The following is a 57671-nucleotide window of genomic DNA, read 5'->3' on the forward strand; positions in this document are numbered from 1 at the left end:
CGCCCACCCTGGCCCCACCGCGGCCCGCCGCCCCGCGATCTTCCCCACCGAGGCCGCCCCACGTGAGCCGCCACTCTCACGAATCGCCACCCCTCATCCCACCGCGGCCCGCCATCCCGCGATCTTCCTCACCGCGACCCACCCACGCGAGCCACCCCCCTCACGAACCGCCCACCCCGACCCCACCGTCCACCGCGATCCACCATCCCTTGATCTGCTCTTTTCGAGCAATCACCACGTTCACGACTTGCGACCGTCGGCGCTGTCACTGGTGGCCACGCACGCCGACGCACGCCGTGTTCGGGAAGCCCTTGCGGCCTGGTGGCGACCTGGCCTGTGAACAACCAGCCACATGAGGGAATCAACGGTTCACCACGCACATGCAGGGTGACTCGGTCGCCTCTGAACGCTAGGGCGGTGATCGATCAGTTCGGGTGGCCTCTTCGGAGGCGCCAGCCCTTGGGGACGCGTTCGATGTAGCCTGCGGCGGCGAGTCCGCCCAAGCAGCTCAAGGCGGTCTTCAGGTCCACCCCTGCCGCCACCGCGATCGAGGCGGGTCCTGCGCCACCGCGGCTCGGAACGGCGTCCAGCACGCTCCGGGTCTCGTCGTTCAGGGTGTCGCGGGGTACCACTGGGCCCCTTGGCGTGGGAGCCAGGTCGTCGCCGATCATCCCGACGAGTTCGATCATCTCCGCAGGGGACGTCACGCAGACCGCGTTCCTCTCACGCAGCAGTTTGTGGCAGCCGAGGGACATCTCCGAGGTGATCGGGCCAGGCACCGCAGCGAGGTGGCGTCCGAGGTTGGCGGCGTGGGTCGCGGTGTTGAGGGCGCCGCTGCGAACCGCCGCCTCCACCACGAGGGTGCCCCTGGACAGCGCCGCGATGAGCCGGTTCCTGATGAGGAAACGCGCGCGCGTCGGGTGAACGCCCGGCGGGCACTCGCTGACCACAGCGCCCTGACGCCTGATCGCGGCGAAGAGGTCGTGGTGGGCGCTCGGATAGCAGACATCGGTACCGCATGCGAGTACGGCGATGGTCGGGGCAGGGCCGGCGAGAGCCCCCCGGTGGGCGGCTCCGTCGATGCCGTACGCGCCTCCCGAGACGATGGTCCAATTGGCTTCGCTGAGTCCGATGCCGAACTCGGCCGCGACGTGCACGCCGTACGCGGTGGCCGAGCGGGCGCCCACCATAGCCACCGAGCGCAGACAGGAGTAGCGGAGGTCGGCGCTGCCGTGCACCCACAGCCCGAGTGGACGGCTGTGGCCGAGCGCGTCCAGCTGGGTGGGCCACTCGGCGGTTCCCGGGATGACCAGCCTGGCTCCGGCCTGGTGACCGGCCTCGAGGTCGGCGGCGGGGGCTGCGGCCTGGAGTCGTGCCTGCCAGGCACGCAACCGGCGGTCCAGTGCGGCGGCGTGCTCCGGGTCGCCCCTGCGTGCGGTCTCCTTTTCGACGAAGTCCTCGGGGAGGATGCCACGGAAGATCATCTCGACGGTCGCCGCGGAGCCGTACAGCCGGACGAGACGTCCCATGATGACGTCACCGACGTCGGCGGCTCGCATGAGGGCAGCGCGCGCCAGGAGCTCCCGATCGTCGCCGAGCGAAGGTGGATGCATGCCAGGGTCCTGGGGGGTGCGGGCGGAAGTGTCCCTGAGGTCGGGCGCCTGGCTCGGCGATCCGACCGACGGCTCGAGAGCTCGACCTGGAGACTGGGCCACCGGGTCGAGGACCTGACTCACCAACCTGGTCAGCAGCTCGGGCGCCTCGTCAGGTGACGGGTACAGCGGATCGACCGCTTGGCTTGATGAGTGGGTTGGCGGATCGATCACTCGCCTCAGTGACTGCCCCAGCGGATCGACCACTCGGCTAGGTGACTGGCCAGTCGGGTCGGGGGCGTGCCTCGGTGACTGGCACGTCGGGTCGGGGGCGCGGCTCGGTGACTGGTCCTGCCGGTTGGGAGCTCGGCTCGGTGGCTTCGCCAGAGGCTCGGGTGTGGCGGGGGTAGTCGGCTCTTGGCTGGCGGCACCGATGCCAAGGGCAGCCCCCAGAGGTGATGTGGGGCCATCCGTTCCTTCGGCCACCGGTTGGCGCGAGCCAGACGTGGGCTGATCTTCCACGCGGGGTGAACAGCTCGGCGAGGGCGTGAGTCGCTCTGATGGGGTCAGCTCCACTGCAGGCGGTTCTGGTGCTCGTGGCTTCGGGGTTCGCGGTCCTGGCACGCGCGCCTCAGGTTCGAGCGACTCAGATGCAAGTGACCCAGGTGTGAGCCGCTCAGGCCCGAACGACCCAGGTGCGAGCCGCTCAGGCCCAGGCCCCGCCGCTCGGAGCCGCTCGAGTTCGAGCGGCGCAGGTCCGAACACGTCCCCTCGGAGCCGCCTAAGTTCGAGCGGCGCAGGTCCGAGCACCGCCGCTCGGAGCCGTTCAGGTTCGAGTGGTGCGGGTCGGAGGCCTCCCGGTCGGAGCTCCTCCCATCGGAGCCGTTCAGGTCCGAGCGGGTCAGGTCCGAGCGGAACCCGTCCGAGTGCAACCGGTCCGAGTGGCGCAGGTGCGGCCGGCTCTGCTGCCGGTGGTTGTGGTGAGGGGTGTTCTGGGATGACGGTGTCCCGTGCCGAGTGGTTTGGATGGTGATGTTGCAGGGCTGGTTCCTGGGTGTCGTCGGGGGTCGGACCAGGACAGGCGGTCATGTCTTCACGCTCCCGTCGTTCTCGCGAGGACGTCCGATTGATGTCCTCTCCTTTTCAGTGGGGACTGGCTGTGTCCTCGCCGAAGTCCGGCCAGGCCCTCCGGATTTCGTCCCGCGTGCCGTACGGCTGGGGTGGTCCAGGGCGGCCAGTACGACGGCTCCTGGCATCGGCGAGCCGGGCGCCGGCATCTCGGGTGGCATCCGGAGGCTTACGAGGTCACGCGGCTGTGGGCTGTTGGGTGGTTGCCGTCGGGATGGAGGGAGTGCCTGCGGGATTCAGGGTGATGGGAGCGAGGTGGCGGCCGGGTTGACTCCCATTCAGAGGGCTGGGGCGATCGGGCGACACGCTGTCAGAGAGCTGAGGTACTGGACGAAACCGAGTGGGGATTCGGGGATCAGACTCAGCCTTCCGTGGGGCTGAGGTCAGACGACGCCCTGCTCAAGTCTGGGGTTGGAGCGACGCCCTGAACGGCGGGGGTTGGGCAGCACTGCTGAACGCCGGGGTTGGGCGGCACCCTGCTGAAGGGCCGAGGTTGGGCGGCACCCTGCTGTAGGGCGAAATGGGCGGTGCCTTGCTGTAGGGCGAGGCTGGCGACGCCTTGCGAGGGCCGCAGGTTGGGCGGTGCCTTGCTGTGGGGCGCGGGCTCAGGCGACGCCTAGCCAAAGGGCCAGGGCGGTGGAGGTTTCTGAGACGTCGGGGCGGTCTTTGCCTTCAAGGTCGGCGATGGTCCAGGCGAGGCGTACCACGCGGTCGAGGCCGCGGGCGCTGAGGCTGCCGGCGTCGAGGCAGGCGGTCATCGGTTTCATCGCCGCCTCCAATGGGCGATAGTCAGCGTGCAGGACTGCGGCGGGGATTTCGGCGTTCGTCCTCCACGGCGTCCCGGCCAGCCGTTTGGCCGAACGCTCGCGGGCCATCTGCACGCGTTCGGCCACCACCTTGCTGGTTTCGACGAACTGGCGGTCGGCCATGAGTTCGCGCCTGCTCGACCGGGCGATGGTCACCTTCATGTCGATGCGGTCGAGCAGAGGACCCGAGAGCCTGCCCAGGTAGCGGCGCCTGGCGGCGGGTGAGCACTGGCAGCGCTCGCCCGCGCCCGCGGGCTGGGCACAGGGACAGGGGTTCGCGGCGAGGACGAGCATGAACTTCGCGGGGAAGGTGATCGTGCCGACCGCGCGCGACACGGTCACCCTGCCTGCCTCCAGCGGCTGGCGGAGCGAATCGAGCACGTGCCGGGGGAACTCGGGGGCCTCGTCCAGGAACAGCGCGCCGTGATGGGCCAGGGACACTGCACCGGGGCGCACGACGTTGCTACCGCCGCCGACGATCGAGGCGACGCTCGCCGTGTGGTGCGGGCTCACGAACGGCGGCCGGCTCATCATCGGGCTGTTGGACGGCAGGACCCCTGCGATGGAGTGGATCGCCGTCACCTCGAGCGCCTGGTCGACGTCGAGGTCGGGGAGAAGGGTCGGCAGGCGCTCGGCCAGGAGCGTCTTGCCGGTGCCTGGCGGCCCGAGCATCCAGAGGTTGTGGCCACCCGCCGCGGAGACCTCGAGCGCGCGCCGTCCGAGCGGCTGGCCGACCACGTCGGACAGGTCGACGGGCGGACGATCCGTCTCGAAGGTGAGCCCGGGAGCCGTCTGGGCCCCGGAGCCGACCACGGTGAGCCTCCGGCCCGGCGGGGCGTCCTGGGACGCACGTCCGGGATCTTGAGGAGGGCCTTCGCCGTCTGGGTGCGATTCGTTGCCGGGGAGTTCGTCAGGCACGAGTCGCAGGCGAGGGGGCGCGTCGCCTCTGCGCAGCCATTCCACGAGCTGGCGCAGGTCGTCGATGGGCACCACGGTGACGTCCGGCACCAGCGCGGCCTCGGCGGCGTTGGCGGCGGGGACGACCACCGTCGAGCCTCCGCTCTCCACCGCGCCGAGCACCGAGGGCAGCACCCCTCGTACGGCTCTGAGCCGCCCGTCGAGCCCGAGCTCGCCCAGGAAGAACGGCTCGGCGATCCGGTCGGCGGGTACGGCCCCGGCCGCACCCATGATCGCGATGGCGATGGCGAGATCGAACTGGCTGCCGCGTTTGGGCAGGCTGGCGGGGAAGAGGCTCACGGTGATGCGGGCATCTGGCCACGGGTAGTGGCTGTTGACCATCGCGGAGCGCACCCTGTCGCGCGCCTCGCTCAGCGCGGTGTCAGGCAGGCCGATCAGGTGGATGCCCGCCAGGCCGCTGCCGACGTCGGCCTCGACCTCGACGCTGCGTCCTGTGACGCCGATGAGGGTGACGCTGCGGGTGCGAGCCACCGCCATCTAGATCGCCCCCCTGACGTGGCGCAGGGCGAAGTCGCCGCCGATCTGTTCGAGGGCGATCACGTCGACGCGGACGGAGTCGAAGCTCCGGGGCTGCGCGGCGAGCCATTTGGCGGCGAGCATGCGCAGGCGGGCCAGCTTGGCGGGGCGGACGGCCTCCAGGGCGGTGCCGTGGGTGCGGCCTGATCGGGTCTTGACCTCGACGACGATCAGCTTCTGGTCGTGCTCGGCGACCACGTCGATCTCGCCTTGGCGGCAGCGCCAGTTCCTGTCGAGGATCTGCATGCCTTCGGCACGCAGGTAGTCGACGGCGAGTTGCTCGCCCTGTTTGCCCAGCTCGTCTTTCGATGCCATGGGACCACCTCCGGGGCGCGAGTTTTCCGGAGAGCGCGGTGGGGGGATGGGGTCGAGCGGGGTTCTGTGGATAGAGGGCAGTGGAGGTCAAGGAGCTGTGGATAACCGACGCCCGTGACGGGGTCAACCGGCAGGGCTGGCCGGGAGGGCTGGACCGGCAGCGCAAGACCCGCAGGGCAAGACGGGGAGGGCAAGACGGGGAGGGCAAACCCGGCAGGGCAGGACGGGAGGAGGACAGACCCTAGAGGCGCAGGGGCTGAGCCCCCAGGGTTGAGACCACACGCGGAAAGTCGCCCACGGAACAGGCTGAAGGGAGGGGTGAGCCACCGCGCTTGTAGAACTGCAGATCAGGTGGAGCCGCAGAGCGTGCACTGCAAGAGGAGTAGACCAACAGCGGGGGTGAGCCGTGCAGGGTGAGTCGGAGCCGCAGCACGCGTGAGCCCCGCGGAGCCGCAACACGACGAACCTGTACAGCACGACAGGCCACACCGCGAGTGGACCCACATCCAGGACGGCCGCGCACGACAAGGAACCGCAGGGCGCAGAGGCGTCGCCGGGTGGTGGGTGGGAGCCGCCAGAGGGCGCACCTCTAGAGCGCGGTGGAGCCACCAGCACACGCGGAACCGCAGCTGAGGCAGATCGTGCGGGACACAAGGAGCCGCAAGCACGAGAGCGCACCATGTGGGGTGAGTGAGTGCCACAGGGCACATGGAGCCGCAGTCACGAGAGCGCGCCATGCAGACCGGATGGGAGCCGCAGGGCGAGGGGAGCCGCAAGGGCGAGAGTGCAAACCCCAACGGGGGCCGCGAGGCGAGTAGGGTCGCGGGGCGGTGGGCCCCGCGGCGCGAAAAGGCGGGTCTCCGTGTGGATGGTGGATGCCTGGGACGCGACAGGACCGCTCCCTCGCAAGAGCGGCCTGCCGAGACGTCACATGGCGAAGAGCCGCAGCCCCGAAGCCGCCGAACCCAGGACGCCCCAGGTCACACCCCGGGCAGAGACCCGACGCTCACCCGGAGAACCCCTCCTTGGGCATCTCCAGGTCAGGCTTGGCCAGTTCCTCCACGTTCACATCCTTGAACGTCACCACCCGCACGTTCTTCACAAACCGTGCCGGCCTGTACATGTCCCACACCCACGCATCCTGCATCTTCACGTCGAAGAACACGTCCCCGTTCTCCGCCGTCCGCACGTCGAGATCCACCGAGTTCGTCAGGTAGAACCGTCGTTCCGTCTCGACGACGTACGTGAACAGCCCGACCACGTCACGGTATTCGCGGTATAGCTGCAGCTCCATCTCGGTTTCGTACTTCTCGAGATCCTCTGCGCTCATCCCGGTCCTCCAGCCTGATCAGGCAACTCCTGCCCCCACTCCATTCTCCCCCACGAAGGTCCGTGACACCGTCACGAAGGAGAAGCGGTGGTGCGGGCACGGCCCGTGCGCGCGCAACGCGCGCCGGTGGGCCGGAGTCACATACCCCTTGTGCTCGTCGAAGCCGTACTCGGGAAAGACCGAGGACAGCTCCGTCATCATCCTGTCCCGCGTCACCTTCGCCACGATGGACGCCGCGGCGACGCAGGCGGCGATCTGGTCTCCCTTCCACACGGCCAGCGACGGCGCCGGCAGTCCAGGCACCGGGAAGCCGTCGGTGAGGATGTACTCGGGAACGAACGACAACCGCGCCACGGCCCGCCGCATTCCCGCGATGTTGCACTTGTGCAGCCCTCGGGCGTCGATCTCGGTGGGCGGGATGACGACGACGCCGACCTCCGCCGACGCCATGATCTGCTCGTGGAGCTCGGACCTGACGGCGGCCGTCAGCAGCTTGGAGTCGGCCAGCCCCTGGATCTCGCGCCTCAGCACGACCGCCGCGACCACGAGGGGTCCGGCGCAGGCGCCCCTGCCCGCCTCGTCGACTCCGGCGATCGGGGTGAGCCCCCTGCGCGCCAGCGCCCGCTCGTAGGCGTAGAGCCCGGAATCGCGCCGGACAACGCTAGGACGTGGTCGAAACATGACACAGGCAGCGTACGCCTCATCCGCGACTCACCGCACCTTGTCGAAGATCTCCGGCCTGGACAGGATCGTGGCGTGGGAGAACGGCCAGTAGATGGCCCACGCCCTGCCGATCACCTGCTCCTCGGAGATCCACTCGCCGGCCTCGCGCACGTGGCTCCTGGAGTCGACCGAGGCCGAACGATGGTCGCCCATCAACCAGAGCTTCCCGTCGGGCACGGTGTAGGAGAACTTCTCCCCCGAGGGGTAGTCGTCGGGGAACAGGTAGTTCTCGTCCAGCGCGATCCCGTTGACCGTGATGCGCTTCTTGGCGTCGCAACAGACGATCTTGTCGCCGCCGATCGCGATGACCCGTTTGATGGTGTCCTCGTTGTTCCAGCCCTTGAACACCACGATGTCGCCGCGCTCGCTGGCGCCGTGCAGCTTGTTGACGCTCACCCTGTCGCCGATGCGGAGCGTGTTCTCCATCGACTCCGAGGGGATGGAGAAGGACCTGACGACGAAGGCCTGCAGCAGCAGCGCCACACCCACGCCCAGCGCGATCAGGAAGAACGTCTCCTTGAGCCCGCCTTTGCGCTTCTTGCTCTCTTCAACTGCCATGGGGGTACGGCTACCGCCTCGCAAGCCAGCGTCGACGCAGCCACACCAGCGGCAGGGCACCGGCGAACCCGGCCATGGCCGGAGCCGCCCCTGCCAGAGCGGCGGCGGGCTGCGCGAACGTCTCGGGGATGGACAGGGTCGTGGCCCGGGAGAAGGGCCAGACGATCAGGAAGGCGCGGCCGATGACCTGGTCGACAGGGATCGTGCCGCCTCCGGGGTCGGAGGTGTGCTCGCGGGAGTCGAGCGACACCTGCCGGTGGTCGCCCATGACCCAGAGCCGTCCCTGCGGCACCTTGGCCGCGAAGTAGGTCTGGGAGGGCACGTTGCCAGGATAGAGGTAAGACGATTCGTCCAGTGCTGTCCCGTTGACCGTCACGCGTCCCTTGGCGTCGCAGCACTTGACGGTGTCGCCGCCGACTCCGATGACGCGCTTGATGTAGTCCTTCTCGCCGGGCACGACGCCGAAGGCGGTGCCCACCCAGCGGAAGAAGGCGGCGATGGGGTTGGCGGACTCCTCGGAGGGGACGCTCTCGTCCCACGAGTCGGTGCCCGAGAAGACGACGACGTCGCCGCGCTCGACATCACGCGTGTGATAGACGAGCTTGTTGACCAGCACCCTGTCGTTGGTCAGCAGGGTGTTCTCCATGGATTCGGACGGGATGTAGAACGCCTGGAGCACGAAGGTCTTCACGACCAGGGCCAGCAGCAGGGCCAGGACCACGAGCACGGGCAGTTCTTTCCAGAACGACCCTTTCCTCCTGGCAGCCGCCACGTCCACCTTGTCCTGGCTCTCGCTTTTCATCGCTGACGAGCCTAGATGAAGGCCCTGCTCGAGGGAGGGTACACGTGTCCCAGCGGCGCTCCACATAAAGGAAATGTCCCCGCAAAGCCAAAAGACCCCGTGACCTGCGGGTCACGGGGTCGTTCGGTGGAAGCCTTACTTGCCGGCGGGCAGCGCCTCGCGCTTCTCGCGGATGCGGGCGGCCTTGCCGCGCAGGTCACGCATGTAGTAGAGCTTGGCGCGACGGACGTCGCCGCGGGTCAGCAGCGCGATCTTCTCGATGACCGGGCTGTGGACGGGGAAGGTGCGCTCGACGCCGACACCGTAGCTGACCTTGCGGACCGTGAAGGTCTCGCGGGCGCCACTGCCCTGGCGGCGGAGCACGAAGCCCTTGAAGACCTGGACGCGGGAGCGGCTGCCTTCGACGACTCGGACGTGCACCTCGAGCGTGTCACCGGGACGGAAGCCCGGGACGTCGCTGCGAAGGGTGGCCTTCTCGAGCTCCTGGATCTTCGTGTGCATGAGAGCGTATCCTCAACGTTTAGCGAGCATGCGGAGGTCCACCCGGCAGCGCCTTGACGCCGCGACGAGGGGGACACGCCTGCTGGTTTGGATGAATCAGGTGGCCTACGACGGGCACACCAGCGATTCAGTCTGCCATATCTTCCGGCTCAGCGCGAAACGAGAGCAGCAGCTCCCTGTCACGCTTGTCAAGAGCCGAGGCGTCGAGCGCCTCGACCAGATCGGGCCGGTTCTTCATGGTACGGCGCAGCGCCTCGTCCCTGCGCCACCTCGCCACCTTGCCGTGGTGTCCCGACAGCAACACCTCGGGCACCTCGCGCCCTCTCCATACCGGCGGCTTGGTGTAGACGGGCCCTTCGAGCAGGTTCTGCATCGCTCCTGGCGCGAAGGAGTCGTCGACGGCCGAGTGGGCGTTGCCGAGCACGCCGGGCAGCAGGCGGCCGATCGCCTCGACCATCACCAGGACCGCCACCTCGCCGCCGGCCAGGACGTAGTCGCCGATGCTGACCTCGTCGACGCGCATGCGCGTGCCGTACTCGTCCATGACGCGGGAGTCGATGCCCTCGTAGCGGCCGCAGCAGAACAGCAGCCACGGCTCCTGGGCCAGCTCCTGGGCCAGTCCCTGGGCGAAGGGGCGGCCGCTGGGGGTCGGGACGATCATGCGGGGCGTGCCGCCCTCGGTGACCTCGTCGATGGCCGCGCCCCAGATCTCGGGCTTCATGACCATGCCGGGGCCGCCGCCGTACGGGGTGTCGTCGACGGTCTTGTGCACGTCGCGCGCCCAGTCGCGCAGCTGGTGGAGCCGCACGTCGAGGGTGCCGCGCTCGCGCGCCTTGCCGATCAGCGACACGTCGAGCGGCGAGAAGTACTCGGGGAAGATCGAGATGATGTCGAGCCTCATGACAGCAGGCCCTCGGGGGGATCGACCACCAGCTTGCCGCCTGCCACGTCGACCTCGGGCACCAGCGCCTTGACGAACGGGATGAGCGCGTCGTCCTCGCCGGCGCGTCCGACCACCAGAAGGTCCTGGCCGTGGTGGAGCACGTCGGTGACCTCGCCCACCGGCTCCCCCTGGACGGTGACGACGGCCAGCCCGATCAGCTGGTGGTCGTGGAACTCGTCGGGGTCGTCGGAGGGGGGCAGGTCCTCGGAGTCGATGACCAGCAGCGTGTCGCGCAGCTCCTCGGCCGCCTCCCTGGACAGCACGCCCTCGAAGCGCACCAGCAGCACGCCCTTGTTCCAGCGGTGGCCCTCGACCGTCAACGGGCCGCGTGCGCTGTCGAGCGTCGCGCCCGCGGCGAAGCGCAGGCTCGGCTCGTCGGTGCGGACCTCGACGGTCACCTCGCCGCGCACTCCATGCGGACGGCCGATCCTGCCGACGACTAGCTGCACCTGATCCTCCACGGATACGAAAAGCAGCCCCCACCGGACCGAGCCGATGGGGGCGCCCAAAACTGCCTTCTAGCGGACGGCCTCGTCCAGGTCGAGCAGGTCGACCCGTACGTACTTGCCGTCGGACAGGGCGTTGATCACTGTGCGCAACGCCTTGGCCGTGCGACCGCCGCGACCGATGACCTTGCCGAGGTCCTCGGGGTGGACCCGGACCTCGAGGACGCGCCCGCTGCGAATGCGGCGAGCGCGGACCCGGACATCGTCGGGATTCTCGACGATGCCCTTGACGAGGTGCTCAAGGGCCTCCTCGAGCATGTCAGGCCTCGGCCGGAGTCTCAGCGGGGGCCTCAGCGGGGGCCTCAGCGGCGGGCTCCGCGGCCTCTTCCTTCTTCTTGGCCTTCTTCGGCGTGGTGGCGGTCGTGCCGGTGTCGCCACCGGACAGCGACTCCTTGGCCGCGGCCTCGTAGATGGCGTGACGGTCGGGCTTGGGCTCGGCGACCTTCAGCGGCTCAGGGGCGGCCTCGCCCTTGAACTTCTGCCAGTCGCCGGTGAGCTTGAGCAGCTTGAGGACCGGCTCGGTCGGCTGCGCGCCGACACCCAGCCAGTAAGCGGCGCGCTCAGCGTCGATCTTGATGAAGGAGGGGTTCTCCTTCGGGTGGTACAGACCGATCTCCTCGATCGCCCTGCCGTCACGCTTGGTGCGGCTGTCGGCGACGACGATGCGGTACTGCGGGTTGCGGATCATGCCGAGCCGCTTGAGCTTGATCTTGACTGCCACTGGTGTGGTCTCTCCTGCATTAGAGCGTGGGTGAACCTCGCCTCGCCGAGTGGGGCACGACAAGGCACCGGTTCGAGGGACAGGCGTGGCCGGCGGGAGGTGAGAGGGCACCCACCTGGTCACGGTGTTCCAACATGTCATTGTGCCAGACCATTGGTACTGCCTTCGACCGGCTACGGCAGGTCACCGCAAAGTCTCGGCCATCCCGGCGTTCTCGCCTGACCGGACCACCCAGGACGACTCGGCCCTCGCGCCCCGGGAGAAGCCCACCGTCAGGAGGCCGCCCCCTGACGCGTCACCTGCCGCCCCGCCGTACAGGACGGCGGAGAAACGGCCGTACAGAACGGCAGGGCTGACGGCTCCACAAGACCGTGGAGAGACGACCGCACGTGGCGGCGGACAGACGGCCGCGCAGGACGGTGGGGAAACAGCCGTGCGACGGCGCGGACAGACGGCCGTGGACGAGGGTGGGGGAAGACGGACGGCCGTGCGGCGGGGCAGCCCGCCGCACGCCCGTCTCAGGTCCGCGGTCCGACGCCGAGCGCCTGCAGCGCCGTGAGGACGGCGATCGCGAGCACGAGAACCGCGATGATCAGGCGCGTGCGCTTGCCGGACATCACTGCTGGCCGGGAAGCTTCAGCTTCGAGGGGTCGAAGCCGGGCGGCAGCTCCATCCCCTTGGGCAGCTTGCCGCCGAGCCCGCCCAGGTTGCCCAGCGCGCCGCCCTTGGCGGGGGCCGCCTCCTCAGGAGTGGCGGGGCCCTTGCCCAGCGCGGCCTTGCGCGGGTCGCCGCTCACGCGACGCCCCTTCTTGGTCTTCTTCTGCGCGGCCTTGGCGGCCTTCCTGCCGCCAGGCATCCCGGGGATGCCCATGCCGCCCGCCATCCGCTTCATCATCTTCTGCGCCTCGAAGAAGCGGGTGACCAGGTTGTTGACGGCGGTGACCGACACGCCGGCGCCGTTGGCGATGCGCGAGCGCCGCGACCCGTTGATGATCTTCGGGTCCTGCCGCTCGCCCGGCGTCATCGAGCGGATGATCGCCGCGATGCGGTCGAGGTCGCGGTCGTCGATGGAGTTGATCTGGTCGCGCATCTGCCCCATGCCGGGCATCATGCCGAGCAGGTTCTTGATGGGCCCCATCTTCTGGACCATCTGCATCTGCTCGAGGAAGTCCTCGAGCGTGAAGTTCTCGCCCGAGGTCAGCTTGCCCGCCATCTTGGCGGCCTGGTCCTCGTCGAAGGTCTTCTGCGCCTGCTCGATCAGGGTGAGGATGTCACCCATGTCGAGGATGCGGGAGGCCATCCGGTCGGGGTGGAAGGCGTCGAAGTCCTCGAGCTTCTCACCGGTCGAGGCGAACATGATCGGCCTGCCGGTGATGTGCCGCACCGACAGCGCGGCGCCGCCCCTGGCGTCGCCGTCGAGCTTGGTGAGCACGACGCCGTCGAAGCCGACGCCCTCCATGAAGGCCTGCGCGGTGGTGACCGCGTCCTGACCGATCATGGCGTCGACGACGAACAGGACCTCGTCGGGCGAGACCGCGTCGCGGATGTCGGCGGCCTGCTTCATCAGCTCCTGGTCGATGCCCAGGCGGCCGGCGGTGTCGATGATGACGATGTCGTGCTGCTGGCGCCTGGCCTGCTCGATGGACTCGCGCGCGACCTCCACGGGGTCGCCGACGCCGTTGCCGGGCGAGGGCGCGAACACCGCGACCTGGGCGCGCTCGCCCACGACCTGCAGCTGCGTCACCGCGTTGGGGCGCTGCAGGTCGGCGGCGACCAGCATGGGCGCGTGGCCCTGGTCGCGCAGCCACTTGGCCAGCTTGCCCGCCAGAGTTGTCTTACCCGCGCCCTGCAGACCGGCCAGCATGATGACCGTGGGCGGCGTCTTGGCGTAGCGGAGCCTGCGGGTCTCCCCACCCAGGATGCCGATCAGCTCGTCGTTGACGATCTTGACGACCTGCTGGGCGGGGTTGAGCGCCTGAGAGACCTCGACGCCGCGCGCCCGCTCCTTGACCTGGGCGACGAACGCCTTGACCACAGGCAGCGCGACGTCGGCCTCGAGCAGCGCGATGCGGATCTCGCGGCACGTGGCGTCGATGTCGGCGTCGGACAGCCGACCCTTGGATCGGAGGGAGGAGAAGACCGATGTCAGCCGGTCGGAAAGCGTCTCGAACACGTGGTTGGCCAGTCCTCGAAGCGAATATGCGTGGTCTTGCGACTCAGCCTAACCGCTACTGGAGACCGGGTACGGCCATGCGGACGGTCAACGCGTGCTCCACCAGGGTGATCAGCGCGCTTTTCACCGAATCGCGTGAGCGCGCGTCCAGCCTGACGATCGGGACGTGCGCCGACAGCGTGAGCGCGTCGCGCACCTCCTCCTCGGTGTGGAGCTGGTGACCGTCCCAGCCGTTCAGGCCGACCACGAAGGGAAGCTTCGCCTCCTCGAAGTAGTCGACGGCGGGGAAGCTGTCGGCCAGGCGCCTGGTGTCGACCAGCACGACGGCGCCGATGGCGCCGCGCACCAGGTCGTCCCACATGAACCAGAACCGGTGCTGGCCAGGCGTGCCGAACAGGTACAGGATCAGGTCCTGGTCCAGCGACACCCTGCCGAAGTCCATCGCCACGGTCGTGGTCGTCTTGTTCGGGGTGAGCGACAGGTCGTCCACCGCCGCCGAGGCGTTCGTCATGACCGCCTCGGTGGTGAGCGGCAGGATCTCCGACACCGCACCCACGAACGTCGTCTTGCCCACGCCGAAGCCGCCGGCCACGACGATCTTCGTCGAGGTCAGTCCGCGGCTAGAGCCTGCGAAGTCCACTGAGCACCCTTTCGAGCAAGTTGATGTCGGGCTTGCCGGCGTCGAGCTGCGGCTGGTGCACCCGTACCAGTCCCTCCGTCGCCATGTCCGAGATCAGCACCCTGACCACGCCGAGGGGGATCCGCAGGAGGGCCGAGATCTCCGCCACCGACCTGACGCTGCGGCACAGCTGGCTGATCGCCGCGTACTCCGGCATGTGCGAGAGGTCGCGCGGTTCGACCGTGGCGGAGGAGACCAGGGCCTCCATCGCGAACTTCACCCGCGGCGCCGTACGCCCGCCCGTCACCGCGTATGGACGGACCGGCGAGGCGGGCTCCGAATGAGGCTGCGGCTGCCAGTCGCCGCCGGTGTTCCATCTGGGGTCCGACACCTGCATCACCTGGTCTGGGTCGCGCGGAGCTCGGCGCGTACGGCAGGAGTGAGAACCTGCCCCGCCCGCTCCACCATCAGTGTCATCTGATACGCCACCAGCCCCATATCGCAATCGGGCGCTGCCAGCACTGCCAAGCACGAGCCGTCGCTGATCGACATGATCAGCATCAGGCCGCGCTGCATCTCCACGATCGTCTGGGTGACGGGGCCACCCTCGAAGACCCGCGCCGCCCCCTGCGTGAGGCTGATCAGGCCCGAGGCTATGGCCGCCAGCTGGTCGGCCCGATCGGCGGGGAAGCCTGCGGAGGCGGCCAGCGGTAATCCGTCCGAGGAGACCACTACCGCGTGAGCGACGCCGGGGACATTGCTCACGAAGTCGGTGATCAACCAGTCGACCCCGCGCGCCGCGTGGCTCAGGTCGTTCACTCGTCCTCCTCCCTGTTGTCAACGGTTCTCGGGCCGCCCTGGTAGCGGCCCTCGCCGATGTCGTCGCGTGCGGCCCTGAGCCCCTGTTGGAAGCTCGAGAACCTGTTGCGCACCCGCTCCGGTGAGATCTCCGGCATGGGGGCGACACCCTTGGGGGCCGAGGTGTCGGCGGAGCCGGGCACGAGGTTGGCCTTCGGGACCCGCTTGGGCAGTCCCGCGGCGGTGGACCCGTCCTTGACGGGCTCCCGTACGGCCTCGGCGGCCGTCCATCCCGCGTCCGCCTTGGACGATCCCCACGAGGCGCTCTCGTCGCCCTTGTCGAACCAGGCCGACTCGACCGAGGCGAAGATCGGCAGGAACTCGTCGCCCGTGGAGGGCTTCACGGCCGGGATGGGACCCGTCGGGTTCGACTCGACCGAGGGGAAGTCGTACCTGCCAGGCCGCTGGACGGTGGGCTCCCTGTCCTGGAAGGACCAGGACGACGCGGGGTCGGGGGGTGAGGTGTCCTGCCAGCCTCCGCCGCCGCCCTTGCTGGGCGCCCATACGTCGGCCTCGCCGCTGTCGAAGGTGCTCGGCGCCTGGCGCGGGCCCGAGGCCCACGCGCCGGGGTCCGAGGGCCACTGCGGCGCCGAGGGCCACGGGTCGGGGGCGACGCTGTCGGCGCCACCCCAGCCGGGAGCGGGCCCCGGCTCGGAGGGCCAGCCGCCGGGACCGCCCATGGGGCCGGGGTCGGAGGCCCATGCGGGCCCCGTGTCAGCGGTGAAGGGGACGGGCCGCTGCGGCTCGCTCCCCCAGCCCATCGGTGTACGGGCGTCGCCGCCCCTGGCGCCCGTCATGGCGCCGGCTCCGGCCATGCCGGAACCCGCCATGCCCGAGCCCGCCATGCCCGATCCGGCCATCGCGGGCGCGGACGCGCCGCCCAGGAGCGATTCGGGCAGCAGCACCATCGCGGTCAGGCCGCCCGAGCCGTGCGGGCGCAGCTGGACCCTGATGCCGTGCCTGTGCGCCAGCCTCGAGACCACGAACAGGCCCATGCGGCGTGAGACCGACACGTCCACGGTCGGGGCGACGGCCAGGCGCTCGTTGGCCTGGACGATCTCCTCGTGCGTCATGCCGATGCCGGAGTCGGTGATGGAGACCATCACGCCGCCGCCGTCGATCCTGTTGCCCGAGACCACGACGTGGGTCTCGCGAGGCGAGAAGGCGAGAGCGTTCTCCACCAGCTCGGCGAGCAGGTGGATGACGTCGTTGACCGCCTGGCCCGCGACGGCCGCGCCGCCGGGGACCTGGAGCGTCACCCTGTCGTAGTTCTCGACCTCCGACAGCGAGGCGCGGGCCACGTCGACCAGCTGCACCGGCTGGCTCCAGCGGCGCGGGGGGTCCTGTCCCGCGAGGACCAGGAGGTTCTCGGAGTTGCGGCGCATGCGGGTGGCGAGGTGGTCCAGCTTGAACAGGTTCGCGAGTCGCTGCTCGTCCTGCTCGCCCTGCTCCAGGCCGTCGATGAGGGTGATCTGCCGCTCGACGAGCGTCTGGCTGCGGCGGGAGAGGTTGACGAACATCGCGTTGACGTTGGCGCGGAGCTTGGACTCCTCGCCTGCCAGCCGTACGGCCTCGCGGTGCACCTCGTCGAAGGCCCTGGCCACTTCTCCGATCTCGTCCCTGGACGAGACCCCGATGGGCGGCACCTCGACGCTCTCCGCGGTGTGCCCCTCCTCGCGCAGTTTCTGGACAATTCCCGGCAGCGTCCTGCCCGCGACCTCTAGCGCGTCGCCGCGCAGCCGTCGGAGGGGGAGCACCAGGGAGCGCGCCATGATCGCGGTGATGACCAGGACGATGAAGAGCAGCACGAGGACGAGGCCCACGTTGATGATGGCGACCTGCTGCTCGGCGGCCCTGAGCTCGGCGGCCCTCATGCTGATGGAGCCGGACAGGTTCTTCTCGACGGTGTAGAGCCGGTCGGCGGTCTTGGTGATCGCCTCGAACCAGCGCGCGGTGTCCTGGGTCGTCGAGGTGTCGAGAGCGCGCAGCGACGTGCGCTGGTTGTGCAGGTAGACCGCCCTGGCGACGTACAGCTCGGCGCGGCCGATCTCCGCGCCCGTCACCGTGTCGTCGTAGAACTGCCTCTGTGCGGGGGTGGCCGCGGCGCGGAAGGCGTTGCGCTCGCTCTCGCGGCTGGACCTGGCCGACAGGAAGGCGTCGAACTCCGTGCCGTCGAACCTGCCTCTGACCAGGGCGATCGCCAGCAGTGCCCGCTGCTTGGAGACCTCGTCCTTGGACCTGGCGATGGCGCCGAGCGCGGCGTTGGTGACGGTGAGCTCGTCGTCGGAAATACCCTGCACGGTCTCGTCGTACAGGGGGTGGAGGTCCGACATGACCTCGGAGTACTTCTCCATGACGGGCAGCGGAGGCAGCTGACTGCCTTCGCCCGAGACCGTGGCCCGCAGAAGGGGCAGCTGGTCGAGCCGGACCCGCACCTGCGCCAGCTGACGCCGTCCGAGCTCCGACATGGATTCTTCGGCGGCGTTCGCGGCGGACTTGGCCTTGGTGACGGCGGTGTCGACCGCCTGGTACTGACTCTTGAGGCTTTGAAGGTCGTCGCCGCTCCTGTTGGCCGCGGCGTACCGAGCCGAGAAGTCGCGTTCGAGCGCGAGTTCGTGACCGAGCGCGCCGAGCGCGACGACCAGTTCGGCTCCGTCGGCGACTCGCCCGTACTCCTCCGCGCTGCTGATCGACGTGGTCACGCGGAGCGCGCCGAGCAGGACGGCCACGAGGGTCGGGACGGCGATGAGCGCGACCAGTCTGGTGCGTACTCGCCAGTTACGCAGAGCGATCTTCCTGCCGGCGTCCTCACCTGGTTCGGGCATCGGCTCACGAGCCTCTGGCGGGCCCGGGGGTTCCGGCGCGATGCCACGACCGGAACCGGTCGTTGCTGTGCTCACAAGTCGTAACCTCTCGGGGATGCCTGCGCATGTGCGGAGTGAACCGGCTCGCCGGTGAGACGAGTGGTTGCAGGCAAGTATCGGGGCAATTGGAGCACAACCTTCTATCCCCAGCCAATGCAATGCAACTTATGGAACGCTCCAAACAGATCCACTTTTATTGCAGGGGCGGCGACGGACCGTCAGCAGATCGCCCAGAAAATCAGACATTCAGTCGCTTATGTACATCAAGCCCCACATTAGCGACATATCATAATCTTTCCTTTTTAGCGCATGTGCTCCTATACAGGGCGCTTGCCTTCCAGGGAAGATCCCCGCTCCTGTACGCTTCACGCCCGTCATAACGGACATTTACGCTTCCCCCCCAGGAGCTCCTCCATGACTCGCACAGTCCGCGCGCGCGCCCTCGTTCTCGGTATCGCGGCCGCGCTCACCCTTGCCGCCTGCGGTGGGTCCGATACGGCCAGCGCCCCCTCCGGAGGAAAGGGGCTGGAAAAGACCACCATCAAGGTCGGCGCCCTTCCCATCCCCGACCCCGCCGCCCTCTACATCGCCAACGCCAAGGGCTTCTTCAAGGCCGAGGGCCTCACCGTCGAGCCCGTCCTCATCCAGGGCGGTGCCGCCGCGCTCCCGCAGATCAAGAACGGCGCGCTCGACATCTCGCACACCAACTACGTCTCGACCTTCCTCGCCGCCAGCAAGGGCGAGAAGATCAAGGTCGTCGGTGACGTCTACCAGGCCGCGCCGAACACCTTCAACCTCATGGTCACCAAGGACTCCCCCCTCAACTCCGTCGCCGACCTGAAGGGCAAGACCGTCCTGGTCAACACCCTCAAGAACATCGGCACCCTCACGGTGGAGGCGACCCTGAAGGTGGCGGGCCTGACGAAGGACGACGTCAAGTTCGTCGAGAAGCCCTTCCCCGACATGGCCAACGCGCTCAGCACGGGGCAGGGCGACGCGGCCTGGATGACCGAGCCGTTCATCACCGCCACCCAGAGCCAGTCCGGCTTCCGCAAGCTGGCCGACACGATGTCGGGGCAGACGGCCGACCTGCCGATCGCCGCGTGGATGGCGACCGACGAGTGGGTGCAGAAGAACCCGAAGACGCTGGCCGCCTTCCAGCGCGCCATCGCCAAGGCCCAGCAGCTCGTGGCCAACGACCGCAAGGAGGTCGAGGCGGTGCTGGGCCAGTACACCAAGATCGACGCCAAGACCGCGTCGGTGATCACCCTCGGGACCTTCCCGACCTCGCTCAACGCGACCCGGCTTCAGCGCGTCGCCGACCTCATGCTCGAGTACAAGTACATCGAGAGCCCGCTCGACGTGAAGACCATTCTGGTCGGCGCCAGCGGATGATCAGTGCGCGAATCCTCCGCGGCGTCGCAGGCGTCGCGGGGTTCCTCATTGTCGGTGAGCTCACCATCAGGTTCGGGCTCACCGATGACGTGGTCTTCCCGCCGCCCTCGCTCGTGCTGTGGGAGGCGATGGGCCTGCTCGCCGACCCCGTCTTCCTGTCCGGAGTCGCGATCACTCTCACCAACTGGGCGCTGGGGCTGATCGCCTCGGTGGTGATCGCCGTTCCTCTCGGCGTGCTCCTGGGAAGCCTGGCGTCCGTGGAGCGTGCCACCCGGCCCCTCCTGGAGTTCCTGCGGCCGATCCCGTCGGTGGCCATCATCCCGCTGGCGATTCTGTTGATCCCGGTGGATTCGATGATGAAGGTGTCCGTCATCGTCTACGCCTCGCTGTGGCCTGTACTGATCAACACCCTCTACGGCATGCACGACGTCGACCCCCTCGCCAAGGAGTCGCTGCGCAGCTTCGGCTTCGGCGCCATCGACGTGCTGCGCAGGGTCAGCCTGCCGAGCGCGGCGCCGTTCATGCTCACCGGCGTGCGCATCGCCGCGGGCATCGCGCTGATCCTCGCGGTCAGCGCCGAGCTGCTGGCGGGCGGCACCGGCGGGATCGGCGTCTTCGTCATCCAGGCGGGCAGCGGCAACCGTACCGACCTCATCCTGGCCGCCACGTTCTGGGCCGGGATCATCGGCATGGTGGCCAACTCGCTGCTGGTCCTCGCCGAACGGCGGCTCTTCCATTGGCACCAGGCCAGAACCGGAGCGACGACGTGACCGCTCTCAAGCGCATGTGGCTGGTGCCGCTGGTCGTGGCCGTGTGGGAGCTGACGACCCGGCTGGCGCAGGACACCGACTTCCCGCCGCCTTCCGCGATCGTGCTGAGGATGCACGAGCTGTGGTTCTCCGGGCCCGTCACCAGGCTCTTCCTGACCGATGACGCGATCGCGAACATCCTGCCCAGCCTGGGCCGCATGTTCATGGGCTGGACCCTCGCCGCCCTGCTCGGCGTGGTCCTCGGCGTGCTCATCGGCAGGTCCCGCACCGCGGCCGACTACGTCGAACCGCTCATCCAGTTCGGCAGGGTCATCCCGCCGCCGCTCCTGCTGCCGCTGCTCATGGTGCTCCTGCACGCGGGTCTGGCGATGCAGGTCGCCGCCATCGTCTTCGGAGTCGTGTGGCCGGTGCTGCTCAACTCCATCGACGGCGCCAAGGGCGTGGACAGGACCTACACCGAGACCGCGACCGTCTTCGGCCTGACCAGGGCGCAGCAGCTGCGCGACGTCGTCATCCCCGCGGCGGCGCCGAAGATCTTCGCGGGGCTCCGCCTCAGCCTGTCGCTCGCCCTCATCCTGATGGTCATCTCCGAGCTGTTCGGCAGCGCCGACGGCATCGGCTACCAGCTCCTGCAGGCGCAGCGCGGCTTCGACACCCCGACCGTCTGGGGCGCGATCGCGCTCCTCGGTCTGCTCGGCTACCTGGTGAACGCGCTGTTCACCGTGGCCGAGCGACGACTCCTGGTGTGGCACCACCACACCAGGCGCACACTGTAGATCCCGTGTTGGAGGAATCATGTCCCATCCGGCCGGCCCCATCTGGGAGTCGATCTCCGGCATCTCCAGGTTCGCCGCGCTGGCCACGATGGCGGAGCTGGGATGCGCCGACCATCTGGCCGAGGGCCCGTTGAACGCCGAGGAGCTCGCCGTCAGGTGCGGCGCGCACGCGCCCTCCCTGCGACGGGTGCTGCGCGAGCTGGCCGGCATGGGAATCGTGCGCTCGGTCGGGCAGGACAGATACGAGTTGACGGCCGACGGTTCGTCCCTGCGCTCCGACGTACCCGACTCGACGCTGCCGGCCGTCCGGATGATCGCCGAGGAGAGTTTCTGGTACGCCCTCGGCAACCTCCCCACCACCGTGCGACAGGGCCGTTCGGCGTTCGTCGAGCGGTACGGCCCCCTCTATCAGCGCCTCGGGCAGCACCCCGAGGTGGGCCAGATCTTCGACACCTACATGACCTCGCGCGCCATGCCCTTCGCCGAGCAGGTCGCCGAGCGCTACGACTTCTCGCGGGTCGACACGCTGGTGGACGTGGCGGGCGGCAAGGGCCACATCCTCGCGGCGGTCCTGCACGCCAACCCGCGGATGCGCGGCGTGCTCGTCGACCTCGATCACGTCGTGCCCGGCGCGACGGCGGCGCTCACCGCGCAGGGCCTGATGGAGCGGTGCGAGGTCCTGGCCGGAGACTTCTTCGCGCAGGTGCCCGCGGGCTTCGACGCGTATCTCCTCGCGAGCATCCTGCACAACTGGGACGACCAGGACGCCGAGCGCATTCTCCGCCGGGTCAGGGAGGCCATCAGGGAGGACGGGCGGCTGCTCATCCTGGAAATGGTCCTGCCCGACGAGGACGAGCCCCATGTCGGAAAGGACATGGACATGCGCATGCTCGCCCTGTTCGACGGCGGCACCGAGCGCACCGGGCAGGAGTACTCCGTCCTGCTGGAGAAGACCGGGTTCAGGCTGACCGAGGTGTTCGACCTCTCGGCGGGAGCGAGCCTGGTCGAGGCCGTACCCGTCTGACAGGAAAGGTCCAGGTAAACGTGGCTCTCGGGACTTCGCGCCTGAGAGCCATATTTACTTAGGCATAAAGCCGCACATTTCGTAAATGCAGCAAACCGGGCGCGACCATAGTCCATGGCCAAGGCGCTCCGATAGAGTCTGGATCACGTTTTTCGACCCCCCTGCGGCCTGAGGATTCACCGTGCTTGAGATATCGAACCTCTCCCACGTCTACGGCAGTGGACCCGGCGCCCATCACGCCATCGAGGGGCTGAATCTGAGCGTCGCAGAGGGCGAGCTGCTGTGCATCGTCGGCCCTTCCGGCGCGGGCAAGTCGACACTGCTGCGCTCCATCGCCGGCCTCATCCAGCCCACGGGCGGCGAGGTCCGCATCGAGGGCAAGCTGGTCAAGCAGACCCCCGACAACCTGGCGGTCGTCTTCCAGGACTACAGCCGCTCGCTCTTCCCCTGGATGTCCGTGGCCGACAACGTGGCTCTGCCGCTGCGCCGTAAGAAGATGGACAAACAACAGCGCAGGGCGGCCGCCCAGGAGGCGCTGGAGTCGGTGGGGCTGGCGGAGGCCGGCAAGAAGTACCCCTTCCAGCTGTCCGGCGGCATGCAGCAGCGGGTGGCCATCGCCAGGGCCCTGGCCTACCGGCCCGCGCTCATGCTGATGGACGAGCCGTTCGGCTCGGTCGACGCGCAGACCAGGGAGGACCTGGAGGACCTGGTCCTTCAGGTGCGCGGGCACCACAAGATGACCATCGTGCTGATCACCCACGACATCGACGAGAGCGTCTACGTCGGCGACAGGGTCGTCGTGCTGTCCAAGGCCCCCGCACACGTCGTCGGCGACCTGAAGGTCGAGCTGGCCTCGCCGCGCGACCAGATCACCACCCGCGAGCACTCCGACTTCGTCCACCTGCGCGCCGAGGTCGGACGCCTCGTGCGCGGCCTCGAGAGGACCCCTGCGTGAAACGAGCCGCCCTAGCTCTCGTTCTCCTGGTCAGCGGCGTGACCGCCTGCGGCGGCGGCGACGGCGGGGCGGCACAGGAGAAGACGACGCTGACCGTCGGCGTGGTCCCCGTGCCCTCCTCCGCGCCGCTGTTCATCGCCGAGAAGAACGGCTTGTTCAAGGCCGAGGGCCTGACGGTCAAGACCGAGATCATCCAGGCCCCTCAGGCGGTCATGCCGAAGATCCTCAACGGCAGCATGGACGCCTTCCTGACCAGCTACGTCTCGCTGCTGGCCATCAACGACTCCGGCGCCGCCAAGCTGAGGCTCTTCCAGCACGTGCAGACCGCCGCGCCCGGCATCGCCAGCGTCGTGGTGCCCAAGGACTCCCCCATCAGGACGGCGGCCGACCTCAAGGGCAAGACCGTCGGCGTCAACGTGCTCAGGGCGCTCGGCCAGACCGTCACGAACGCCCACCTGCAGCAGGCGGGGCTCAAGCCCGACGACGTGAAGTTCACCGCGGTGCCCTTCGCCGACCAGCTGACCGCTCTGTCGACCAAGAAGATCGACGCCGCGTGGCTGGTGGAGCCGTTCCTGACGGCCGCCAGGAAGGACCTCGGCGCGGTCGAGGTCATCGACACCACCTCGGGGCCGACGGCGGGCCTGCCGCTCGACGCGTGGGGCGTGTCGGAGGAGTGGCTGACCAAGAACCCCAAGACGGCCGCGGCCTTCCACCGCGCGCTGGCCAAGGCGCAGCAGATCGCCAGCGCCGACAGGAACGCCATCAACGCCGTCATCCCCACCTACACGCAGATCCCCGCGGCGGCGGCGTCGGCGATGAAGCTGGGCGAGTTCTCCGCCGAGGTCGACAAGGCCAGCTTCCAGAAGCTGGCCGACCTGCTGCACGGCTATGGCTATCTGAAGTCCAAGCCCGACGTCACCACCATGATCCCGTCCAAGATCGGATGATCAGAACGCTGGGGGTCCTCGGCTTCCTGCTCGTGCTGGAGGCCGCGGGACGCCTGGGACTCATCGAGGCGCTGCCTCCCGTGTCCGTGGTGCTCGTGACGGCCGCGGGCCTCGCGGCGGACGGCTCCTTCCTGTCCGACGTGGGAGCCACGCTGAGCGCCTGCGCGGCGGGCCTGCTGATCGCGGTGGTCACGGCCGTCCCCGCCGGGCTGCTGCTCGGCACGGTGCCCGCGGTCGAGCGGTCGGTGCGGCCGCTGGTGGAGTTCCTGCGGCCGATCCCCTCGCTGTCGCTCATCCCGCTGGCGATGTTCCTCTATACCGACAGCCACGACGCCAAGATCGCGCTGATCGTCTACACCTGCTCGTGGCCCCTGCTCATCAACACGATGTACGGCCTGGCCGACGTCGACCCGATCGCCAAGGACACCCTGCGCGGCTTCGGCTTCGGCCCCATGGCCGTGCTGTGGCGCGTCTCGCTGCCGAGCACCGCGCCGTTCATCGCGACGGGCGTGCGCATCGCGATCTCCGTGACCCTCATCGTGGCCGTCAGCGTGGAGCTCCTCGCCGGAGGCGGCGGCGGGATCGGCGCCTACCTGGTGCAGGCGGGCAGCGCCAACAGGGTGGACAGGATGCTCGCCGCCACCGTCTGGGCGGGAGCGCTCGGCCTCGCCGCCAACGCGCTGTTCACCGCGGCGGAGCGACGGCTGCTGCGCTGGAGGTGGGCCACATGATCAGGCGCCTGGCCTGGTACTGGCTGATCCCCGTCGCGGCGCTCGCGTGGGAGGTGGCCACCCGCTCCGCGGGAGCGGTCTACTTCCCTCCGCCCTCCACCATCCTGGCCAGGATGCGCGAGATGGCCGCGACCGAGGACGTCGCCGCCGACCTGGTGCCGAGCCTGGCCAGGCTGGCCGTCGGCTGGGCGCTGGCCGCCGCGGCGGGCGTCGCGCTCGGCGTGCTGCTCGGCCGCTCGCCGCTGCTGGCCAAGCTGGTGGAGCCGATAGTCCACTTCGGCAGGTCGGTGCCGCCCGCCGCCCTGCTGCCGGTGTTCCTGGTGTTCTTCAAGGTCGGCACCCCCATCCAGCTGGCCGCGATCGTCTACGGCGTGCTGTGGCCGGTGCTCGTCAACTCGATGGACGGCGCCCGCCACGTCGACACCCAGTACCTGGACACCGCCCAGGTCTTCCACCTGCCCCGCTGGCGGGTCGTGCTGGCCGCGGCGGCGCCGAAGATCTTCGCGGGGCTGCGGCTCAGCGTGGCGCTCGCGCTGATCATGATGGTGATCTCGGAGCTGTACGCCAGCAGCGAGGGCATCGGGCACCGGATGCGCGAGGCGGAGGGCAGCGTCGACATCCCCGCGATGTGGGCGGGCATCGTGCTGCTCGGCGTGCTCGGCGTGATGCTGAACGGGCTCTTCCTGGCGGTGGAGCGCAGGGCGCTCAGGTGGCATCGGGGCCGTACAGCCGCCTGATCGCCTCCTTCTGCCGCTCGGCGAACCACTGCCGCGACGGCGCGGACGAGGCCAGCCCGTTGGGGCGCTCGACGTCGTGCCAGCCGTACTCCTCGGCCCAGAGTGCGGGCTTCACCCTGGACAGCAGGTTGCCCATGCCAGGGCGGCGGCGGAAGCGGCGCAGCGCGGCCAGGTCGAGCTCGGCGGCGGCCACCAGCGACTCCCCCTGACCGGCCTGCGCCAGCGGACGGCCCTCGAAGTCGAGCACCTCCGAGCCCCCGCTGGTGGAGTCGCCCGGTATGGGCAGCCCCGCCAGGCCGCCGCTGTTGGCCGAGACCACGTAGGCGAGGTTCTCTATCGCCCTGGCCCGCCTGGCGATCGCCTTCGGCGTGAGCGAGGGAGAGGAGGCCTCGGAGGTCGGATGGCAGAAGACCTCCGCGCCCCTGAGCGCCAGCGCCCTGGCCAGCTCGGGGAAGAGGATCTCCTCCGAGGCGATCACCGCGAGGTTGCCGAGTTCGGTGCGGGCGACGGGCAGCACGGCGTCGAGCCCGTAGACGTCGAGGTAGCGTTCCCAGACGTCGTAGGGCGAGGGGGAGAACATCGAGTGCAGCCGCCGGTAGCGCAGCACGTCCTCGCCGGCGGGGCCGAGGATGACGGTGGCCTGGAAGAACAGCTCGGGGAAGTGCGGATCGCTCTCGTAGGCGTTGACGCACAGGTACACGTCCTGCGCCTTGGCGATCTCGGCCAGCGCCTGGTACTCGGGCCCGCCCGGCGCGACGGCCGCCCTGGCCCGCCACTCCTCGACGCTCTCGCCGAAGGGAAAGCCGGTCAGCACGTACTCGGGCAGGAGGACCAGCCGCAGGTCGGGCCCGATCCAGGCCTTGGCGGCCGCCGTCTGCGCGGCGATCGAGCCGATCGCCGCGCGCATGAGCGCGCGCGGGTCGGCCGCGCCGTTCACCGCCTGGGTGCGGACCTGCAGGGCCAGCGCCCGGTAGGCGCTCACCCGACTCGCTTCTCGTCGATCAGCGTGCGCCTGATGCACTCGCCTGACCTGATCCACTGCCACACCCTGCTTCGGGTGCCGCCGTCGTCGCTCAGCACGATCAGCTCGAACAGCTTGAGGTCCTCGCCCTCGGCCTTGTAGACCCAGTTGAGGTAGATCGTGGAGGCGTCGACCTCCCAGAACTCGCCGCTGATGCGCTCGGTGTCGAAGGCGCAGCGCCCGCCGCCGAGATAGGCGCCGGGGAACTCGTGCACCTCGCGCCTGCCGTCGTCCCAGGTGTACTCGTTGACCTGGTGGTAGGCGGCGTCGCCGACGATCGAGCAGGTGATGCGCGAGCGGTGCGAGTCGAGCACGCCGCCGTCGCGGCCGAGATGGAGGTAGGTGCCCTCCCACTCGCCTTCGTGCCTGGCCAGCAGCGGCATCTCCGCGCGAAGTCCCATCGCTACACGCTCCAGACGGATCGGGGTGACCTGTTCACCAGGTGGGCTCGGCGCCTGACGAAGCGGCCGATGGAGGCGGGGCCCATCCGCGAGCCGCCGAGGCCCGAGAGGTTGAAGGAGTCTTTCTCGCCCTCGTGGACGAAGGCGGTCAGCGCGGCGTCGTTGACGCTGACCGCGCCGGCTCTCAGCCTGGAGGCCACCGCCCTCGCCTCCTGCTCGGTGGCGGCGAAGACGGCGGCCGACAGGCCGTAGTCGGAGTCGTTGGCCAGCTCGACCGCCTCGTCGACGCCGTCGAACGGCATCACGGGCAGGATCGGGCCGAAGGTCTCCTCCGTCATCACCCGCATGGTGTGGTCCACGCCGGTCAGCACCGTGGGACGCAGCCAGTGCCACCCTTCGCGCCGCTCGATCTCACCGCCTGTGCGCACGACCGCTCCCCTGGCGACGGCGTCGGCCAGGTGCTCGGGGATGACGCCGGTCGTGACCAGGGGCCCCGCGGGAGCCTTCGCGGCCTTGGCCACCAGCAGGCGCAGGAAGTCGTCGAAGACCTCGCGGGCCACATAGACGCGTTCGATCGACTGGCAGGCCTGTCCCGCGTTGGCGGTGCCGCCGCGCAGGATCGCCGAGGAGGCACGGTCGAGGTCGGCTCCCGCCAGCACGATCGCGGGGTCCTTGCCGCCCAGTTCGAGGAAGGCGGGGATGAAGGCGCGGGCGGCCGCCTCGGCCACCTGCCTGCCTGTGGCGACGCTGCCGGTGAACACCACCGCGTCGACCAGACCCACCAGGGACCTGCCCGTCTCCGCGTCTCCCTCGACCACCCGCAGGGGCAGCTCGGCGGGGACCAGCCGCATGAGCGGCTCGACGAACCTGGGCGTCAGCTCGCTGGGCTTGACCAGCACCGCGCACCCCGCCGCCAGCGCGGGGACGGCGTCGATGAGGCCGAGCAGCAGCGGGAAGTTCCACGGGCTGATCACACCCACCAGCTCGTACGGCACCGCCTCGCCGCCCACCACGATGCCGGGCAGCGCCGAGGGCTCGTCGGGCCTGTCGGCCAGGAGGGCGGGAGCCTGCCGTACCCATCTGTCGACGGTGGCGGCCACGGCGCGCCGTTCGAGCTCGGACTCCGCGCGCCTGCCCGTGTCGGCGACCAGCGCTTCGAGCAGGTCCTCGTCACGCGCGACGGCCGCGCCGAAGGCGGTCAGCGCCCGGCCGCGGTCGGCCGCGCGCCAGGCCGCCGACCGCGAGCGCAGCGTATGGGCCGTCGCGGCCAGTTCCTCGGCCGACGGCGGCGACAGCGGCCGGTCTGGCTCACCTGGGAGCGGGTTCACCACCATGATCAGAGCCGACAATAGCCGCAGGGACGGCGGATCACCACCGGTTCTCTCGGGTCAGCGGCGCGGTCCCACGTGGCTCGTGAGAGCGTGCTCCACCAGAGTGATCAGCGTGCTCTTCACCGACTCGCGCGACCTGGCGTCCAGGCGCACGAGCGGGATGTGCGGCGAGAGGGTCAGCGCCTCCCTGATCTCCTCCTCCGCGTGGAGGTACTGGCCGTCCCAGCCGTTGATTCCGACCACGAACGGCAGCTTCGCCTCCTCGAAGTAGTCGATGGCGGGGAAGCTGTCGGCCAGCCTGCGGGTGTCGACCAGCACCACGGCGCCGATCGCGCCGCGCACCAGGTCGTCCCACATGAACCAGAACCGGTGCTGGCCCGGCGTGCCGAACAGGTACAGGATCAGGTCGCGGTCGAGCGAGACCCTGCCGAAGTCCATCGCCACCGTGGTGGTCGTCTTGTTCGGCGTGAGCGACACGTCGTCGATGTGCGCCGACGCGTCGGTCATGACCGCCTCGGTGGTGAGCGGCAGGATCTCCGACACCGCACCCACGAACGTCGTCTTGCCCACACCGAAGCCGCCAGCGACGACGATCTTCGTCGAGGTGAGGCCGCCTTCAACAGGGAACGTGCTCATCGGTCCGCCAGGTGAGGTTCGAGCCGGCTGAGGCAGGCGATGGCGGTCAATGTCGCGCATTTCCCGTTGACACTAGAGCCTACGAAGTCCACTGAGCACCCTTTCGAGCAGGTTGAGATCCGGCTTACCCGCTTCCAGCTGCGGCTGGTGCACGCGGATCAGGCCCTCGGACGCCATGTCCGCGATCAGCACCCGGGTGATGCCGAGCGGAACTCGTAAAAGGGCGGAGACTTCCGCTACCGATCTGACCGATCGGCACAACTGGATGATCGCTTGGTACTCCGGACTGAGGAGAGAGAGGTCGCGATGTTCGGAGGTCGCCGAGGAGACCAGCGCCTCCATCGCGAACTTCACCCGCGGCGCCGTGCGCCCTCCGGTCACGGCATACGGCCTGACCAGAGAGCTCGACCCCTGCGGGCGCGGGGCAGGTTGTCGCCCCTGATTGTTATCACCAGCCCAACCCTGATCTGTCACAGCCTTCTCCTGTCCCCCATCTCACATCCGACTAGCGAGGGCGTGTCGCCTGCAGCTCGGCGCGTACGGCAGGCGTGAGCACCTGTCCCGCACGCTCCACGAGCAGCGTCATCTGGTAGGCCACCAGACCCATGTCGCAGTCGGCGGCGGCGAGGACCGCCAGGCACGAACCATCACTGATGGACATGATCATCAAAAGGCCGCGCTGCATCTCGATCACCGTCTGGGTGACCATGCCGCCCTCGAAAACCCTGGCCGCCCCCTGGGTCAGGCTGATCACACCCGAGGCCACCGCGGCGAGCTGGTCGGCCCTGTCCTTGGGGAAGCCCTCGGAGTAGGCCAGTGGCAGACCGTCGGACGACACCACCACGGTGTGGGCCACACCTGGCACGTTGTTCACGAAGTCGGTGATCAGCCAGTTGACGCCCCTGGCGCCCTGACTCAGCTCTCTCATTGCTCCTCCTTGTTCTCGCGGGTGAACTCGCGGCCCTGCCTGACTCCCTGCTGGAAGCTGGACAGACGGCTGCGCACCCGGTCGGGCGAGATCGGTGCCGCCGGTTCTGGCGCGACGCTCTCCGCCGCGCTCGCCGTACCGGGGACCAGGTTGGCCTTCGGAACCCTGCGCGGCAGACCGGAGGCCGTGGTGCCGCCCTGGGCGGGCTCCGCGGCGGCGCGGGCCGCCTGGAAGCCGCTGTCGGCAGGAGAGGACCACGAGGGCGGGGTCGCCGGCGCGCTCTGGCCAGGCCTGCGCTGCGGCAGTCCCTGCGGACGCGCCTCACGCATGCTCTGCGCCTGCTGCTGACCGCGCGGGGCCTGCTCGGCCTGCTCCTCGGCCTGCGGCTGACGACGGGCGGCCGGCTGGGCCGGCGCCTCGTCCTTGGCGGCCTTCAGTTCCTCGGGGTCGGGTCTGCGGAACCAGTCGGAACCGACGGAGGAGAAGATCGGCAGGAACTCCTCGCCGTCCTCGTCCATGGGCGAGGTGCGCACGACGGGAAGCGGGCCTGTCATGTCGGGCTCCGGCAGCCCCATGAAGCCGCCCTGCGGCTCCTGGCCGACCCTGCCGAACGTCGCCGTGGAGTCCTGCGCGTGGAAGCCGGAGGTGTCGGAGGGCTCCCTGCGCGGGAGGTCCTGACCCGGCGCCTGCCTGGTCTCGAACTCGGGCGGGCGGCCGAAGGCGTCCATCGGCCTGGGCTCGGGCTCGGGCAGGCTCCTGGCGAACGGGTCGAAGGTCGGCTCGGCCTGACTCGGGGCGGCCGACGGCCACCCGCTGTCGGCGAAGCCGCTGTCCGAGAACCCGCTGTCGGAGAACCCGCTGTCGGAGTAACCACTGTCGGAGAACGCGCCCGCGGACGAGCCACCCCTGTCGGTGGGGAAGGCTCCGGTGGAGGAGCCACCCCTGTCGGCGGGGAACCCGGTGGACGAGCCGCCTCTGTCCGTGGGGAACGCTCCGGTGGAGGAGCCGCCCCTGTCGGTGGGGAACCCGCCGTCGGAGAAACCGCTGTCGGAGAAGCCGGCGTCGGAGAACCTGTCGCCGAACCCGCTGTCGGGGGCGCCGGCGAACCCGTTCACGGACGGCACGCCGCCGGCGGCGGGGCCGCCGTTGCTGGACGGGTTGCCGCCCTGCGTGCCGAAGGAGCGCTCCTCGTCCAGCGGAGGCCAGGCGGACTCGCCCTCGGCGGGAGGCAGCACCCCGGGCCACGGGGTGTGCATCGGCTCCTCGAAGGCCCGCACGTCCGGGGTGTCCATGCCGAACTGCGCCACGGGCGCCGCCAGCACGGGCGAGTCGAACGGGCTGTAGGAGCTCTGCGTCTGCTGGTAGGGGAAGCCGGTCTGCGCGGGAGCCGACGCGGACACCAGCAGGGTGTCGGGCAGCACCACCAGCGCGGTGACGCCACCGGTCGGCTGCGAGCGCAGCTGCACCTTGATGCCGTGGCGCAGGGCCAGGCGGCCGACCACGAACAGGCCCATGCGGCGCGAGACCGACACGTCCACGACCGGCGGGTTGGCAAGGCGCCAGTTGGCCTGCGCGACCTCGTCGGCGGTCATGCCGATGCCGAGGTCGACGACCGCGACCATGACGCCGCCCTCGGTGCGGTTGCTGGAGACGCTGACCTTGGTCTCGCGGGGCGAGAAGGAGATGGAGTTCTCGATCAGCTCGGCGAGCAGGTGGACGACGTCGGTGACGGCGGGGCCTGCCACCATGGTGCCGGTTGGCACCTGGATGTTGACCCGCTCGTACCCTTCGACCTCCGACAGGGAGGCGCGGGCGATGTCGACCAGCTCGACCGGCTCGGTCCACTTGCGCGCGGCCTCCTGGCCGGCGAGGACCAGGAGGTTCTCGCTGTTGCGGCGCATGCGGGTGGCCAGGTGGTCGAGCTTGAAGAGGTTGGACAGACGCTGCTCGTCCTCTTCGCCGTTCTCCAGGCCCTCGATGAGCGACAGCTGCCGCTCGACGAGGGTCTGGCTGCGGCGCGAGAGGTTGACGAACATCGCGTTGACGTTGGCGCGCAGCTTGGCCTCGTCGCCCGCCAGCCGTACGGCCTCGCGGTGGACCTCGTCGAAGGCCCTGGCCACTTCCCCGATCTCGTCGCGGGTGAGCACGCCGATGGAGGGGACCTCGGGGATGACGGCGCCGTCGCCCGACTCGCGCAGCGCGCGGACCGTGTCGGGCAGGCGGCTGCCCGCCACCTCCAGGGCCTCGGCGCGCAGCCTGCGCAGCGGGCGGACCAGCGAGCCGGCCACCCCGGTGGTGATCACCAGCACGAGCACCAGCAGGACGAGGATGACCGCGCCGGAGATGATGGCGTCGCGCTGCTCGGCGTCGCTCAGCACCCTGGTCTGGGCCACGATGGAGGCGGCCAGCTGGGTCTCGACCTTGCGCATGGCGTCGACGGTCTGCTCGGTGCTGTCGTACCAGAGCTGGAGGTCACGGCGCGAGGTGATGTCGAGGTCGCGGATCTGCTTGTACTCGCGCATCTGGGCCAGCGCGCGCTGGCGCATGGCGTCGGCGCGGTCGATCTCCTGACCCCTGACCGTCTTGCGGTAGAAGGCGAGGTCGTCGGCCGAGGCCTCGGTGTCGTAGACGGCGAGCTCGCCCTGCTGGGCGTTCCACGAGCCGAGGAAGTCCGACAGGTCGTCGTAGTCGAGGCTCCGCTCGATCTGCGCGACGAGCAGGATGACCTGCTGGCGGGAGACCTCCTCCTTGGCGCGCTCGATCGCGCCGAGCGCGGTGGCGTCACCGAGCAGGCGGTCGTTGTTGCCCGAGGCGATCAGCTCGCTCTGCAGCCCCTCCATGACGTCGATCATCGAGGTGAACGTTTTGATCGCCGCTCGGGCGGGCACGCTGTCGCTGTCGCCGGCGATCGAGTCGCGCAGGCCGTCGAGGCCGTTCAGCCATCGGCTGGCGTCGTCGACCTCCTGGCGCACGCGGGCGGAGTGCGCGTCGTCGATGGCCGTGGTGCTGGCGAGCACCTTCTTCTTCTCGGCGTCGACCACGTCGCGCTGGTTGCGCAGCGCCGCCAGGCGCCGCACGCGCCGGTTGTCGGCGATGTACCAGGCGGTGAGCGCCCGCTCCTTGCCCAGCTCGTGGGAGAGCGCGCCGAGCCGCTGCACGAGCTCGGCCACCTGGGTCAGGCGGCGGTACTCGGCGGCGGTGCCGATGGAGTTGGCCAGCTGGATCCCGGCGAGGAGGACGCCCACGACCGTGGGGATCAGGATGAGCAGGATGAGGCGCGATCGCACCCGCCAGTTGCCCAGCTGGAAACGACTGCCCGACCTGGGCTTCTTTCCTGTGTCCTCCCCCGGGGCGGCGTGCCGGGGGTTATCCGTCCTCACAGAGTCTCGCAACCTCTCGCCATACGTGCTCGAAAATCTCTGACACGCATGTGGCGCATGGGATTCCAGGAGCGATCGTAATTGGAACACAACCTGACCAGATCAGCGAACGAGACATACTCCGCTAAACACCCACAAACCTGGCTTTTTTCACCCATAACGCCGCATGCTGTTTAGGCCGGCCGGAACGAGTCCCGCTCGGCTGGAGCCGCGTGCTTGATCATGAGGTGACGGGTCACGGAGTACTCCTGGACCGCCTCCTGGCTCATGTCCTTGCCGAAGCCGCTGCCCTTGACGCCGCCGTGCGGAGCCTCGCTGGCGATCGGCAGATGATCGTTCACCCACGTCACCCCGACGTCCAACCGGTGCGAGACGCGCATGGCCCTGGCCACGTCCCTCGACCAGACCGAGGAGGCCAGGCCGTAGCGGGTGTCGTTGGCCAGCCTGACAGCCTCGTCCTCGCCGTCGAAGGGCAGCACGACAAGGACAGGACCGAAAAGCTCACCCTGGACGATCTCGCTGTCCTGCGCAGGACCCGCGACGAGGGTGGGCGGGTAGAAGAAGCCCGGCGCGTCGACGGGGGCGCCACCGAAGAGCACCTCCGCATCGGAACGGGACACGAAGCCGTGCACCCTGTCGCGGTGCGCGGCCGAGATCAGCGGCCCGATGTCCGTCGTGGGGTCCCACGGATCGCCGATCGTGATCTCCGCCAGCGTAGCGCGGATCGCCTCCACGGCGTCCGCGTACACCTGCCTGGCGACGTAGACGCGGGTGGCCGCGGTGCAGTCCTGGCCGGTGTTGTAGGTCGCGCCCATGGCCACACCGCGCGCGGTCTCGGCCAGGTCGGCGTCCTCGAACACCAGCGCGGGGGCCTTGCCGCCGAGCTCCAGGTGCACGCGCTTGAGGGTGCGCGCGGCCCCCGTCATCACGGCCCTTCCGGTCTCCGTGGAGCCCGTCACGCTCACCATGTCCACGCCGGGGTCGGTGACCAGCGCCTCCCCCACCTGGGCGTCACCCGTCACGACCTGCACGAGCCCCTCGGGCGCGCCCGCCTTGGCGATCAGCTCGGCCAGGCGCATGGTGGTGCGAGGGGTCTGCGGGGCCGGCTTGATGACCACCGCGTTGCCCGCCGCCAGCGCGGGGCCGAGCTTCCACACCGCCATCACGAAGGGGAAGTTCCACGGCGCGATCGAACCCACCACACCGACGGGACGGCGCAGCAGCACGGAGGTGTAGCCCGCGCTGAACACCCCGGCGCCGCTGCCGTCGAGCGAGCGAGCGGCCCCCGCGAAGAAGCGCAGGTTGTCGGCGGCGAAGGGCAGCTCACCGTCCCTGAAGACGGCGGCGGGCTTGCCCGTCTCCTCCACCTCGAGCCTGGTCAGCTCCTCGGCGTCGGCCTCCACCAGGTCCGCGAGGCGCAGCAGCACCCTGGCCCTGTCGGCCGGCGTGGTCTGCGACCACTCCTCGAAGGCCTGCCTGGCCCTGCGTACGGCGGCCGTCACCTCGGCGACGGGCGTGTCGGGCACCTCGGCGAACGGCTGGCCGGTGGCGGGGTTGATCAGTTGGCGCATGGTGTCTTTCCTCGGAAACGATCGGGTCGGTCGCCTGCCGTGACGGCGGCGACCAGGCCGTGGGGGAGCGTGTGCGGCGCTCCCCCTGGCTTCTACTGGCCGAGCTGCTCGATCAGGTCGGCGGCCTTGCGCAGGCCGTCGCGACGGCGGATCTCCTCGCCCGCCTCGGCCAGCTTCGCGCGCAGCGGCGCGTCACCCAGCAGCCTGTCGAGGGCGCCGGTGAGCTCCTCGTCGGTGAAGGTGTAGGTGGACAGGCGCACGCCGTACCCCAGCTCGGCCACGCGCTGGGCGTTGTCGTACTGGTCCCAGAACAGCGGCAGCAGGATCATCGGCTTGCCGAAGTGCATCGCCTCGGTGGTGGTGTTGTTGCCACCGTGCGTGATGACCAGGTCCACCTGAGGAATGATCTTAGTCTGCGGCAGGAACTCCGCGCCCCACATGTTGTCGGCGAGCTTGATCTCCTCGTGCAGCGGGCCCTTGGAGACGATGAAGCGGTGCGGGGTGGTGGCCAGCACGTCGATCACGCGCTGCATGAGCTCCACGTCCGCCGAGCCGAGCGAGCCGAGCGAGAAGTAGACCAGCGCGCCCTCGCCCTTGGCGAAGGGCAGCTCGAACTCCTCGTCGGTCTCGCGGACGGAGGAGTCGAGGCGGTGCCAGCTCGGGCCGAGCGGACGGGCGTCGGTGTAGTCGAGCAGCTCGGGGTAGACGTAGAGGTTGAGATCGCCCTCGTGGATGAAGTCGAGGTCGGGCAGCGGCTCGGTGCCCTGCTCGACGCACCACTCGTTGAAGGCGGTCCAGATCTCGCGGTGGGTGCGGTCGTACTCGGCGCGGAAGGTGTCCCACTCGGAGGGGTCGTCGGCGGGCAGGCCGGAGAAGACCGGCGCCACCTGAGGACCGCGCACCTCCAGCGGGTTGCAGGAGACGATCCTCACGAACTTCTTGCCCGCGGTCAGCAGCGCGGGGAAGGTGATCACGTTGTCCTCGACGATGATGTCGGGCCGCACCCTGTCGATGATCGCCTTGAGCTGCGGCTCGCAGTACTTCACGCCGTCGATGAGCGCGTCCCAGATCGGCTTGGTGACGGTCTCGAGCTGCTCCTGGGTGCTCTTGCGGTACTCAGGGGCGGTGTCGCGGATGAAGTCCTTCCAGAACTGACCCGCGTCCTGCTCCTCCTCGGCCGGAGGGGCGAGGTCGACCAGGTCCTCCTCGAAGCCCAGCGCCTCGAGCTTGCCCTTCCATGACGCTTCAGCCGCGAAGACCACACGGTGTCCGCGACGGCGCAGGATGTCGCCGATGCCGATGCTGTTGTTCGTCGGGCCGTACGCGCTTTCAGGCATGAACAGGATGGTGAGAGACATCATCTACTCCGGGAGGAACGCTCAGTTGAATTGCGATTCAAATACTGATCTAGCGGGAGAGTCAACTTCAAGGCAGTATGTGCCCGGTTGACCTTAATGACACGATAGAAACGGGGAGCCTGGTGACCGCGCGCAAGAGCCGCTCGGACCGGCGCATCGACCTCATCGAGGCCGCGCGCAGGGCCATCGTCCGCCACGGCATCGACGGGGTGCACCTGGCCCACGTGGCGGAGGAGGCGGGGCTGACCTCCGGCGCGGTGCTCTACCACTACCCCGACCTCAGCGAGCTGCTGGTCGAGGCGCACCACGCCAGCGTGGAGCGCTTCTACGAGCACCGCATGCGCCAGATCTCGACGATCAGCGACCCTGCCCGCAAGCTGGTGACGACGATCCGCTCCGGGCTGCCCACCGGGCCGCTCGATCCCGACGTGCGCCTGCTCAACGAGCTGGGAGGGGCGGCGGGCCGCAACCGTATCTACGGCCTGCTGCTCACCACCCTCTTCGACCGCCAGGTGTCGATGTACCAGGCGATCCTGGACACGGGACAGGCGCTGGGCGTCTTCGACCTGACGACCGAGTCCCTGACGATCTCGCGCAACCTGGTGGCGCTGGAGGACGCCTACGGCTACCGCATCACCGCCAGGCACCCGCTCATCGGCCCGGAGGAGGCCGCCGAGCTCATACTCGACTACGCCCGCACGGCCACGGGCTGCGACCTGTCTCACTGAATCAGCACCGCGTCGGCGCTGTCCCAGCCGAGCCTGACCTGAGCGCCCGCCTCGACCTTCGCGGCACCCTGCTGGGCGACCAGGACGGGCTTGTCCCTGCCCGGCACGGTGACCGCGATGTGCGAGATCCCGCCGTAGAAGCTGACGTCCAGCACGGTGCCGAGCAGGCCGCGATCGGTGAGCCTGACGTTCTCCGGCCTGACGGCCAGCAGCGCGTCGACCCCCGCCACCTCGGCACCCTCACCCGGCAGCACGCCGAGCTCGGGGACGTCGAGGCCGCCCGGCACCACGGTGCCCTCGAAGAGGTTGTTGGCGCCGACGAAGTCGGCCACGAACGGCGTGCGGGGCCGCTCGTACAGGGTGACGGGCTCGTCCACCTGCCGCACCTGCCCCTTTTCGAAGACGGCGATGCGGTCGGCCAGCGACATGGCCTCCTCCTGGTCGTGGGTGACCACGACGAAGGTGATGCCGACCTCGTGCTGCAGCCGCTTGAGTTCCAGCTGCATGCCCGCCCGCACCTTCTTGTCCAGCGCCGACAGCGGCTCGTCGAGCAGCAGCAGGCGCGGGCGCTTGACGATCGCGCGGGCCAGGGCGACGCGCTGGCGCTGGCCGCCCGACAGCTGGGACGGCTTGCGCCCGGCCATCTCGGCCAGGCCGACGGTCTCGAGCACCTCCTCGACCCGCTGCTTGACCTCGGCCCTGCCGAGCTTCTCCTGCTGCAGGCCGTAGGCGATGTTCTTGGCCACGCTCATGTGCGGGAACAGCGCGTACGACTGGAACATCAGGTTGATCGGCCGCCTGTTCGGCTGCATCGACAGCAGGTCGTCGCCGTCGAGCGTGACGGTGCCCGCGTCGGGCGTCTCGAACCCGGCCAGAATCCGCAGCAGCGTGGTCTTCCCGCAGCCCGAGGGGCCGAGCAGGGCGAAGAACTCGCCCTGCCCGATCTCCAGCGAGACGTTGTCGAGCGCGGTGACGTCACCGAACCTGCGGGTGACGCCGTCAATCTTGAGCACGAAACTCCCCGATCTTCGTCATGCGCTGGGCGACGATCACCACGGTGAAGCTCACCAGCAGCAGGATCGACGCGAGCGCGTTGATCTCCGGGGTCACCCCGAACCTGATCATTGAGTAGATGACGATGGGCAGCGTCGGCTCGGTCGGCGCCGCCGTGAAGAACGCGATGACGAACTCGTCGATCGACAGGGTGAAGGCCAGCAGCGCGCCTGCCACGATGCCGGGCGCGAGCTGCGGCAGCGTCACCCTGACGAAGGTGGTGACGGGTCCCGCCCCGAGGTCGCGTGAGGCCTCCTCCAGCGAGGAGTCTGCGTGGGCCAGCCTGGTGCGCACGACCGCCGCCACGAAGGCCATGCCGAACAGCGCGTGCGACAGGATCACCGAGTGCAGGCCGAGGCTGAACTGCACCACGTCGTAGAAGACCAGCAGCCCGATCGCCAGCACGAGGTCGGGCAGGATCGCCGGCATCAGCCCGAGCGCGTCGAGCAGCTTGGAGCGGGTGTGCCTGGCCAGGCCCACGGCGAGCAGGGTGCCGAGGACCGTGGCGAGCACGGTCGATCCCCCCGCCACGATGAGGGTGTTGACCAGGCCCTCCATCACCTTGTCGTCCTCGGCGAGCACGCCGTACCACTTGAGGCTGAAGCCCTCGTGGAGGTAGGGCGACTTGCCCTCGTTGAAGGACATCACGACGAGGACGGCGATCGGCGCGTAGAGGAAGACGTAGGTCAGCCAGAACGGCACGTAGAGGAAGCGCGGCCTACCCACGGCGGCTCACCCACGACTGGATCACCAGGAGCACGATCAGGACCAGGATGACGGCCAGCGCCAGCGTCGAGCCGAAGGGCCAGTCACGCGACTTGAGGAACTCGGCGCGGATCAGGGTGCCGACCGTGGCCGTGCGTCCTCCTCCGAGGATCTCGGGGATGACGAAGTTGCCGAAGCTGGGCACGAAGACGAACAGGCAGCCGGTGGCCACGCCGGGCAGCGTCAGCGGCAGCGTGACCCTGCGGAAGGTCGTGAAGGCCGAGGCGCCCAGATTGGCCGAGGCCTCCCGCAGCTGCGGGTCGAGCTTCTCGATCGCCGCGTACAGCGGCAGCACCATCAGCGGCAGGTAGGAGTAGAGCAGCCCCGTGACGATCGCCCCGTGGTTGTACAGGAGCTCCATCTGCGTGCCCAGAGCCGAGTTGATGAGGCCGGGCCCGCTCAGCAGGATCGTCCACGCGTAGACCCTGATGATGAAGTTGGTCCAGAACGGCAGCACGATCGCGACCAGCGCGACGGTCTTCCACGTACGCGGCAGCCTGGCGATCAGGTACGCCGTGGGGTAGCCGAGCAGGAGCGCGAACACCGTGGTCAGCGTGGCCAGCTTGATCGACGTCAGGACGACGTCGAGGTAGAGCGGGTCGAACAGACGGCTGAAGTTCTCCGTCGTGAACTCGTAGACGATGCCGCCGAAGCGGCCGCGCCTGAAGACGGTGTAGCTGAGGATCAGCGCGAGGGGCACCAGCAGGAGCACCGCCAGATAGGCGACGCCCGGGCCCAGGAACACGAACGCGCCCAGCCGGCGCCCCCATCGAGGGGACACCGGCCGGGGCTTGCCGACGACTTTCACGGCTACTTGGCCGCGACCTCGGTCGAGAGGCGGGTGTACTTGACCGACGCCTCGCCCAGGTCGATGGCCGCCTCACCGTTCAACAGCTCGGCGGGGGAGATGCCGAGGAGCGAGCCCTCGGGCACCTCGACCTTGTCCATGGCCGCCTTGTTGGGCACCTTGTAGTTGATGTTGGCGGCCGCCCAGCTGTGGATCTCGGGGTTCAGGATGTAGTTGATCAGAGCGTGCGCGGCCTCCTTGTTCTTGGAGGACTTCATGATCACCATGGTGTCCACCCAGAGGTCGCTGCCCTCGCTCGGCACGACGAACTTGATGTTCTTCTTCGCGTCGGTGGTCGGGCACCAGCCGTCCCATGCCTCGGCCATCACGGCCTCGCCCGACTGCAGCTTCTGGCCGAAGGTGACGTCGTCGTAGATCACGTGCGGCTTGGCCGCGAGCAGCAGCTCCTTGGCCTTGGCGATTTCCTCGTCCTTGGTGGTGTTGACCGAGAACTTGAGGACCTTGAGCGCGGGCAGGGCCAGCCAGCGCTCGGTGGCCAGCATCGTGACCTTCTTGTCCGCCCATGCCGGCGGCTTCAGGATGTCGTTCCAGCTCTTCGGCTCGGCCTTGACCAGGTCGCTGCGGTAGCAGATGCCGGTGGTGCCCCAGGTGTAGGGGACCGAGAACTTGTTGCCCTTGTCGTAGGAGAGCTGCGTGGCCTCGGGGTAGAGGTTGCTGAGGTTGGGGATCAGCTCGGGGTGGATCGGCTCCAGCAGGCCCTGCTCGTTGAGCGCCTGGGCGTACTGCCCTGAGACGAACGCCACGTCGATGCTCTCGCCGGCCTGCGTGGTCAGCTTGGCCATCGCGGTCTCGTTGGTGTCGTGCTCGACGATGTCGACCTTGCTGACCTTGAGCTCGGCCTTGGCCTTCTCGGCCAGCTCCTTGGGCGTGTAGCCCGGCCAGACGGTCACCGTGAGACTCTGCTTGGACAGGTCGGCCTTGGCGTCCAGCTGCGCCGCAGCGCTCGGAGCTGGTTTCGCGCTGTCGGTCGACGACTCGCCGCCGCACGCCGCGACGGCGAGCGCGAGTCCGGTCGCCACCACGACGACCGGAAGACGACGGGTGTACCGGATACGGGACACGGCCGCTACTCCTTCTAGATTCAGATGTACGAGGGGTCTCGCGACCAACCGGGCACTGCAGACCAAAGCAGGAGTGTTGCAGCCAACATCAACATGAGCAAGACTTTTCCGGACATTGTCACCAGGAAGTTTGATCCCGTTGTTGAATCGCGATTCAATTTGGGAGCGATTGCTCTCACTGGGTGAGAATCCCGTCACCGATCGGGAGGACACCGCCGTTCCCCGCGCGGGGAACGGCGTCACCTCGGCGCTCCTCGCGGCGCTGCGCTCCGACCCGCCACCGCCATTCTCCCTGTACCGCTACCTTCCCCTGCCCGACGGTCCAGGACCTGAGGAACCAGCGTGGGAGGAGCGCGGCATCGACGTCGACCAGACCAACCACTCGGTGGTCGTGGGCGAGCGGTTCGTGGTGAAGTGGATGGCCGTTCCCGCGCCGCTCCCCCACCCGACGCTCGTCGCCTTCGCGCACCTCACCGAGGCCGGCTTCGAGCACACGGCGCCGCCGTACGCGGCGCTCACCGTGGTCGGTTCCTCGGGTGCCGAGCGGCTGCTCGCCCTGGTCACCGGGTACCTGCCCGAGGCGCGCGACGGGTGGGAGTGGTGCGTGGACGAGGCGGAGGCGGGCCGTACCGCCTTCGCATCCACGCTCGGCCGCCTGGCCGCCGACCTCCACCTTGCCCTCGCCACCTTCCCTCCGGCGAGTGCGCAGGCCCCGCCCGCCGCGCCGGCCGTCACCCCGCCCGCCTCCGCGCCCGCCTCCGCGCTCGCCGACAGGGCCGAGCGGGCGCTGCAAGAGGCGCTCGAGCTCACCGACGGGGAGGACGGCACGTGGCTGCGCGAGCACGCCGACGCGCTCCGCGCCCGGCTCGAACCCCTGGCGGACGCCGTCGGCGGCGCCACGATCCGCATCCACGGCGACCTCCACGTGGGCCAGATCCTCCAGTGGCGCGACGGCTACGCCGTGATCGACTTCGACGGCAATCCCACGGTCGCGCAGGCCGAGCCGTACCAGCCTGCCGCCCGCGACGTCGCCCAGCTCACCACCAGTCTCGAGCACGTCGCCCAGGTCGCGATCAGGCGCAGGGGCACCGCCCCCTCCGCCGCCGCCACGTGGGCCGCGACCGCCCGCGAGGGGCTGCTGTCGGCCTACAGGGACAGGCTGCGCGCCGAGGGCAGACCCGAACTGCTGGACGAGCGGCTGATCGGCCCGTTCGAGATCGAGCAGGAGTGCCGCGAGCTCATCTACTCCGCCCGTCACCTGCCCCGCTGGCGCTACGCCCCGATGGGCGTGCTGCGCACCCGCTTCACCGAGGAGACCCCGTGAACCCCGAACTCTTCCAGGCCGACCTGGAGGCCAAGCCCGCCGCCCTCACCGACCTGGCCGCCTGGCTGGACAAGGAGCGGCCGCCGCTGCCCGAGGGGGTCAGGCGGGTGGTCTTCCTCGGCATGGGCAGCTCCCGCTACGCCGCGGGCGTGGCCGCCCTGCGCCTGCGGGCCAGGGGCTTCGACGCCTACGCCGAGTACGGCTCGGCCGCCGCCACCTTCCCCGCGGGTCCCGAGACGCTCGTCGTGCCGATCTCGGCGACCGGAGGGAGCAGGGAGACGCTCGACGCCCTCGCCCGCTACGTGGGCGGCCCCTCCCCCGTCGTCGCCCTCACCAACGCGCCTGACTCGGCGATCACCGAGGGGGCCGACGCGGTCATCCCGATGCTGGCGGGCGAGGAGCGCGGCGGCGTGGCCTGCCGTACCTTCCAGCACACCCTGATCCACCTGCTGGCGATGGAGTCCGAGCTCACGGGGGCCGGGCGCGACCTCCCCTCGCTGGTACGGCTGGCCGCCGAGGCCACCTCGGACCTGCTGGAGCGGCGGGAGCAGTGGCTGCCGCTCGCCCTCGACCTGCTCGACGGGCCGAGCGGCGTCTACGCCATCGCCCCCGCCGAGCGGATGTCGTCGGCCGAGCAGTCGGCGCTGATGGTCCGCGAAGGGCCGCGCCGCCCCGCCGACGCGTGCGAGAGCGGCGACTGGTCGCACGTGGACGTCTACCTCACCAAGACGCTCTCCTACCGGGCGCTGCTGTTCCCGGGCTCCGCCTACGACGCCCAGGCCATGGACTGGGTACGGCAGCGCGGCTCGACCGTCCTCACGGTCGGCGGCCACGTGGAGGGAGAGCGGGGCTCGATCCGCTACGCGCACGACGAGGACCCCGACGTCGCCCTGCTGACCGAGACCCTCGTCGCCGAACTGGTCGCGGCCCACTGGTGGCGCGGCGCCTGATCTCCTGGCTCAGTATCGGGGGCCGTAGGCGGAACGGACGGTCAGGGCGTGCTCGACCAAGGTGATGAGCGTGCTCTTGACCGCCTCGCGGGAGCGGGCGTCGGTGCGCACGATCGGCACGGGCGAGGGCAGCGTGAGCGCGTCGCGCACCTGGCTCTCGACGTGGGGGAAGCTTCCGTTCCACCCGTTGAGCCCGATCACGAACGGCAGCTTGGCCTCTTCGAAGTAGTCGATGGCGGGGAAGCTGTCGGCCAGCCTGCGCGTGTCGACCAGGACGATCGCGCCGATCGCGCCGCGCACCAGGTCGTCCCACATGAACCAGAACCGGTGCTGGCCTGGCGTGCCGAACAGGTAGAGGATCAGGTCGCGGTCGAGCGAGACCCTGCCGAAGTCCATCGCCACCGTGGTGGTCGTCTTGTCAGGGGTGAGGCTGAGGTCGTCCACTCCGGCCGAGGCGTTCGTCATGACCGCCTCGGTGGTGAGCGGGAGGATCTCCGACACCGCGCCCACGAACGTCGTCTTGCCGACGCCGAACCCGCCCGCCACGACGATCTTCGTCGAGGTGAGCCCGCCTTCCGTAGGAAACATGCTCATCAGCCCGCCATGTGAGGTTCGTGACCGACGAGGCATGCGATGGCGGTCGATTGCGCATGTTTCCTGTGGCTAGAGCCTGCGAAGTCCACTGAGCACCCTTTCCAGCAGGTTCCTGTTCGGCATGCCGGCGTCCAGCTGCGGCTGGTAGATCCGGACGAGCCCTTCCGCCTCCATGTCCGCGATCAGCACGCGGGCCACCCCGAGCGGCATGGCGAGCAGGGCCGACACCTCGGCGACGGACCTGATCTGGCGGCACAGCTCGCTGATCGCCCGGTACTCACGGGTGTGGTTCGTGCCGAGCTGGGCCGAGGTGGCCGAGGAGACCAGCGCCTCCATGGCCAGGTCCGTGCGCGGCGCGGTACGCCCGCCCGTGAGGGAGTACATCCGCACCAGGGAGCTGCGCTCCTCCTGCGGGGGCTCCCCGTAGTTCGGGGAGTGCGGCGCCCCGTACCCGTAAGGGGGGCCGTCATTCCACGTGGCCACGTTGCTCTCCCATCACCAGGGGCGCGCTGAGGACAGTTCCGCCCGTACGGCGGGCGTGAGCACCTGCCCCGCCCGCTCGACGAGGACAGTCATCTGATAGGCCACCAGGCCCAGGTCACAGTCGGGCGCGGCCAGCACGGCCAGGCACGACCCGTCGCTGATGTTCATGACCAGCATCAGCCCTCGCTGCATCTCCACGACCGTCTGGGTGACCCCACCCGCCTCGAAGACCCTGGCCGCACCCTGGACCAGGCTGACCAGTCCCGCGGCCACGGCCGCCAGCTGGTCGGCCCTGTCCTGCGGAAAGCCTCTCGAGAAGGCCATCGGCAGGCCGTCGGCGGAGACCACCACGGCGTGCGCGACGCCCGGCACCTCCTCGACGAAGCCGCTGACCAGCCAGCTGACGTCTCTGGCGGCCTGGCTCAACTCCATCACCGCTGCTCCTCCCCCTCGTGCGCCTGCTCGATCTCGGCGCGGCCCTTGCGCACGCCCTGCTGGTAGCTGGCCAGCCTGCTGCGGATCCTGTCGGGGGAAGGCGGTGGCAGAGCAGGCGGGGCGCTCTGCGTCTGCGGGAGGGCCGAGCCCGGCACGAGGTTCGCCCGCGGTTGGCGCTTGGGCAGGCCCGAGGTGGTGAGACCGCCGCTGTTCGGCTCGCTGACCGACCGGGCGGCCTGCCACCCCGCGTCGGCGGGCGAGGACCACACGTCGGCCGCCTGCTGCTGCGGCGCGGGAGCAGAGGCCGCGTCGGGCGCTCCGGCCTGCGCGTGCCGTCCCTCGTGGGCCTTGGGGCGTTCGAGCGTGGCGTCGGGGCGCTTGAACCAGTTGGACTCCACCGCGGCGAAGATCGGCAGGAACTCCTCTTCGCTTTTCTCCAGCGAGGAGCTCTCCACCCGCGGCAGCGGTCTGGTGGCGTCGGGCTGTCCCGCGTAGGGATTCGGTGAGCCGCCCAGCCCCGGCATCCGCCTGAAGCCCAGCCCCTCGCCCTGACCTCCGCGCCTGGGCAGCCCGTTCGCGGTGTGGTCGGAAGGGGCGGCGTGGTCGAGATCGGTGGACGGCGCGTCGTTGGTGGCGAACCAGTCACCGGACGGGCTGTCGAACGTCCCGGGCCCGTCGAAGGGTGAGGTGCTGTCGAAGACGGGCGGGCCGTCGAGGACCGGCGCGGCCATGGGCGCGGGTCGCAGGTCCTCCAGCGACGGGTGGTCGTAGGCCGGGGGCCCCGCCTGCGCGGGCACCACCGGGCCGCCCTGCGGCTGTCCCGGCAGGAAGGGCTGCCCCGGCGCGGACGGCTGGCCGTGGCCGGGGAGCGGGCCGTGCCCTGGCTGGCCGTGAGCGCCATGGAGGCGTTGAGGGCCCTGCGGGCCGGGGCCGTGAGAGGCAGGACCGTGAGAGCCAGGGCCGTGAGAGCCAGGACCGTGGGCGCCGTGCCCGAGCTGCGCGTGAGGAGCGTGCGCGGGCTGGCCGTGCGGGCCGTGGGCGGGCTGGCCCGCGACCGGCGGCTGGCCGGGGATCGCGGTGAGCAGCGCCTCGGGGATCACTACCATCGCGGTGAGCCCGCCGACGTCCTGCCTGCGCAGCTGGACGCGGATGTCGTGCCTGAGCGCCAGCCTGCCGACCACGAACAGGCCCATGCGCCGCGAGACCGACACGTCGACGACCGGCGGGTTGGCCAGGCGCCAGTTCGCCTGGGTGATCTCCTCCTGGCTCATCCCTATGCCGTGGTCGGTCACCGCGATCATGACCCCGCCACCGTCGATGCGGTTGCTGGAGATGGTCACCTTGGTGTCGCCCGCGGAGAACGACACGGCGTTCTCCACCAGCTCGGCCAGCAGGTGGACGGTGTCGCTGACCGCCTGCCCCGCGACCGCGACCTCCGACTGCACCTGGTTCACGACGCGGTCGTAGCTCTCGACCTCGCCCAGCGCCGCCCGCACGATGTCCATGAGCTCGACCGGCTGGGTCCACTTGCGGGCGGCCTCCTGGCCGGCGAGGACCAGCAGGTTCTCGCTGTTGCGGCGCATGCGGGTGGCCAGGTGGTCGAGCCTGAACAGGTCGCCGAGGCGGTTGTCGTCGCGTTCGCCGCGCTCGAGGCGCTCGATGAGCGACAGCTGCCGCTCGACGAGGGTCTGGCTGCGGCGCGAGAGGTTGACGAACATCGCGTTGACGTTGGCGCGCAGCTTGGCCTCGTCGCCCGCCAGCCGTACGGCCTCGCGGTGGACCTCGTCGAAGGCCCTGGCAACCTCGCCGACCTCGTCCTTGGAGAAGACGCCGATGGGCGCGACCTCGGCGGGCGGGCCGCCGTCGCGCGCCTCGCGCAGCCGCTGGACGAAGCCGGGAAGGCGCTGTCCCGCGATGTCGAGCGCCTCGCTGCGCAGCCGCCGCAGCGGCCGCACCAGCGAGCGGGCCACCCCCGTGGTGATCAGCAGAACGGCGAGCAACAGCGCGGCCACGGCTCCCGCGACGAGATAGGCGCGCTGCTGCTCGGCGGAGGCCAGCAGACCGGTGCGGGCGACGATCGCCGAGGCGTGCCGTTCCTCGACCGTGCGGAGGGAGTCGACGACGATCGTGGCCGCCTCGAACCATTCGCGCGCGTCGTCGCGCTTGCTCAGGTCGAGGCCCCTCAGCGGGGCTCCCGCGTTGGCCCTGTCGAGGACCAGCTCGCGCAGGAAGCGGGCCCTGTCGGCGCGGCGGCCGTTGACGGTCTCGTCGAAAAGGCGGCGCTCGTCGGAGGTGGCCTCCTCCGCGAAGGCCTTGCGCTCGTTGGTCTCGCGCGCCAGCTCGCCGAGGAAGGCCTTGAGCTGCTCCTGCTCGAACCTGCCCGCCACCAGCACGGTGGTGAGCAGAGCCTGCTGCAGCGAGGCGCTCTCCTTGGCGCGGGCCAGGGCGTCGAGCGTGGTCGACTGGCGGGCCAGCTCCTCGTCGTCTGCGCCCTTGCCGAGCTGGTCGTTGAGCGCGAGCAGGTCGGAGATGACGGCGGTGTAGGAGCCGAGGGCCGCGCCGGGGAGCAGGTCCGACTCGAGCGCCTGGTCGCGCAGCGCGGTGAGGTCCTCGAGGCGGGCCAGCACGGCGTCGACCTCGTCGCCTGTGCGGCCCGTGAGGTCGGGGCCGAGGATCGTGGCGCTCTGCCGTACCTTGTCGACCTCGGTGTCGGCCCTGCTCATCTGCTGGCGCACGTCGGCCAGACCGCGTTCGGGCCTGCCGAGCGCGATGTACCAGGCGGTGCGGGCGCGTTCGGCGCCCAGCTCGTGGGTGAGCGCGCCGACCCGCTCGGCGAGCTTGGCCAGCTGGTTGGCGCGGTCGTAGTCCGTGGCCGCGCTGGTGGAGGCGACGACCTGCAGGCCGCCCAGCAGGACGGCGGCGGCGGTGGGCACGAGAATCAGCGCGACCAGCCGCGCACGCACGCGCCAGTTGCGTAAGCGCCACCCGCCGTCGTCGGCCTTGGTTCTTCTGCTCACCGAACGCAACCTCAGTAGGGAAAGGGCCTCCTGGTGAGGCTCCTGGGAGAATCCAGCAACTGCGGGTTATTCGAGCACATCACTATAAGGAACGGCTAGCCGAACATAACGCGACAAAACCAATCTTGTGTGACACAAGCGAAGAGAAGCTGGAGCCCCCGTTTTCGGGCGATCCGCAAAAGATCAACCTGCCAGAAATATAGGCATATAACTGACCGTGTCCGTTAATGGGGTTTTGGTGCGTTCCACTCCTGGACTACTCCAGTAACACCCGAGTCTCTGGATGATCACGACGTTGTGATTTGCGTTGTTCAAGTCATATGTTGAGCCCCGTCGCGCCTACCCTCGACAACTCGGACCGCGCCAAGCGGCGAGGGCCGCGAGCTTCTGGAGGCAGAAAGTGGAAGCCGGGCAGGACAGTGCGGCCATCGAGGTCGGCGGTCTGTGGAAGATCTTCGGGCCCCGGGGGGACCGTGTCCTGAATGGCCCTGACAAGGACCTCGACCCCTCCGAACTTCGCCGGAAGACCGGTTGCACCGCCGCCGTCAGAGATGTCACTTTCACCGTGCGACCAGGCGAGATGTTCGTCGTGATGGGCCTGTCGGGAAGCGGTAAGTCCACTCTCGTGCGCTGCCTCACCAGGCTCGTCGAGCCGACGGCAGGGCAGATCAGCATCGGCGGCGAAGATGTGCGCGCCGCCTCTCCCGCGAGGCTGCGCGAACTGCGCCGCCACCGCGTCAGCATGGTCTTCCAGCACTTCGGCCTGCTCCCGCACCGCAAGGTGATCGACAACGTGGCCTACGGCCTGGAGATCCAGGGCGTCTCCCGCAGGGACCGCCACGCCAGGGCCGGCGAGATCCTCTCCCTCGTCGGGCTGGACGGCTACGCCGACGCCTATCCCGACCAGCTCTCGGGCGGCATGCAGCAGCGCGTGGGCCTGGCCAGGGCGCTGGCGGTCGAGCCGCAGGTGATGCTGTTCGACGAGCCGTTCAGCGCGCTCGACCCGCTGATCCGCAGGGACATGCAGACCGAGGTCGTCCGGCTGCACCGCGAGGTGGGCAAGACCATGGTCTTCATCACCCACGACCTGTCGGAGGCGCTCAAGCTCGGCGAGCGCATCGCGATCATGCGGGCGGGGGCCATCGTGCAGCTCGGCACGCCCGAGGAGGTGGTGGGCGCGCCCGCCGACGACTACGTGGCCGACTTCGTGCGTGACGTGCCCCGCAGCCACGTGCTGTCGCTGCGCTGGATCTCCAGGGACCCCGAACCCGACGAGCGGCTCGACGGGCCCGTGCTGCCGGCCGCCACCGTCATCAGGGACGCCGTCCCCGCCGTGACCGGCTCGGGCCGGCCCATCCGCGTGATGGACGGCGACCGGCTGGTCGGCGTGGTCGATCGCGTGGACATCCTGTCGGCCATGGGCGAGGCACCGTCCGCCCGCGTGCCGGAGGCCAGGGCGTGAGCGGCGCGGTCGCGACCCTCGAGACCCCGGTGCTGCGCCGTCCGCCGCGATGGCTCGTCCCCGTGGCCGTCGGCGTCGTCCTCCTGGCCGGCTACCTCACGATGCGCGGCACCGCCACGCTCCCTCACGACGACGAGGCCGCTCCCTTCCTGGCCGTCAACGAGGCGCGCGACTGGGTCGACTCCAACAGGAACGACAACCCGCTCTTCCTGTACGGCGTCAACTACGTCCGCATCTACCTCGGCGAGCTCTACGCCGCCTTCGAGACCGTCCTGTTCGCGCTCGGCTGGCCCGGGCTCATCGGCGCGCTGGGCGCTCTCGGCTGGCTCGCCGGCGGATGGCGGCTTGCGCTGCTCGGCGTGGGCGGGTTCGCCGCCCTCGGAGTGCTCGGGGTGTGGGAGGCGAGCGTCCGCACCCTCGCCCTGGTCCTCACCTCCGTGCTGGTGGCCCTGGCCGTCGGCCTGCCGCTGGGGGTGTGGGCGGGCCGCTCGGCGCGGGTGCGCAGGGCGCTGACCCCGGTGCTCGACGTCATGCAGATCATGCCGACGTTCGCCTACCTGACGCCGATGGTGCTCTTCTTCGGCATCGGCCCCTCCTCCGCGACCGTCGCCACGCTCATCTACGCGATGCCGGTGGCGATCAGGATCACCGCGCTGGCCGTCGAGCGGGTCTCGCCCACCGCGATCGAGGCGTCGGCCTCCCTGGGGGCGACCCGGTGGCAGACGCTGCGCAAGGTGCAGCTGCCGATGGCCCGCGAGACGATCGCGCTGGCGATCAACCAGGCCATCATGATGGCGCTGTCGATGGTCGTGATCGCCGCCCTCATCTCGGCCCCAGGGCTGGGCTCCGACATCATCAGGGGTCTGTCCAGGGCGAACGTCGGCTTCATGCTTCCCGCGGGCATCGCCATCGTCGTCATGGCGATCGTCCTGGACCGGCTGACCATGGCCGCCGCGAAACGCGAGAGGACGGCGCAGGCCGCCCCCTCGGGCCCGCGCCGCTACGCCGTCGCGGGCGCGATCGCCGTCGCGGGGGTGGTGGCGGCCACGCTGCTGCCCGCGCGCTTCCCCGACGCGTGGATCCTGCGCGTCGGCCCTCCCGTGACCGAGGCGGTGAACTGGGCGAAGTTCAGCTGGTACGACGTCACCACGGCCATCAGGAACGTGACCTCCGACCTCCTGCTCAACCCGCTGCAGGACGTGCTGACCTCCACGCCGTGGTGGCTGGTGGCGGCGGCCGTCCTGGCGCTGGCCTGGTGGGCCAGCGGGCCGAGGCCCGCGCTGACCGCGCTGGCCTGCCTGCTGGGTCTGGCGCTGCTCGGCCTGTGGGAGCACAGCATGGCCACGCTGACCACCGTGCTGGTCGCCGTCACCGTCACCCTGCTGCTCGGCCTGCTGCTCGGCGTGGCGGCCGCGCGTTCGCGCGGCTTCTCCGCCGTCCAGCGCCCCCTGCTGGACGCCGCGCAGACGATGCCCTCGATCGTCTACCTGCTGCCCGCCCTCGCGCTGTTCGGCGCGACCAGGTTCACCGCCATCTTCGCCTCGGTCATCTACGCGGTGCCGCCGGTGGTGCGCCTGGTCGAGGACGGCATCCGCGGCGTCTCCCCCACGACCGTCGAGGCCGCGCTGTCGGCGGGCTCGACCGGCGGCCAGCTGCTGTGGAAGGTGCAGCTGCCCATGGCCAGAGGCGCCATCCTGCTCGCCGCCAACCAGGGCATCGTGATGACGCTCGCCATGGTCGTGGTGGGCGGCATGGTCGGGGCGGGCGGGCTCGGCTACGACGTCGTCACCGGTTTCTCCCAGCACTCCGAGTTCGGCATGGGCTTCGTCGCCGGAGTCGGCACGGTGCTGCTGGGCATCATGCTCGACCGCATCACGCAGGGCGCCGACAGGCGCTCTTCCCCCCCAAGTAAGAGGATGAACACCGCATGAAGATTCGCCTCATGGCCGGGGTCGTCGCCCTTGGCCTGGCCGTCGCGGGTTGCGGCGGCGGCGCCAGAGTCGACACCGGCGCCACAGCGACAGCCGCCGCCCAGCCCAGCGGCTCGGGCAGCGCCGCGCCGGCGGGAACCGTCAACATCGCCATCAATCCGTGGGTCGGCTACGAGGCCACGGCCGCCGTCATCGCCCACCTGCTGACGAACGAGCTCGGCTACACGGTGCAGAAGAAGGAGCTCAAGGAGGAGGTCGCCTGGGCCGGCTTCGAGACCGGCGAGGTCGACGTCATCGTCGAGAACTGGGGCCACGACGATCTGAAGAAGAAGTACTTCGAGGAGAAGAAGGTCGCCCTGTCCGCCGGTTCGACCGGCAACAAGGGCATCATCGGCTGGTACGTCCCGCAGTGGATGGCCGACAAGTACCCCGACATCACCGACTACAAGAACCTCAACAAGTACGCCGACCTGTTCAAGACCTCGGAGTCGGGCGGCAAGGGTCAGCTCCTCGACGGCGACCCTTCCTACGTCACCAACGACGAGGCCCTGGTCAAGAACCTGAAGCTGGACTTCAAGGTCGTCACGGGCGGCAGCGAGGCCGCGCTGCTCGAGTCCGCGGTGCAGGCCCAGGAGCAGCAGAAGCCGCTGCTGTTCTACTTCTGGACCCCGCACTGGCTCTTCGACAAGGTCAAGCTGGCCAGGGTGAACCTGCCGCCGTACACCGCCGGCTGTGACGCCGACCCGAAGAAGGTCGCCTGCGACTACGGCGAGCTCGACCTCGACAAGATCGTGAGCAAGAAGTTCGCCGACACCGGCGGCAAGGCCTACGAGCTGGTCAAGAACTTCAGCTGGACCAACGAGGACCAGAACGCGGTCGCCAACGACATCCAGAACAACGGCATGTCCGCCGAGGACGCCGCCAAGAAGTGGGTGGAGGCCAACCAGGCCAAGTGGCAGGCATGGCTTCCCAAGTAAGGCTCCGAAGCAGGGCTCTGGCGGGGGCGCTGGCCCTCGCCCTGATCCTCACCGGCTGTACGGCCGAGGCGCCCCAGCAGCCCAGGCAGACGGGCACCGTACGGCTGGCCGTCAACCCGTGGGTCGGCTACGAGGCCAGCGCCGCCGTCCTGGCCTACCTGCTCGAGCACGAGCTCGGCTATCGCGTGCAGACCAAGAAGCTGGCGGAGGACGAGTCCTGGAAGGGCTTCGAGAGCGGCGAGGTCGACGTCATCGTCGAGAACTGGGGCCGCGAGCAGGAGAAGAAGGAGTTCATCCAGGACAAGAAGGTCGCGGTCTCCGCCGGGCTGAACGGCAACAAGGGCATCATCGGCTGGTACGTGCCCCAGTGGATGGCCGAGGAGTATCCGGACATCACCGACTGGCGCAACCTCAACAAGTACGCCGAGCTGTTCAGGACCGCCAAGTCCGGGGACAAGGGACAGGTGCTCGACGGCGACCCGTCGTTCGTCACCTCCGACGAGGCCCTGGTCAGGAACCTGAAGCTCGACTACCGGGTCGTCTACGCCGGCAGCGAGAACGCCCTGATCAGCGCGGCGAGGAACGCCACGAGGAACAGGCGGCCGCTGCTGATGTACTTCTACGAGCCGCAGTGGCTGTTCACCCAGGTCAAGCTGGTCAAGATCAACCTTCCCCCCTACGCCATCGGCTGCGACGCCGTACCGGCGAAGGTGGCCTGCGACTACCCGCCCTACCTGCTCGACAAAATCGTCAGCAGGAAGTTCGCCGACACCGGCGGCAGGGCCTACGAGCTGGTGCGCAACTTCACCTGGACCAACGAGCACCAGAACGCGGTGGCCAGCGACATGGCCGACGGCGGCATGTCGGCGCAGGCGGCCGCCAAGAAGTGGGTCGAGGCGAACAAGATCGTGTGGAAGGACTGGCTGCCCAGGTGACGCGGGCGCGCACACGTCACCGGCGGCGGCGTGTGCGCGCCCGCGAGACGCCGGTGGAGAGACCTCCGGCCCCGAGCCCCCTGGACACGCGCGGTTCCGCCATCGGCGAGAGAGCGAGCTCCGTACGGTGTACCGTACAGATGTGACCGTGGAGTACACCGGCAAGGGCGACCCCGCGCGCAGCCTCGCGCTGCTGTGGCGCACCAGCGAGAGGCCCAGCCGCAAGGGCAAGCCCGAGCTGAGCGTCGACCGCATCGTGCGCGCCGCCATCGAGGTCGCCGACGCCGAAGGGCTCGGCGCGCTGTCCATGCGCAGGGTCGCCGAGAAGCTCGGCGTCGGCACCATGTCGCTCTACACCTACGTGCCGGGCAAGCCCGAACTGCTCGACGTCATGCTCGACACCGTCTACGGCGAGACCGCCAGGCCCGAGGACGTCCCCGGCGGCTGGCGCGGGCGCCTGGAGCAGATCGCCCGCGAGAACTGGGCCCTGTACCTGCGTCACCCCTGGCTGCTGCAGGTCGCCACCAGCCGCCCCGTGCTCGGCCCGCACACCACGGCCAAGTACGAGTACGAGTTGCGCGCCATCGACGGCATCGGCCTGAGCGACGTCGAGATGGACTCCGTCATCACGCTGGTCACCGGATTCGTCCACGGCGCGGCGAGGGGGGCCGTGGAGGCGCTCGAGGCGGAGAAGCACACGGGGATGACCGACGAGCAGTGGTGGGCCGCCCACGCCCCCTTCCTGCACCGCATCTCCGACGTCTCGCGCTTCCCCGTCGCCTCGCGCGTGGGTGAGGCCGCCGCCGAGGTGTACGGCTCGGCGCACAGCCCCGATCACACCTTCGAGTTCGGTCTCCAGCGCCTGCTCGACGGCATCTCCCTGCTGGTCGACAGCCGCTGACCGCCGCTTCTGGCAGGCGCCGCACGCGAAAGGGGGGAGGACCCGTAGGCCCTCCCCCCTTCGCTGACGGCTAGGCAGGGGTCCCGTAGGAGGCCCTGACCCTGACCACGTGCTCGACGAGCGAGATCAGCGTGGCCTTGACCGACTCCCTGTTGCGGGCGTCGGTCCTGACGATCGGGATGTGCGGCGCCAGGGCGAGCGCCTCACGGACCTCGTTCTCCGCGTGCGGGAACTGACCGTCCCACCCGTTGACGCCCACGACGAAGGGCAGCTTGGCCTCTTCGAAGTAGTCGATCGCGGGGAAGGAGTCGGCCAGCCGCCGCGTGTCGAGCAGCACCACGGCGCCGATCGCGCCGCGCACCAGGTCGTCCCACATGAACCAGAACCGGTGCTGGCCAGGCGTGCCGAACAGGTACAGGATCAGATCCCTGTCCAGCGACAGCCTGCCGAAGTCCATGGCCACGGTCGTCGTCTGCTTGTTCGGGGTCAGGCCGAGGTCGTCGATGCCCGCGGAGGCGTCGGTCATGACCGCTTCCGTGGTCAACGGGAGGATCTCCGACACCGCACCCACGAACGTCGTCTTGCCGACGCCGAACCCGCCCGCGACGACGATCTTCGTCGAGGTGAGCCCGCCTTCAACGGGCAACGTGCTCATCAGACCGCCATCCCAGGTTCGTGACCGCTGACGCAGGCGATAGCGGTCGATTTCGCACGTTTCCCATTGACGCTAGAGCCTGCGAAGTCCACTGAGTACCCTTTCGAGCATGTTCATGTCTGGCTGTCCCTGGTTGAGGCGCGGCTGGTGCAGGCGGACGAGTCCTTCGTCGGCCATGTCGGCGACGACGACCCTGGCCACGCCGAGAGGAACCCGCAGCAAGGCGGAGATCTCCGCGACCGACCGGAACGACCTGCACAGCGTCATGATGGCCTCCTGCTCGGGCGTGAGCAGGGCCATCTCGTCATCCGGGATCGACATCGAGGAGATCAGCGTCTCCATCGCCATGTGGTAGCGGGGTTCCGACCGGCCGCCGGTGACTGCGTACGGACGGAACAGGGGCTCGTCGTCCCCCGTCCCGTCACTCCCGTACACCATCACATCACCGGGTCCTGGCAGCCTGGAGCTCCGCGCGAAGAGCCGGGGTGAGCGCCTGTCCGGCACGGTCCACCAGCAGTGTCATCTGGTAGGCCACCAGACCCATGTCACAGTCGGGCGAGGCCAGGACGGTCAGCACGGACCCGTCACTGATCGCCATGACCAGCAGCAGACCGCGCTGCATCTCCACGACCGTCTGGGTCACGGGCCCGCCCTCGAAGACGCGCGAGGCGCCCACGGTGAGGCTCAGCAGACCCGCCGAGACCGCCGCCAGCTGGTCGGCCCTGTCCGGCGGGAAGCCCTCGGAGCTGGCCAGGCACAGACCGTCGGCGGACACGACGACGGCGTGGGCCACCCCCGGGGTGTTCCTGACGAAGTCAGTGATCAGCCAGTCGAACCTGTGGGCCTCATGGCTCAAGGTCGTCACACTTCCTCCTTCGTCGGAAGCGTGACGAACGTGCTGTGACTATCTGTTCGCTCGCGACGCTCGCTCACGCCTTGTCCTCCTTATCCAGCCCGTTAGGGGCGGACTCGTCATTCAGTTCCGCGCGACCCCTTCGGACGCCCTGCTGGAAGCTGGACATCCGGTTTCTGACCCGATCCGCCGAGACCGGCGGCATCGGGGTCATCTGCTGGGGCGGCTGGCCCGCCGTACCGGGGACCAGGTTCGCCTTGGGGGTGCGCTTGGGGAGCCCGGCGGCGGTGATCCCGCCGAGGCTGGGGTCACTGGCCGCGGCCGCCGCCTGCCACCCTGCGTCGGCGGGGGTCCTCCACAGGTCACCCTCAGAGGGTACGGCCTGCGCGGGCGCCTGCGCCTCGGGCATGTGGTACTTCGGCTCCTTGCGGGCCTGAGGGGAGGAGGCCGCGGGTGCGGCGCTCTCCTCGGGCCTGCGGAACCAGGCGGACTCCACCGAGGCGAAGATCGGCAGGAACTCCTCCTGCTCCTGCTCCAGCGGCGAGTTGTCCACCGCGGGCATGGAGGGGGCGTTGGTCTCCCACGGCGCGAACCGCTCCACCGACGGGTAGGACGGCGCCGACATCGGGGGCGGCGGCGTCGGGAAGGCGCCGGTGTCCCCGCCGCGCGGTGGCGGCGTCGGGAAGGCGCCGCTGTCACCCGCGCGCGACGGCGGCCCGAAGACCCCGGGCTGCTCGCCGCGGGGCGGCGTCCCGAAGGCCTCAGGACGGCCCTGCGCGCCGAAGGAGCCGGTGTCGCCCGAGCGGGGCGGCGTCCCGAACGCCCCGGTGTCACCCGAGCGGGGCGCGCGGCGCGGCAGCCCGTTGTCGGCACTGGGGAAGGAGTGCTGGCCCGGCTGCTCCAGGCTGGGGAAGGACGGGTGCGAGCCGCCGGGATGCGGCGCCGTCTGGTCCAGGTTCGGCATCGCGCTCAGGTCGATGCTCGGGAACGACGGGTGCGGCCCGCCCTGCTGGGGCGGCTGGCGGAAGAAGCCGCTGTCGCCGCCGGTGTCGGCGGTGAAGGCGCCGAGCCCCTGCCTCGGCGGCTGGGTGCCCCATCCGGTCGAGTCGAAGGAGTCGAACGCGGCGAACGCGCCGTTCTGGGCGGGCGCCCCGAAGGCGGGAGCGGGGCTGGAGCCGCCGAAGGCGGGCCGCTGCGGAGGCGGCGGCTGGCTGGCGTCGGGCAGGAGCGGCGGCGGCAGGAGCACCATGGCGATGAGGCCGCTGCCCTCACCCTTGCGCAGCTGCACCCGGATGCCGTGGCGCAGGGCCAGGCGGCCGACCACGAACAGGCCCATGCGCCGCGACACCGACACGTCCACGACCGGCGGCTCGGCCAGACGCCTGTTGGCCTCGGCGAGCTCGTCGTCGGTCATGCTGATGCCCTGGTCGCTCACCGACAGCAGCGCTCCGCCGCCCTCGATGATGCTGCTGGAGACGACGACCTGGCTGTTCTTGGGCGAGAACTGGATGGCGTTCTCGACCAGCTCGGCGACCAAGTGGACCAGGTCGTTGGCGGCGCTGCCGATCACCGAGGTGGCGCGGTGCACCTTGACCTGCACCCGCTCGTAGTCCTCGACCTCCGACAGGGCGGCGCGCACGACGTCGACCAGCTTGGCCGGCTGGCTGCGCCTGCGCGCGGGCTCGTGGCCCGCGAGGACCAGGAGGTTCTCGGAGTTGCGGCGCATGCGGGTGGCCAGGTGGTCGAGGCTGAACAGGTCGGCCAGGCGGCTGCCGTCCTGCTCGCCCTTCTCCAGGCCGTCGATCAGCGAGATCTGCCGCTCGACCAGCGTCTGCGTGCGGCGGGAGAGGTTGACGAACATCGCGCTGATGTTGCTGCGCAGCTCCGACTCCTCCGCGGCGAGCCGTACGGCCTGCCGGTGGACCTCGTCGAAGGCCTGCGCCACCTCACCGATCTCGTCCTTGCCGTCGACGTCGATGGGCTCGATCTCCGGCGCCGTGGCGTTGCCCGAGACGCGCAGGTTGCGCACCACGTCGGGCAGCCTGAATCCGGCGATCTCCAGCGCCTCGCTGCGCAGCCGGCGCAGCGGGGTGACCATCGAGCGGGCGATGAGCACGGTGAAGACCAGCACCAGCAGGAGCAGACCGACGATGGCGGCGCCGACGAGCAGCGCGGTGCGCAGTTCGGCGCTCTGCAGCTCCTGCGCCCGCGTGGTCACGGCCTGGGCCAGGCCTGGGCTCTTGGGGTCGGTGTTCGACTCGGCCTTCTCCAGGACCGCGATGGCCTTGGCGTTGTCCTCGAACCACTCGTTGGGGTCGGCCAGCAGGTTCCTGGCCTGGAAGGCGGGTCCGTCGTTGGTCAGGCGGATGGCGCGGGCCTTGGACAGCTCGGCCCTGACCACGTCGCTGTCGTTCTTCATGCCCGCCATGAGCTTGGTGCTCCTGGTGACGCCCGCGTCCGCGGTGAAGCTGTTGAGCAGCTGCCACTGCTGGGCGCCCGCGGCGATGAAGTCGGTGACCCGCTGGGCGTCCACCTTGGAGGAGCCGTAGTACGACTCCAGCAGCATGATCCGCTGCCTGGAGATCTCCTCCTTGGCCTTCACCAGCACCGTCAGGGCGCGGAAGTCACCGAGGATCTGCGGGTCGTTGTTGAGGAGGCTCAGCTCCTCGTGTACGCGGACCAGCTGCTCGACCAGGTAGCGGTAGGCGGCCGAGTCGGGCCTGGCGCGCTGCTGCGCCCTGATGCCCGACAGCGACTTGAGCTGCGCGGCGGCCAGCTTGGCCGC

At 69.6% G+C, this 57671-nt stretch carries 54 protein-coding genes (1 of these 54 cut by a window edge); 16 read left to right on the forward strand and 38 right to left on the reverse strand.

Annotation, left to right across the window (positions count from 1 at the left end):
• Positions 1 to 425: 425 nt before the first annotated feature.
• The 17 genes from dprA to ABFX50_RS31590 all read right to left on the reverse strand — a co-directional run bounded on the left by dprA (position 426) and on the right by ABFX50_RS31590 (position 17894).
• Positions 426 to 1613: a DNA-processing protein DprA gene (gene dprA, locus ABFX50_RS31510; RefSeq protein ID WP_346151443.1), complete on the reverse strand. Its 1188-nt coding sequence runs from the start codon at positions 1611 to 1613 to the stop codon at positions 426 to 428.
• Positions 1614 to 3325: 1712 nt separating this feature from the next.
• Positions 3326 to 4981, reverse strand: coding sequence for a YifB family Mg chelatase-like AAA ATPase (locus ABFX50_RS31515; protein ID WP_346151445.1), 1656 nt, complete (start codon positions 4979 to 4981; stop codon positions 3326 to 3328).
• The gene (locus ABFX50_RS31520) at positions 4982 to 5335 is read right to left on the reverse strand and encodes a YraN family protein (protein WP_183648702.1); all 354 of its coding nucleotides are present in this window, start codon (positions 5333 to 5335) and stop codon (positions 4982 to 4984) included.
• Positions 5336 to 6341: 1006 nt separating this feature from the next.
• Entirely contained in the window at positions 6342 to 6665 is a 324-nt protein-coding gene (locus ABFX50_RS31525; protein ID WP_067184127.1) for a DUF2469 domain-containing protein, read from the reverse strand.
• 18 nt (positions 6666 to 6683) lie between these two features.
• Positions 6684 to 7346: a ribonuclease HII gene (locus ABFX50_RS31530; protein ID WP_183648707.1), complete on the reverse strand. Its 663-nt coding sequence runs from the start codon at positions 7344 to 7346 to the stop codon at positions 6684 to 6686.
• Positions 7347 to 7376: 30 nt separating this feature from the next.
• Entirely contained in the window at positions 7377 to 7946 is a 570-nt protein-coding gene (gene lepB / locus ABFX50_RS31535; protein WP_346151448.1) for a signal peptidase I, read from the reverse strand.
• A gap of 10 nt (positions 7947 to 7956) precedes the next feature.
• On the reverse strand, positions 7957 to 8748 hold the full coding sequence (gene lepB, locus ABFX50_RS31540; protein ID WP_346151450.1) for a signal peptidase I: 792 nt from the start codon (positions 8746 to 8748) through the stop codon (positions 7957 to 7959).
• A gap of 135 nt (positions 8749 to 8883) precedes the next feature.
• A complete protein-coding gene (rplS, locus tag ABFX50_RS31545; protein WP_183648716.1) occupies positions 8884 to 9249 on the reverse strand; it encodes a 50S ribosomal protein L19 in 366 nt (121 codons plus the stop codon).
• A 127-nt stretch (positions 9250 to 9376) separates the two neighbouring features.
• Complete coding sequence (trmD, locus tag ABFX50_RS31550) at positions 9377 to 10150, reverse strand: tRNA (guanosine(37)-N1)-methyltransferase TrmD (RefSeq protein WP_346151452.1); 774 nt, start codon at positions 10148 to 10150, stop codon at positions 9377 to 9379.
• The gene (rimM, locus tag ABFX50_RS31555) at positions 10147 to 10641 is read right to left on the reverse strand and encodes a ribosome maturation factor RimM (RefSeq protein ID WP_183648721.1); all 495 of its coding nucleotides are present in this window, start codon (positions 10639 to 10641) and stop codon (positions 10147 to 10149) included. Before rimM ends, trmD begins: the two co-directional genes overlap by 4 nt.
• Positions 10642 to 10710: 69 nt before the next feature.
• The gene (locus tag ABFX50_RS31560; RefSeq protein ID WP_183648723.1) at positions 10711 to 10956 is read right to left on the reverse strand and encodes an RNA-binding protein; all 246 of its coding nucleotides are present in this window, start codon (positions 10954 to 10956) and stop codon (positions 10711 to 10713) included.
• A gap of 1 nt (position 10957) precedes the next feature.
• The gene (gene rpsP / locus ABFX50_RS31565; protein ID WP_183648725.1) at positions 10958 to 11419 is read right to left on the reverse strand and encodes a 30S ribosomal protein S16; all 462 of its coding nucleotides are present in this window, start codon (positions 11417 to 11419) and stop codon (positions 10958 to 10960) included.
• A gap of 616 nt (positions 11420 to 12035) precedes the next feature.
• Positions 12036 to 13592, reverse strand: coding sequence for a signal recognition particle protein (gene ffh, locus ABFX50_RS31570; protein WP_183648727.1), 1557 nt, complete (start codon positions 13590 to 13592; stop codon positions 12036 to 12038).
• Between the two features lie 55 nt (positions 13593 to 13647).
• Positions 13648 to 14205: a GTP-binding protein gene (locus ABFX50_RS31575; protein ID WP_183660138.1), complete on the reverse strand. Its 558-nt coding sequence runs from the start codon at positions 14203 to 14205 to the stop codon at positions 13648 to 13650.
• A gap of 7 nt (positions 14206 to 14212) precedes the next feature.
• The gene (locus tag ABFX50_RS31580; RefSeq protein ID WP_312895586.1) at positions 14213 to 14602 is read right to left on the reverse strand and encodes a DUF742 domain-containing protein; all 390 of its coding nucleotides are present in this window, start codon (positions 14600 to 14602) and stop codon (positions 14213 to 14215) included.
• A gap of 5 nt (positions 14603 to 14607) precedes the next feature.
• Entirely contained in the window at positions 14608 to 15030 is a 423-nt protein-coding gene (locus ABFX50_RS31585) for a roadblock/LC7 domain-containing protein (RefSeq protein ID WP_183648729.1), read from the reverse strand.
• Positions 15027 to 17894 (reverse strand): sensor histidine kinase, encoded by a 2868-nt coding sequence (locus ABFX50_RS31590; RefSeq protein ID WP_346151456.1) that lies wholly within the window; start codon positions 17892 to 17894, stop codon positions 15027 to 15029. Before ABFX50_RS31590 ends, ABFX50_RS31585 begins: the two co-directional genes overlap by 4 nt.
• Before the next feature lie 453 nt (positions 17895 to 18347).
• On the opposite strand from ABFX50_RS31590, the gene ABFX50_RS31595 reads away from it, so the two are divergent.
• The 8 genes from ABFX50_RS31595 to ABFX50_RS31630 all read left to right on the forward strand — a co-directional run bounded on the left by ABFX50_RS31595 (position 18348) and on the right by ABFX50_RS31630 (position 25268).
• A complete protein-coding gene (locus ABFX50_RS31595; RefSeq protein ID WP_246451990.1) occupies positions 18348 to 19328 on the forward strand; it encodes an ABC transporter substrate-binding protein in 981 nt (326 codons plus the stop codon).
• Positions 19325 to 20098, forward strand: a complete 774-nt coding sequence (locus tag ABFX50_RS31600; protein WP_183648734.1) for an ABC transporter permease — start codon at positions 19325 to 19327, stop codon at positions 20096 to 20098. Before ABFX50_RS31595 ends, ABFX50_RS31600 begins: the two co-directional genes overlap by 4 nt.
• Positions 20095 to 20874, forward strand: a complete 780-nt coding sequence (locus ABFX50_RS31605) for an ABC transporter permease (RefSeq protein ID WP_312895587.1) — start codon at positions 20095 to 20097, stop codon at positions 20872 to 20874. The genes ABFX50_RS31600 and ABFX50_RS31605 overlap by 4 nt, the downstream gene beginning before the upstream one ends.
• Positions 20875 to 20893: 19 nt before the next feature.
• Positions 20894 to 21898, forward strand: coding sequence for a methyltransferase (locus tag ABFX50_RS31610; protein WP_346151459.1), 1005 nt, complete (start codon positions 20894 to 20896; stop codon positions 21896 to 21898).
• 181 nt (positions 21899 to 22079) lie between these two features.
• On the forward strand, positions 22080 to 22853 hold the full coding sequence (locus ABFX50_RS31615; protein WP_183648740.1) for an ABC transporter ATP-binding protein: 774 nt from the start codon (positions 22080 to 22082) through the stop codon (positions 22851 to 22853).
• Positions 22850 to 23800 (forward strand): ABC transporter substrate-binding protein, encoded by a 951-nt coding sequence (locus ABFX50_RS31620; RefSeq protein WP_346151462.1) that lies wholly within the window; start codon positions 22850 to 22852, stop codon positions 23798 to 23800. Before ABFX50_RS31615 ends, ABFX50_RS31620 begins: the two co-directional genes overlap by 4 nt.
• A complete protein-coding gene (locus tag ABFX50_RS31625) occupies positions 23797 to 24531 on the forward strand; it encodes an ABC transporter permease (protein WP_346151464.1) in 735 nt (244 codons plus the stop codon). Before ABFX50_RS31620 ends, ABFX50_RS31625 begins: the two co-directional genes overlap by 4 nt.
• Positions 24528 to 25268 (forward strand): ABC transporter permease, encoded by a 741-nt coding sequence (locus tag ABFX50_RS31630; RefSeq protein ID WP_346151466.1) that lies wholly within the window; start codon positions 24528 to 24530, stop codon positions 25266 to 25268. Before ABFX50_RS31625 ends, ABFX50_RS31630 begins: the two co-directional genes overlap by 4 nt.
• Here the strand turns inward: ABFX50_RS31630 and ABFX50_RS31635 are convergent.
• The 9 genes from ABFX50_RS31635 to ABFX50_RS31675 form a co-directional block, all read right to left on the reverse strand.
• Positions 25237 to 26250, reverse strand: a complete 1014-nt coding sequence (locus tag ABFX50_RS31635; protein WP_346151468.1) for a nitrilase-related carbon-nitrogen hydrolase — start codon at positions 26248 to 26250, stop codon at positions 25237 to 25239. The genes ABFX50_RS31630 and ABFX50_RS31635 overlap by 32 nt on opposite strands.
• A complete protein-coding gene (locus ABFX50_RS31640) occupies positions 26247 to 26690 on the reverse strand; it encodes a DUF3598 domain-containing protein (protein ID WP_183648751.1) in 444 nt (147 codons plus the stop codon). Before ABFX50_RS31640 ends, ABFX50_RS31635 begins: the two co-directional genes overlap by 4 nt.
• Positions 26691 to 26692: 2 nt before the next feature.
• Positions 26693 to 28024, reverse strand: coding sequence for an aldehyde dehydrogenase family protein (locus tag ABFX50_RS31645; protein WP_346151470.1), 1332 nt, complete (start codon positions 28022 to 28024; stop codon positions 26693 to 26695).
• Positions 28025 to 28078: 54 nt separating this feature from the next.
• The gene (locus tag ABFX50_RS31650) at positions 28079 to 28657 is read right to left on the reverse strand and encodes a GTP-binding protein (protein WP_183648757.1); all 579 of its coding nucleotides are present in this window, start codon (positions 28655 to 28657) and stop codon (positions 28079 to 28081) included.
• Between the two features lie 72 nt (positions 28658 to 28729).
• Positions 28730 to 29056, reverse strand: a complete 327-nt coding sequence (locus tag ABFX50_RS31655) for a DUF742 domain-containing protein (protein WP_221241885.1) — start codon at positions 29054 to 29056, stop codon at positions 28730 to 28732.
• Positions 29057 to 29162: 106 nt separating this feature from the next.
• Positions 29163 to 29585 (reverse strand): roadblock/LC7 domain-containing protein, encoded by a 423-nt coding sequence (locus ABFX50_RS31660; protein WP_183648763.1) that lies wholly within the window; start codon positions 29583 to 29585, stop codon positions 29163 to 29165.
• Entirely contained in the window at positions 29582 to 32965 is a 3384-nt protein-coding gene (locus ABFX50_RS31665) for a sensor histidine kinase (protein ID WP_346151473.1), read from the reverse strand. Before ABFX50_RS31665 ends, ABFX50_RS31660 begins: the two co-directional genes overlap by 4 nt.
• A 173-nt stretch (positions 32966 to 33138) precedes the next feature.
• On the reverse strand, positions 33139 to 34536 hold the full coding sequence (locus ABFX50_RS31670; RefSeq protein ID WP_346151475.1) for an aminobutyraldehyde dehydrogenase: 1398 nt from the start codon (positions 34534 to 34536) through the stop codon (positions 33139 to 33141).
• A gap of 92 nt (positions 34537 to 34628) precedes the next feature.
• The gene (locus tag ABFX50_RS31675; protein ID WP_346151477.1) at positions 34629 to 35873 is read right to left on the reverse strand and encodes a glycosyltransferase; all 1245 of its coding nucleotides are present in this window, start codon (positions 35871 to 35873) and stop codon (positions 34629 to 34631) included.
• Positions 35874 to 36016: 143 nt separating this feature from the next.
• On the opposite strand from ABFX50_RS31675, the gene ABFX50_RS31680 reads away from it, so the two are divergent.
• On the forward strand, positions 36017 to 36622 hold the full coding sequence (locus tag ABFX50_RS31680; RefSeq protein ID WP_346151479.1) for a TetR/AcrR family transcriptional regulator: 606 nt from the start codon (positions 36017 to 36019) through the stop codon (positions 36620 to 36622).
• On the opposite strand, the gene ABFX50_RS31685 is transcribed toward ABFX50_RS31680, so the two are convergent.
• From ABFX50_RS31685 to ABFX50_RS31700, 4 genes are read right to left on the reverse strand one after another with little or no spacing between them, the layout of a single operon-like run.
• Complete coding sequence (locus ABFX50_RS31685; protein ID WP_183648778.1) at positions 36616 to 37635, reverse strand: ABC transporter ATP-binding protein; 1020 nt, start codon at positions 37633 to 37635, stop codon at positions 36616 to 36618. The genes ABFX50_RS31680 and ABFX50_RS31685 overlap by 7 nt on opposite strands.
• Positions 37622 to 38401: an ABC transporter permease gene (locus ABFX50_RS31690; RefSeq protein ID WP_312895589.1), complete on the reverse strand. Its 780-nt coding sequence runs from the start codon at positions 38399 to 38401 to the stop codon at positions 37622 to 37624. Before ABFX50_RS31690 ends, ABFX50_RS31685 begins: the two co-directional genes overlap by 14 nt.
• Complete coding sequence (locus ABFX50_RS31695) at positions 38394 to 39221, reverse strand: ABC transporter permease (protein ID WP_312895590.1); 828 nt, start codon at positions 39219 to 39221, stop codon at positions 38394 to 38396. Before ABFX50_RS31695 ends, ABFX50_RS31690 begins: the two co-directional genes overlap by 8 nt.
• A 29-nt stretch (positions 39222 to 39250) precedes the next feature.
• Positions 39251 to 40369: a polyamine ABC transporter substrate-binding protein gene (locus ABFX50_RS31700; RefSeq protein ID WP_346151481.1), complete on the reverse strand. Its 1119-nt coding sequence runs from the start codon at positions 40367 to 40369 to the stop codon at positions 39251 to 39253.
• 169 nt (positions 40370 to 40538) lie between these two features.
• Here ABFX50_RS31700 and ABFX50_RS31705 point away from each other — a divergent pair, with 169 nt between their 5' ends.
• Positions 40539 to 41693: a hypothetical protein gene (locus tag ABFX50_RS31705; protein ID WP_346151483.1), complete on the forward strand. Its 1155-nt coding sequence runs from the start codon at positions 40539 to 40541 to the stop codon at positions 41691 to 41693.
• A complete protein-coding gene (locus ABFX50_RS31710; RefSeq protein WP_346151485.1) occupies positions 41690 to 42643 on the forward strand; it encodes an SIS domain-containing protein in 954 nt (317 codons plus the stop codon). The genes ABFX50_RS31705 and ABFX50_RS31710 overlap by 4 nt, the downstream gene beginning before the upstream one ends.
• Before the next feature lie 9 nt (positions 42644 to 42652).
• Here the strand turns inward: ABFX50_RS31710 and ABFX50_RS31715 are convergent, their stop codons facing one another.
• The 4 genes from ABFX50_RS31715 to ABFX50_RS31730 form a co-directional block, all read right to left on the reverse strand.
• Complete coding sequence (locus ABFX50_RS31715) at positions 42653 to 43237, reverse strand: GTP-binding protein (protein ID WP_246451998.1); 585 nt, start codon at positions 43235 to 43237, stop codon at positions 42653 to 42655.
• Between the two features lie 69 nt (positions 43238 to 43306).
• A complete protein-coding gene (locus ABFX50_RS31720) occupies positions 43307 to 43621 on the reverse strand; it encodes a DUF742 domain-containing protein (protein WP_379506571.1) in 315 nt (104 codons plus the stop codon).
• Between the two features lie 111 nt (positions 43622 to 43732).
• On the reverse strand, positions 43733 to 44152 hold the full coding sequence (locus ABFX50_RS31725) for a roadblock/LC7 domain-containing protein (protein ID WP_221241890.1): 420 nt from the start codon (positions 44150 to 44152) through the stop codon (positions 43733 to 43735).
• Positions 44152 to 47172 carry a nitrate- and nitrite sensing domain-containing protein gene (locus ABFX50_RS31730; RefSeq protein WP_346151486.1) on the reverse strand — a complete coding sequence of 1007 codons (3021 nt, stop codon included), beginning with the start codon at positions 47170 to 47172 and terminating at the stop codon, positions 44152 to 44154. Before ABFX50_RS31730 ends, ABFX50_RS31725 begins: the two co-directional genes overlap by 1 nt.
• A gap of 400 nt (positions 47173 to 47572) precedes the next feature.
• Between ABFX50_RS31730 and ABFX50_RS31735 the strand changes: the two genes are divergently transcribed.
• The 5 genes from ABFX50_RS31735 (at position 47573) to ABFX50_RS31755 (ending at position 53378) form a co-directional block, all read left to right on the forward strand.
• Positions 47573 to 48634, forward strand: coding sequence for a quaternary amine ABC transporter ATP-binding protein (locus ABFX50_RS31735; RefSeq protein ID WP_346151488.1), 1062 nt, complete (start codon positions 47573 to 47575; stop codon positions 48632 to 48634).
• Positions 48631 to 50565: an ABC transporter permease subunit gene (locus ABFX50_RS31740; protein ID WP_346151490.1), complete on the forward strand. Its 1935-nt coding sequence runs from the start codon at positions 48631 to 48633 to the stop codon at positions 50563 to 50565. Before ABFX50_RS31735 ends, ABFX50_RS31740 begins: the two co-directional genes overlap by 4 nt.
• Positions 50562 to 51542, forward strand: a complete 981-nt coding sequence (locus ABFX50_RS31745) for an ABC transporter substrate-binding protein (protein WP_183648798.1) — start codon at positions 50562 to 50564, stop codon at positions 51540 to 51542. The genes ABFX50_RS31740 and ABFX50_RS31745 overlap by 4 nt, the downstream gene beginning before the upstream one ends.
• Positions 51527 to 52477, forward strand: a complete 951-nt coding sequence (locus tag ABFX50_RS31750; RefSeq protein ID WP_346151492.1) for an ABC transporter substrate-binding protein — start codon at positions 51527 to 51529, stop codon at positions 52475 to 52477. The genes ABFX50_RS31745 and ABFX50_RS31750 overlap by 16 nt, the downstream gene beginning before the upstream one ends.
• A 142-nt stretch (positions 52478 to 52619) precedes the next feature.
• Positions 52620 to 53378: a TetR/AcrR family transcriptional regulator C-terminal domain-containing protein gene (locus ABFX50_RS31755; RefSeq protein ID WP_183648804.1), complete on the forward strand. Its 759-nt coding sequence runs from the start codon at positions 52620 to 52622 to the stop codon at positions 53376 to 53378.
• 70 nt (positions 53379 to 53448) lie between these two features.
• On the opposite strand, the gene ABFX50_RS31760 is transcribed toward ABFX50_RS31755, so the two are convergent.
• The 4 genes from ABFX50_RS31760 to ABFX50_RS31775 form a co-directional block, all read right to left on the reverse strand.
• Positions 53449 to 54033, reverse strand: coding sequence for a GTP-binding protein (locus ABFX50_RS31760; protein WP_183648808.1), 585 nt, complete (start codon positions 54031 to 54033; stop codon positions 53449 to 53451).
• Positions 54034 to 54105: 72 nt separating this feature from the next.
• Positions 54106 to 54471, reverse strand: coding sequence for a DUF742 domain-containing protein (locus tag ABFX50_RS31765; protein WP_183648811.1), 366 nt, complete (start codon positions 54469 to 54471; stop codon positions 54106 to 54108).
• Positions 54472 to 54475: 4 nt separating this feature from the next.
• Positions 54476 to 54898, reverse strand: a complete 423-nt coding sequence (locus ABFX50_RS31770; protein ID WP_183648813.1) for a roadblock/LC7 domain-containing protein — start codon at positions 54896 to 54898, stop codon at positions 54476 to 54478.
• Positions 54899 to 54962: 64 nt separating this feature from the next.
• Positions 54963 to 57671, reverse strand: the 3' portion of a protein-coding gene (locus ABFX50_RS31775; protein WP_346151495.1) for a sensor histidine kinase. 324 nt of this gene lie beyond the right edge of the window; only the last 2709 of its 3033 coding nucleotides appear in the window; its start codon lies off the right edge, out of view — the gene reads right to left on this strand; its stop codon occupies positions 54963 to 54965.

Source organism: Nonomuraea recticatena (assembly GCF_039533245.1).
GTDB classification, from domain to species: Bacteria; Actinomycetota; Actinomycetes; order Streptosporangiales; family Streptosporangiaceae; genus Nonomuraea; species Nonomuraea roseola.

Coding starts and splice junctions, on each gene's coding strand:
- dprA (WP_346151443.1), bottom strand. CDS start 1,613: ATGCATCCACCTTCGCTCGGCGACGATCGGGAGCTCCTGGCGCGCGCT.
- ABFX50_RS31515 (WP_346151445.1), bottom strand. CDS start 4,981: ATGGCGGTGGCTCGCACCCGCAGCGTCACCCTCATCGGCGTCACAGGA.
- ABFX50_RS31520 (WP_183648702.1), bottom strand. CDS start 5,335: ATGGCATCGAAAGACGAGCTGGGCAAACAGGGCGAGCAACTCGCCGTC.
- ABFX50_RS31525 (WP_067184127.1), bottom strand. CDS start 6,665: ATGAGCGCAGAGGATCTCGAGAAGTACGAAACCGAGATGGAGCTGCAG.
- ABFX50_RS31530 (WP_183648707.1), bottom strand. CDS start 7,346: ATGTTTCGACCACGTCCTAGCGTTGTCCGGCGCGATTCCGGGCTCTAC.
- lepB (WP_346151448.1), bottom strand. CDS start 7,946: ATGGCAGTTGAAGAGAGCAAGAAGCGCAAAGGCGGGCTCAAGGAGACG.
- lepB (WP_346151450.1), bottom strand. CDS start 8,748: ATGAAAAGCGAGAGCCAGGACAAGGTGGACGTGGCGGCTGCCAGGAGG.
- rplS (WP_183648716.1), bottom strand. CDS start 9,249: ATGCACACGAAGATCCAGGAGCTCGAGAAGGCCACCCTTCGCAGCGAC.
- trmD (WP_346151452.1), bottom strand. CDS start 10,150: ATGAGGCTCGACATCATCTCGATCTTCCCCGAGTACTTCTCGCCGCTC.
- ABFX50_RS31560 (WP_183648723.1), bottom strand. CDS start 10,956: ATGCTCGAGGAGGCCCTTGAGCACCTCGTCAAGGGCATCGTCGAGAAT.
- ABFX50_RS31590 (WP_346151456.1), bottom strand. CDS start 17,894: ATGCCCGAACCAGGTGAGGACGCCGGCAGGAAGATCGCTCTGCGTAAC.
- ABFX50_RS31595 (WP_246451990.1), top strand. CDS start 18,348: ATGACTCGCACAGTCCGCGCGCGCGCCCTCGTTCTCGGTATCGCGGCC.
- ABFX50_RS31600 (WP_183648734.1), top strand. CDS start 19,325: ATGATCAGTGCGCGAATCCTCCGCGGCGTCGCAGGCGTCGCGGGGTTC.
- ABFX50_RS31610 (WP_346151459.1), top strand. CDS start 20,894: ATGTCCCATCCGGCCGGCCCCATCTGGGAGTCGATCTCCGGCATCTCC.
- ABFX50_RS31625 (WP_346151464.1), top strand. CDS start 23,797: ATGATCAGAACGCTGGGGGTCCTCGGCTTCCTGCTCGTGCTGGAGGCC.
- ABFX50_RS31630 (WP_346151466.1), top strand. CDS start 24,528: ATGATCAGGCGCCTGGCCTGGTACTGGCTGATCCCCGTCGCGGCGCTC.
- ABFX50_RS31640 (WP_183648751.1), bottom strand. CDS start 26,690: ATGGGACTTCGCGCGGAGATGCCGCTGCTGGCCAGGCACGAAGGCGAG.
- ABFX50_RS31645 (WP_346151470.1), bottom strand. CDS start 28,024: ATGGTGGTGAACCCGCTCCCAGGTGAGCCAGACCGGCCGCTGTCGCCG.
- ABFX50_RS31650 (WP_183648757.1), bottom strand. CDS start 28,657: ATGAGCACGTTCCCTGTTGAAGGCGGCCTCACCTCGACGAAGATCGTC.
- ABFX50_RS31660 (WP_183648763.1), bottom strand. CDS start 29,585: ATGAGAGAGCTGAGTCAGGGCGCCAGGGGCGTCAACTGGCTGATCACC.
- ABFX50_RS31670 (WP_346151475.1), bottom strand. CDS start 34,536: ATGCGCCAACTGATCAACCCCGCCACCGGCCAGCCGTTCGCCGAGGTG.
- ABFX50_RS31675 (WP_346151477.1), bottom strand. CDS start 35,873: ATGCCTGAAAGCGCGTACGGCCCGACGAACAACAGCATCGGCATCGGC.
- ABFX50_RS31715 (WP_246451998.1), bottom strand. CDS start 43,237: ATGAGCATGTTTCCTACGGAAGGCGGGCTCACCTCGACGAAGATCGTC.
- ABFX50_RS31720 (WP_379506571.1), bottom strand. CDS start 43,621: ATGTACTCCCTCACGGGCGGGCGTACCGCGCCGCGCACGGACCTGGCC.
- ABFX50_RS31725 (WP_221241890.1), bottom strand. CDS start 44,152: ATGGAGTTGAGCCAGGCCGCCAGAGACGTCAGCTGGCTGGTCAGCGGC.
- ABFX50_RS31745 (WP_183648798.1), top strand. CDS start 50,562: ATGAAGATTCGCCTCATGGCCGGGGTCGTCGCCCTTGGCCTGGCCGTC.
- ABFX50_RS31750 (WP_346151492.1), top strand. CDS start 51,527: ATGGCTTCCCAAGTAAGGCTCCGAAGCAGGGCTCTGGCGGGGGCGCTG.
- ABFX50_RS31760 (WP_183648808.1), bottom strand. CDS start 54,033: ATGAGCACGTTGCCCGTTGAAGGCGGGCTCACCTCGACGAAGATCGTC.
- ABFX50_RS31765 (WP_183648811.1), bottom strand. CDS start 54,471: ATGGTGTACGGGAGTGACGGGACGGGGGACGACGAGCCCCTGTTCCGT.